Annotated in this window: 48 protein-coding genes (2 of these 48 cut by a window edge); 16 read left to right on the forward strand and 32 right to left on the reverse strand. The window is 41.4% G+C overall.

Annotated features, from left to right (window positions below):
* The 6 genes from OK025_RS22965 to OK025_RS22990 form a co-directional block, all read left to right on the forward strand.
* On the forward strand, positions 1–51 hold the end of the coding sequence (locus tag OK025_RS22965; RefSeq protein ID WP_317667051.1) for a cytochrome-c peroxidase. It extends 1,092 nt beyond the left edge of the window; only the last 51 of its 1,143 coding nucleotides appear in the window; its start codon lies off the left edge, out of view; its stop codon occupies positions 49–51.
* Positions 52–248: 197 nt separating this feature from the next.
* Positions 249–1,496: a S41 family peptidase gene (locus tag OK025_RS22970; protein ID WP_317667052.1), complete on the forward strand. Its 1,248-nt coding sequence runs from the start codon at positions 249–251 to the stop codon at positions 1,494–1,496.
* Positions 1,497–1,637: 141 nt separating this feature from the next.
* Positions 1,638–2,201 (forward strand): biliverdin-producing heme oxygenase, encoded by a 564-nt coding sequence (locus tag OK025_RS22975; protein ID WP_317667054.1) that lies wholly within the window; start codon positions 1,638–1,640, stop codon positions 2,199–2,201.
* Between the two features lie 976 nt (positions 2,202–3,177).
* Positions 3,178–4,320: a DUF4932 domain-containing protein gene (locus tag OK025_RS22980; RefSeq protein WP_317667056.1), complete on the forward strand. Its 1,143-nt coding sequence runs from the start codon at positions 3,178–3,180 to the stop codon at positions 4,318–4,320.
* A gap of 159 nt (positions 4,321–4,479) precedes the next feature.
* Complete coding sequence (locus OK025_RS22985; RefSeq protein ID WP_317667057.1) at positions 4,480–5,535, forward strand: ketoacyl-ACP synthase III; 1,056 nt, start codon at positions 4,480–4,482, stop codon at positions 5,533–5,535.
* Between the two features lie 352 nt (positions 5,536–5,887).
* Positions 5,888–6,079 (forward strand): cold-shock protein, encoded by a 192-nt coding sequence (locus OK025_RS22990; protein ID WP_070566486.1) that lies wholly within the window; start codon positions 5,888–5,890, stop codon positions 6,077–6,079.
* 139 nt (positions 6,080–6,218) lie between these two features.
* Here the strand turns inward: OK025_RS22990 and OK025_RS22995 are convergent, their stop codons facing one another.
* From OK025_RS22995 to OK025_RS23065, 15 genes are all read right to left on the reverse strand, one after another.
* Positions 6,219–6,812, reverse strand: a complete 594-nt coding sequence (locus OK025_RS22995; protein ID WP_317667058.1) for a TlpA disulfide reductase family protein — start codon at positions 6,810–6,812, stop codon at positions 6,219–6,221.
* Between the two features lie 600 nt (positions 6,813–7,412).
* Complete coding sequence (locus tag OK025_RS23000) at positions 7,413–8,858, reverse strand: DUF4832 domain-containing protein (RefSeq protein ID WP_317667059.1); 1,446 nt, start codon at positions 8,856–8,858, stop codon at positions 7,413–7,415.
* 128 nt (positions 8,859–8,986) lie between these two features.
* A complete protein-coding gene (locus OK025_RS23005; RefSeq protein WP_317667060.1) occupies positions 8,987–10,480 on the reverse strand; it encodes a RagB/SusD family nutrient uptake outer membrane protein in 1,494 nt (497 codons plus the stop codon).
* Between the two features lie 13 nt (positions 10,481–10,493).
* Positions 10,494–13,955, reverse strand: a complete 3,462-nt coding sequence (locus OK025_RS23010) for a TonB-dependent receptor (RefSeq protein ID WP_317667062.1) — start codon at positions 13,953–13,955, stop codon at positions 10,494–10,496.
* A gap of 185 nt (positions 13,956–14,140) precedes the next feature.
* The gene (locus tag OK025_RS23015; RefSeq protein WP_317667063.1) at positions 14,141–14,326 is read right to left on the reverse strand and encodes a DUF4974 domain-containing protein; all 186 of its coding nucleotides are present in this window, start codon (positions 14,324–14,326) and stop codon (positions 14,141–14,143) included.
* 22 nt (positions 14,327–14,348) lie between these two features.
* Positions 14,349–15,275 carry a FecR family protein gene (locus OK025_RS23020; RefSeq protein WP_317667064.1) on the reverse strand — a complete coding sequence of 309 codons (927 nt, stop codon included), beginning with the start codon at positions 15,273–15,275 and terminating at the stop codon, positions 14,349–14,351.
* 59 nt (positions 15,276–15,334) lie between these two features.
* Complete coding sequence (locus OK025_RS23025) at positions 15,335–15,904, reverse strand: sigma-70 family RNA polymerase sigma factor (RefSeq protein ID WP_317667065.1); 570 nt, start codon at positions 15,902–15,904, stop codon at positions 15,335–15,337.
* Positions 15,905–16,347: 443 nt separating this feature from the next.
* Positions 16,348–17,775 (reverse strand): NAD(P)/FAD-dependent oxidoreductase, encoded by a 1,428-nt coding sequence (locus OK025_RS23030; protein ID WP_317667066.1) that lies wholly within the window; start codon positions 17,773–17,775, stop codon positions 16,348–16,350.
* A gap of 20 nt (positions 17,776–17,795) precedes the next feature.
* The gene (locus OK025_RS23035) at positions 17,796–17,957 is read right to left on the reverse strand and encodes a hypothetical protein (protein WP_317667068.1); all 162 of its coding nucleotides are present in this window, start codon (positions 17,955–17,957) and stop codon (positions 17,796–17,798) included.
* A 43-nt stretch (positions 17,958–18,000) separates the two neighbouring features.
* The gene (locus OK025_RS23040) at positions 18,001–18,672 is read right to left on the reverse strand and encodes a hypothetical protein (protein WP_317667069.1); all 672 of its coding nucleotides are present in this window, start codon (positions 18,670–18,672) and stop codon (positions 18,001–18,003) included.
* Positions 18,673–18,704: 32 nt separating this feature from the next.
* Complete coding sequence (locus OK025_RS23045; RefSeq protein WP_317667070.1) at positions 18,705–20,156, reverse strand: MBL fold metallo-hydrolase; 1,452 nt, start codon at positions 20,154–20,156, stop codon at positions 18,705–18,707.
* 20 nt (positions 20,157–20,176) lie between these two features.
* Positions 20,177–21,646, reverse strand: coding sequence for a hypothetical protein (locus OK025_RS23050; protein ID WP_317667072.1), 1,470 nt, complete (start codon positions 21,644–21,646; stop codon positions 20,177–20,179).
* A 23-nt stretch (positions 21,647–21,669) separates the two neighbouring features.
* Positions 21,670–23,019 (reverse strand): beta-carotene 15,15'-monooxygenase, encoded by a 1,350-nt coding sequence (locus OK025_RS23055; protein WP_317667073.1) that lies wholly within the window; start codon positions 23,017–23,019, stop codon positions 21,670–21,672.
* 41 nt (positions 23,020–23,060) lie between these two features.
* Entirely contained in the window at positions 23,061–24,428 is a 1,368-nt protein-coding gene (locus tag OK025_RS23060; protein ID WP_317667074.1) for a RagB/SusD family nutrient uptake outer membrane protein, read from the reverse strand.
* Positions 24,429–24,453: 25 nt separating this feature from the next.
* The gene (locus OK025_RS23065) at positions 24,454–27,507 is read right to left on the reverse strand and encodes a TonB-dependent receptor (RefSeq protein ID WP_317667075.1); all 3,054 of its coding nucleotides are present in this window, start codon (positions 27,505–27,507) and stop codon (positions 24,454–24,456) included.
* Between the two features lie 407 nt (positions 27,508–27,914).
* On the opposite strand from OK025_RS23065, the gene OK025_RS23070 reads away from it, so the two are divergent.
* The gene (locus OK025_RS23070; RefSeq protein ID WP_317667077.1) at positions 27,915–28,778 is read left to right on the forward strand and encodes a helix-turn-helix domain-containing protein; all 864 of its coding nucleotides are present in this window, start codon (positions 27,915–27,917) and stop codon (positions 28,776–28,778) included.
* A 41-nt stretch (positions 28,779–28,819) separates the two neighbouring features.
* Positions 28,820–29,776: a nitrilase family protein gene (locus OK025_RS23075; RefSeq protein ID WP_317667079.1), complete on the forward strand. Its 957-nt coding sequence runs from the start codon at positions 28,820–28,822 to the stop codon at positions 29,774–29,776.
* Positions 29,777–29,917: 141 nt separating this feature from the next.
* Here OK025_RS23075 and OK025_RS23080 read toward each other — a convergent pair whose 3' ends face one another.
* Positions 29,918–30,343, reverse strand: coding sequence for a DUF3995 domain-containing protein (locus OK025_RS23080; protein ID WP_317667081.1), 426 nt, complete (start codon positions 30,341–30,343; stop codon positions 29,918–29,920).
* Between the two features lie 820 nt (positions 30,344–31,163).
* Here OK025_RS23080 and OK025_RS23085 point away from each other — a divergent pair.
* Positions 31,164–31,538, forward strand: a complete 375-nt coding sequence (locus OK025_RS23085; protein WP_317667082.1) for a hypothetical protein — start codon at positions 31,164–31,166, stop codon at positions 31,536–31,538.
* A 104-nt stretch (positions 31,539–31,642) separates the two neighbouring features.
* Here the strand turns inward: OK025_RS23085 and OK025_RS23090 are convergent, their stop codons facing one another.
* A complete protein-coding gene (locus tag OK025_RS23090) occupies positions 31,643–31,912 on the reverse strand; it encodes a hypothetical protein (protein ID WP_317667083.1) in 270 nt (89 codons plus the stop codon).
* Between OK025_RS23090 and OK025_RS23095 the strand changes: the two genes are divergently transcribed.
* Positions 31,881–34,268, forward strand: a complete 2,388-nt coding sequence (locus OK025_RS23095) for an efflux RND transporter permease subunit (RefSeq protein WP_317667084.1) — start codon at positions 31,881–31,883, stop codon at positions 34,266–34,268. The two genes, OK025_RS23090 and OK025_RS23095, sit on opposite strands and share 32 nt — an antisense overlap.
* A gap of 2 nt (positions 34,269–34,270) precedes the next feature.
* Positions 34,271–35,419, forward strand: coding sequence for an efflux RND transporter periplasmic adaptor subunit (locus OK025_RS23100; protein ID WP_317667085.1), 1,149 nt, complete (start codon positions 34,271–34,273; stop codon positions 35,417–35,419).
* Positions 35,420–35,711: 292 nt separating this feature from the next.
* On the opposite strand, the gene OK025_RS23105 is transcribed toward OK025_RS23100, so the two are convergent.
* From OK025_RS23105 to OK025_RS23140, 8 genes are all read right to left on the reverse strand, one after another.
* Positions 35,712–36,863 carry an NAD(P)/FAD-dependent oxidoreductase gene (locus OK025_RS23105; RefSeq protein WP_317667086.1) on the reverse strand — a complete coding sequence of 384 codons (1,152 nt, stop codon included), beginning with the start codon at positions 36,861–36,863 and terminating at the stop codon, positions 35,712–35,714.
* A 34-nt stretch (positions 36,864–36,897) separates the two neighbouring features.
* Entirely contained in the window at positions 36,898–37,653 is a 756-nt protein-coding gene (locus OK025_RS23110; RefSeq protein WP_317667087.1) for an AraC family transcriptional regulator, read from the reverse strand.
* Positions 37,654–37,785: 132 nt separating this feature from the next.
* Complete coding sequence (locus tag OK025_RS23115; RefSeq protein ID WP_088161244.1) at positions 37,786–38,154, reverse strand: nuclear transport factor 2 family protein; 369 nt, start codon at positions 38,152–38,154, stop codon at positions 37,786–37,788.
* A gap of 179 nt (positions 38,155–38,333) precedes the next feature.
* A complete protein-coding gene (locus tag OK025_RS23120; RefSeq protein WP_317667088.1) occupies positions 38,334–39,527 on the reverse strand; it encodes an MFS transporter in 1,194 nt (397 codons plus the stop codon).
* A 90-nt stretch (positions 39,528–39,617) separates the two neighbouring features.
* Positions 39,618–40,577 (reverse strand): helix-turn-helix transcriptional regulator, encoded by a 960-nt coding sequence (locus OK025_RS23125; RefSeq protein WP_317667089.1) that lies wholly within the window; start codon positions 40,575–40,577, stop codon positions 39,618–39,620.
* A 232-nt stretch (positions 40,578–40,809) separates the two neighbouring features.
* The gene (locus tag OK025_RS23130; protein WP_317667090.1) at positions 40,810–43,701 is read right to left on the reverse strand and encodes a response regulator; all 2,892 of its coding nucleotides are present in this window, start codon (positions 43,699–43,701) and stop codon (positions 40,810–40,812) included.
* A gap of 968 nt (positions 43,702–44,669) precedes the next feature.
* Positions 44,670–45,584: an Rpn family recombination-promoting nuclease/putative transposase gene (locus OK025_RS23135; RefSeq protein WP_317667092.1), complete on the reverse strand. Its 915-nt coding sequence runs from the start codon at positions 45,582–45,584 to the stop codon at positions 44,670–44,672.
* A 132-nt stretch (positions 45,585–45,716) separates the two neighbouring features.
* Positions 45,717–46,199 carry a hypothetical protein gene (locus OK025_RS23140; RefSeq protein ID WP_317667093.1) on the reverse strand — a complete coding sequence of 161 codons (483 nt, stop codon included), beginning with the start codon at positions 46,197–46,199 and terminating at the stop codon, positions 45,717–45,719.
* 692 nt (positions 46,200–46,891) lie between these two features.
* On the opposite strand from OK025_RS23140, the gene OK025_RS23145 reads away from it, so the two are divergent.
* The gene (locus OK025_RS23145) at positions 46,892–47,419 is read left to right on the forward strand and encodes a hypothetical protein (protein WP_317667094.1); all 528 of its coding nucleotides are present in this window, start codon (positions 46,892–46,894) and stop codon (positions 47,417–47,419) included.
* Between the two features lie 69 nt (positions 47,420–47,488).
* Positions 47,489–47,902 (forward strand): (deoxy)nucleoside triphosphate pyrophosphohydrolase, encoded by a 414-nt coding sequence (locus OK025_RS23150; RefSeq protein WP_317667095.1) that lies wholly within the window; start codon positions 47,489–47,491, stop codon positions 47,900–47,902.
* Positions 47,903–48,786: 884 nt separating this feature from the next.
* Here OK025_RS23150 and pgl read toward each other — a convergent pair.
* From pgl to OK025_RS23175, 5 genes are all read right to left on the reverse strand, one after another.
* The gene (pgl, locus tag OK025_RS23155; protein WP_317667097.1) at positions 48,787–49,497 is read right to left on the reverse strand and encodes a 6-phosphogluconolactonase; all 711 of its coding nucleotides are present in this window, start codon (positions 49,495–49,497) and stop codon (positions 48,787–48,789) included.
* Positions 49,498–49,513: 16 nt separating this feature from the next.
* Positions 49,514–50,995, reverse strand: coding sequence for a glucose-6-phosphate dehydrogenase (gene zwf, locus OK025_RS23160; RefSeq protein WP_317667098.1), 1,482 nt, complete (start codon positions 50,993–50,995; stop codon positions 49,514–49,516).
* Positions 50,996–51,003: 8 nt separating this feature from the next.
* Positions 51,004–52,422: an NADP-dependent phosphogluconate dehydrogenase gene (gene gndA, locus OK025_RS23165; protein WP_317667099.1), complete on the reverse strand. Its 1,419-nt coding sequence runs from the start codon at positions 52,420–52,422 to the stop codon at positions 51,004–51,006.
* A gap of 111 nt (positions 52,423–52,533) precedes the next feature.
* Complete coding sequence (locus OK025_RS23170; RefSeq protein ID WP_317667100.1) at positions 52,534–52,725, reverse strand: hypothetical protein; 192 nt, start codon at positions 52,723–52,725, stop codon at positions 52,534–52,536.
* A 431-nt stretch (positions 52,726–53,156) separates the two neighbouring features.
* Complete coding sequence (locus OK025_RS23175; protein WP_317667101.1) at positions 53,157–53,948, reverse strand: MBL fold metallo-hydrolase; 792 nt, start codon at positions 53,946–53,948, stop codon at positions 53,157–53,159.
* Positions 53,949–54,055: 107 nt separating this feature from the next.
* On the opposite strand from OK025_RS23175, the gene OK025_RS23180 reads away from it, so the two are divergent.
* Both OK025_RS23180 and OK025_RS23185 read left to right on the forward strand, forming a co-directional pair.
* A complete protein-coding gene (locus tag OK025_RS23180) occupies positions 54,056–54,388 on the forward strand; it encodes a helix-turn-helix domain-containing protein (RefSeq protein WP_317667102.1) in 333 nt (110 codons plus the stop codon).
* Between the two features lie 117 nt (positions 54,389–54,505).
* Positions 54,506–55,246 carry a class I SAM-dependent methyltransferase gene (locus tag OK025_RS23185; protein ID WP_317667103.1) on the forward strand — a complete coding sequence of 247 codons (741 nt, stop codon included), beginning with the start codon at positions 54,506–54,508 and terminating at the stop codon, positions 55,244–55,246.
* A gap of 261 nt (positions 55,247–55,507) precedes the next feature.
* Here OK025_RS23185 and OK025_RS23190 read toward each other — a convergent pair whose 3' ends face one another.
* Together OK025_RS23190 and OK025_RS23195 are read right to left on the reverse strand one after the other, a co-directional pair.
* Complete coding sequence (locus OK025_RS23190; protein ID WP_317667104.1) at positions 55,508–56,419, reverse strand: helix-turn-helix transcriptional regulator; 912 nt, start codon at positions 56,417–56,419, stop codon at positions 55,508–55,510.
* A 58-nt stretch (positions 56,420–56,477) separates the two neighbouring features.
* On the reverse strand, positions 56,478–57,398 hold the full coding sequence (locus tag OK025_RS23195; RefSeq protein WP_317667105.1) for an NAD-dependent epimerase/dehydratase family protein: 921 nt from the start codon (positions 57,396–57,398) through the stop codon (positions 56,478–56,480).
* A gap of 148 nt (positions 57,399–57,546) precedes the next feature.
* Between OK025_RS23195 and OK025_RS23200 the strand changes: the two genes are divergently transcribed.
* Positions 57,547–57,671, forward strand: the 5' portion of a protein-coding gene (locus OK025_RS23200; RefSeq protein WP_317667106.1) for a hypothetical protein. It continues 16 nt past the right edge of the window; 125 of the gene's 141 nt are visible here — the first part of the coding sequence; the start codon lies at positions 57,547–57,549; the stop codon falls past the right edge of the window.

Below are 57,671 nucleotides of genomic sequence, written 5' to 3' on the forward strand. Positions count from 1 at the left end.
GAAAGTTTATCCAGTGTGCCAAGCAAAACAGAGCGACCTGTATTGCCCTAAAATAAAAAATCCCAAAGGGGATACCTTTGGGACATTTTGAATACTCCACAGTAGCGGAGGCATCAAAAATTAAATAAATTGGCACAAAATTAGGCTTTTATATTAAATAAAAAAGTAAAAAAGTATTAAATTTCAGATAATTATCCATTTTGTAGCGAATCAACTACAGGGATGAGGAACAAAATGCGCATCAAATAATGAGTCGAATCCGCCAAATAGTTGGTCTATTAGTTACAATAACTGCTATAACAGCTTGTCAGAACGGCAGTAAAACAACAACTCTGCCCGATGAACTTATTAGTCCAAAAACAGGAACAAAAAAGGAATTGACGCTCGACTCAATCTACCTGTATGCCAAACAGCTATACCGCTGGCAGGAATCTCTCCCTTCATATACCACATTTGATCCGCGGACGAAATATGCACAGATAGACCCCGAACAAACGGCTTATGAGCGGGCACTTTTTGCCCTCAGCCAATACGCTTTACACAAGAAAGATAGACCTTACGAATTGTCGACCATTCCCAATAAACCCAAATATTCATATTTGGAGCGTCGTCGTAACGACAAGAAAAGTAGTGGTCACATGGCCAGTATAGAAACAACCTACAGGTATGCTACACACCTGTCCTACTGGTCTGCGGGAAACAAACGGATTGCTTATGTTTACATTCCCTCCTTTCCCCAGCTCCAGACAGTGAAGGCCGAACTTGATCAGCTTGCAGCCGAACTGGCGCAAAAGCAAGTTACACATCTCATCCTCGATCTACGTCATAACGGCGGTGGTTATGTGGAGACCGCAGAATATTTAGCCAACCTCATTAGTCCAGCCAAACTGGATAAAAAAGTTATGTTCAGCGAGCAATTCCATCCGAATGTACAGCAAGGCAAAGCAAACCTACTCCTTAAACAACCCTATCTGGATGCCAATGGCAAAGTGGTCCAATACAAAGGCCGCCCTGCCACCCTCGCCGATGTGGATTATAGTGAAAAAGCCAATACACATTACTTTATCAAAAAGGGACAATTCAATTCATTACAGCAGCTGTCATGCATTGTATCAGAACGCACGGCTTCGGCAAGTGAATTACTGATCAGCAGTTTCAAACCTTATATTCCCATACGCCTGATTGGTCAGCAAACATTTGGCAAACCTGTAGGTTTTTTTTCAGTCCACATTGGAGATTTCGATGTATACCTAGCTTCATTTCTCATCCGGAATGCCAATGGCTGGTGTGATTATTTTGATGGCATACCCGTCGACCTGGCCTTAGCTCCGGTAGAAACCTCCCGCCATCCCGGGGATCCAAAGGAAGCCTGGCTTGCAGCAGCGCTAAAGGACATTGTAAAAGACGAAAACCGCACAGCAATTTCGTCGGCTACTAATTTTTCGATGCCAGCAGACGAAAATTTGCTACTTAAAACAAACTTTAGGTTAAAGTAAAAAACTTATTGCAGCTGGATTTTATCATACTTATGTTTAAATTAAAACCATTTTTCATAGATGATAAAGCAGAAAACAGCATAAATTTGTGGAAATAAATACGAATCTTTGTATAGAATTGTTATAAATAAAAATAGAAACATGTTAAGTCAACATATCAAAGAGCAAACGCACGCAGCTCACCAAAACGTAGAAGGAACGATCGTGCGCCAATTGAAAAATATTCGTTCAGAAGCAGATTACGCCGAAGTATTGAAAGGCTTTTATGCTTATTTCCGCGCCGTAGAAGATAATATCGCTCCTTTTGTAACCGCAGAAGTATTGCCAGATTTGGCCGAACGCCGCAACTCATCTTACATCAAAAGCGACATCGAAGCTCTGGGTGGCAACGTAGATAACCTGCCGGAAGCAAATGCTCCAGCTGTAGCAAATGTACAGGAAGCACTTGCATCATTATATGTTTTGGAAGGTTCAATCATGGGTGGTCCGTATATCGTGCAGATGCTCAACAAATATGGCGTTACCAAAGGAACTTCTTTCTTCGAAGGTTATGGCGAAAATAGCCGTGAGATGTGGGCTGGTTTTACAGCCGTATTAAACAAATATTCAGAAGATCCTGCCACTTATGATCGCGCAGTAGAGATTGCAAACCAAACTTTTTATAACTTTGGCGAAGTATTCACTCCTATTGCCAGTGCGAACTAAAATTGGAGTGTTCGTGTTTAATCCCATAAATGGAGCAAAAAGATAACAAATCTAAATGGCTTAAGCGTGCCGGAATTGGAGCATTTCTCTTCTTTCTGGCCAAAGGACTTGTATGGCTCGCTGTATTCTTTTTCGCAGCGAAATCCTGCAGCATATCTATTTAACTAAAACATGAAGCCTTCATCTAACGCTCAAAAAGGGCGCCAGATGAAGGCTTCAATTCTATCGGAGCTTTTCCAATCCAATACACTTTTTGCTGCAGGCTAACCCGTTGTTTTTTTATGTCGTGGGCTAATGTCTTCGGCTTGCGTTCGTATTGTGTTCGTACCACCTTCGGAGATGAACAGACTTGCAACAATTATTGACCAGCTTTTCACCAGAAAATTCCTGTTTAGGGTCTGGTCGAAAGCTGGTCAAAATTTGTAAAATATCTGCTTGCTTCCGAACAAGGGGCGAATAAGGTACGAATCAGGTACCAATCTTTTATGATTGATAACCTGACATAACATTTCTTCACTGATAGAAATTCCTCACAGACCGGCTGTAATTGCCTTTCCCAGGGAATTTTTCATAAAAGTTCTGCGTCTCACTCGATAAATTTTAATAGCACAGAATTCTGTGCCAGTGCGTGTCTACCCTTAAGACTGTTGCTGACACCGGAAAGATGCGACGAAATTTTTCGCTCAAACCAGCCCATATAGTGCGCTATTAAACATAAAAGCGAAAGATTTCCTCAGTATTAAGTTAAGCTCAATATCAAATTGAACGAATCGAATACACAACCGCTTCACCTTAAAAAATCATTCCTGTTTGAGCAAATTTTATTATAAAACAAGCAGAAATCTCCCTATAATTGCATTCTGGAATATTTCATCGAATAATGAAATTACCCAATCCGAAACAACAACGTAATCAACTGAAGTAAGAATGTCGTATTTACGGTATCCATCAATAATCGCATGAAATCAACAATACTATGAAAAGAAACATCTTTTTAATTTTAACCAGTTTTGTCTTAACCCTAAATATAGCCCTTTGCCAAGAGAAGGATGTCGATTTCAGCAAAGCCTATATTGCCCAAAATGACGGCAAGACAACTATTGAAATCAATGAGGCACAGGAACTCATCTATATTATCTTTGCAATAACGAATTTTGGAAAAGAAAATCCGAACATGACCAAACAGAATACGGCGTATTTTGAAGAGGTCAAATCGCATTTTACCCCATTTTCCAATCTGCCTATCGTAAAGAAATTTGACCAGCAACTACGGGAGAATCTTACCAACTATTTCCTCCTGGCGGCCAATGTCTATGGCTTTAGATTCAAGAAGGATGAACTAATGCCGACAAACATCTATATTTTTCCAGCAAAAGGGGTCGGAAAACATCAGATCAAATCTAATCCCATTCCCGGCTATAAAAAAGAGCTGGAAGAATTTGCCAGACAGACAGGATACCGCGCATTCTACAAACAGCATCAAGCCTACTACGACAGCCTTCGTACAGCATATGAGGAGTATGCTTCGATTGCCGAGCAAAAAGAATGGTTAGAAAAGAAATTCGATTATACAATCAATAGCTATCGTGTATTGACTTCCCCGCTGATTGCCGGGATGAATGCGACCCACACCTTCAAGTACAAAGGTTTCAAAGAAATTTTGCTTTTTTTACCCACCCTCCGCGAAGACGAATCCTGGAGCCCCAAATTCAAAAAAGCACTCAATACACGCATTATTTTTACGGAGATAGACCACAACTACGTGGGTCCATTGAGCGAAAAAAACAAAAAACAGATTGATACAATATTCAATAATAGGGACTTATGGGTCGATGTAGAAAACAAAAGTACGGTTCATTATCCAAGTCCGGTAAAAGTATTTGATGAGTATTTAACCTGGGGACTTTTCATCTTATATTGTTACGATAAGTTTGGAGATGATCATGATCTTTTTGGCCAGATTGTTGAAAACGTCAACGATATGATGGTCAATAAAAAAGGATTTCTCAAAGCAGATGAATTTAATGCTGAATTGTTCCGTCTTTATAAGGAAAGTAAAAACAAAGATATCCAGAGCCTATACAAGCCATTGTTAGACTGGTGCGAGAAAGAAAATTAGCACCATCCCGATAATATTTAGTAAATTGAAGGCAAGAAGGAAACAAGCCACTAAAAATGTGAATGTATACGACCACAAGGAATCAGCATAGCATAAGGGGATGATCGTCGATATATTTAACACATTTACGCCCTTTCATTTGGGTACAGAGCAACAATTATGAACATTAGGATCATTGGTTCGGGCAGTTTCATCCCTTCGAATCGCATAAAGAACGCATACTTTAAGGACCATCTTTTTTTAGATGAAAATGGACTGCCTTTCAATCAGCCGGCTTCGGTCATTGAAAAATTTAAGGCAATTACCGGCATTGAGGAACGTCGTTACGCCAACCCTAACCAGGTGGCTTCAGATCTGGCTTTTAAGGCTGGCCAACTTGCGATTGACGATGCAGGCATTGATGCCGAAACATTGGATTATATAATTGTAGCCCACAATTATGGCGATATTCCACATGGTAAAATTCAGTCGGATACGGTCCCAAGTTTAGCAAGCAGAGTGAAGAAAAAGCTCGGGATCAGCAATCCAAAATGTGTGGCTTATGATCTGTTATTTGGTTGTCCCGGTTGGAACGAAGGCGTATTGCATGCCAACGCTTTCATAAAATCAGGGATGGCAAAACGCTGTATGGTCATTGGCGCAGAAACCTTGTCGCGTGTTGTCGATCCTTTTGACAGAGATTCGATGATCTATGCGGATGGCGCTGGCGCCGTAATCATCGAAGCCACTACGACAGAGCAAGGGCTCCTATCACATGAAAGTGCTACTTATGCGCTTGAAGAAGCGAACTATCTCAATTTCGGGAGCTCGTATCAACAAGAGCAGAACCCCGATATACGGTATATTAAAATGAAAGGACGTAAAATCTATGAGTTTGCACTCAGCAAAGTTCCTTTAGCCATGCAGGCTTGCCTTCAAAAAGCGGATATTGATATCACGGCAATCAAAAAAATATTGATCCACCAGGCCAACGAGAAGATGGACGAAGCCATTCTGATGAGATTCTATGCACTATACGGTAAAGTACCCCCGCCCGATATTATGCCAATGACCATCCATACATTAGGAAATAGCAGCGTGGCAACCATTCCTACGCTCTATGATCTCATTGCCCGTGGTCAATTAGACAATCAATCCCTGCAAGAAGGCGATATCATCCTATTTGCATCTGTTGGCGCCGGTATGAATATCAATGCTTTTACTTATCGGGTTTAATGTAATTTTGCGACTATATCGTGTAGCTATTAGGCTAACACAGAGCCTGCATAGGATTTATTTCATAAAAAATAACAAAACACTGTATATATCAATATTTTATACTTAAATTTGTCTTATAATCGGCTCCGCCTTTGCTTATCTGAAATTGTCAAGTTATACTTAACACTCAGTTTTCGCATTTTCAGAAGCTTTTTTGTTAGCAAAACGGAGGTAAAGACCTTTTTGGACTTGAGTCAATCCAAGATCATTAAAATCAATTCCTATTTCTTGCAAAAATCGATTAACTATTGTTCATATTCATTTATCACAATAGTGCAGTACAGATTACTTTAATATAATTTATAAAACAATGCAAGAAGGAACTATTAAATTCTTCAACCAAACAAAAGGTTTTGGTTTTATTACGCCTGCTGGTGGTGGAGACGACATTTTCGTACACGTATCTGGTTTAATCAACGAAGTACGCGAAAATGACAGTGTAACATTTGATGTAGAAAACGGTAAAAAAGGCGTTAATGCAGTTAACGTACGTATCGCATAATTAAGTAAACACACAAGAAGATAATTTATTTATCTTCTTGCGAAGTGTAACGGGCAACCGTTACACTTTTTTTATCCATGCCATACCCAAGTACGGCAAAAAATCGGACGATTGATCGGTCTGGCATATGGAAGAATTTTTACAATCCAGCCAACATCACTTCTTCCTGTCGCAGAAAATATGGACTGTTATCTTTGAATCTCCCACGCTTCCTCGAATACTTTTTGATGATATCAACAACAACATCATCGGTAAGCTCATGCCCCTCTAACGTAGGAAAACCTTCCCAACGTACAATGCCATCCGGATCCACTAAAATACAATGTGGAATTCCCTGTACTTCGAGCTGTTTCTTCAACTTCCCTTTCGTATCGATCGCTGAGAAATAGTCTATCTTAATTTCCTTTGCCTTTTTAATGACTTCTGCTTTCTCATCCGAAAGGCCAATGATCACGAGTTTATCACCATACTTCTTATGCCACTCGTTGAGTTCGGGAATTACTTTCCGGCAAGGTCCACACCAGGTAGCCCAAAAATCAATGAGGATAAACTTATCCTTTGTTTCAGGCATATCAGTCAGCCATTGCTCCACCTCCAGTTTCGGTGCCTTTTGATTCAAAATTGATTTTGCCCACAATTTCTTATTGTTGTTGCTTTCCTGGGTATGACCGATTACATGGATCAGGCAAAGCGTAAATAGTAAGAAAGCTCTTAGGATAAATTTTACATTCATAAAACAGCTTGTTTAGTTCCCCTAATTTATGGATTTTTCCACAATCATTTGATCCTTTCATCCCACACATCGTCTTTTCATAGACACCATAGCGGCCTTTATAAGGCAAAATAACACCTATACTTTTAATTGATATAAAAAATACAATACGCTGTATATAAATAATTAGAACATTTATTAAAAACACAACAACTCCAATTTATTTGTTGTACGGCTCATAATTTCCAAATCGAGCCATACCGACATCCTTAAAAAATAATAGCGCACCATCGACATTGCCACGTCAAAAACAATATCCTAATCCATCCTCGCAGAAGCTAAATCGAGGCGCTCAGCAGACAAATGCAACGAAGTGAGCCGGCCCTTTATCTCATTCGTCAAGATAATACACAAATTGACCGCATTATACTGTAGCAAAGTGTACGATAGCCCTATTTACAAACACTGCTTTCGGAATCAAGACACTCCTGTTAAGCCTATTGAGCACCTACGTATACGGCTGACAAACTGGCACAACACCCATTAAAGTAAAAACATAAAACTATGCAGATAAGATATTTAACAATATAAATATAAACAGATAGTTACACATGATTCTCTTTACAACACATCAACTTTACCCATCGGATACCATCCGTCGGCAGTTCGCCCAGCGATAGCAAGACGAACTTTTGCCTCACCTGTATTATGGTCGACTATCCCCACCTCCAAGTTATATCTTCCAGTTTTTAATTCATATGGAATAAAAATATCCTTGTCATACAGAATGTCTCCCGGCAACCATGTTGATAAGTCTGCATCAGTAAGCCGACTAATCTCCCCTTGCTCATTCTTAAGCCGTATAGCCAATGAAAATTGCTTTTTATACAGCGGCGCTACTCCTTTGTTTTCCCACCATGAGCTAAAATCCATTTTTTGTCCGCGGACCACCTCCTTTGGATAAGTCATCCTTTTAAGCACAAAGCGGTAGCCCATCTTATTGAGCCATCTATTCACATGGGGCCACCATTCGCTTGGGATGGCCGAAGACTTCGCATTGAAACTTGAAATATGCCATTTCAGCGACTGATCGATGATATAATCGATATCCCAGCCCTCATCTTTCCACTTCTGCATAACCCAGCAGACCTCCAGACTTATTGGGGCCTTTCTCCAGGCATCCTGCATACCGAAACCAACAATTCCCTGTGGATAATAGTCGTACATATGGGACCAGTTGTCGTCAAAACCGCCCAAATCACCCAAACAATCGATACGCCAGCCCACAGGTCTTTTTGAAAGAGTATATTGTTGGGTTTTACGATCGGTCAATAAGGTGATTAAGGGGGTTTCCTTAAAATTATCGGTGTACGCATCGACCAGGCTTTCACGCGTAGCCTTAGATAGCTCTATCGTACCCCGGCCCTCGCCCCAAAAACCCACAATAGATAGATCGACCGCTTCCAGATCAGGATGCCCATCATAGCGTTGCGCGAGTTTCGTAATCATATTTCCAAAGTATTTTGCGTAGCGGGCATCTTCGGGGTCAACCCGCCAGCCCGCAGAATCCACAAACCACTCATTTTTCTTACCGACCATTGTACGATACCAGTCCGGTACATCATTGCCTTTATCCTCGCCCTCCCCATAGGGTGCGATCCGTAAAAGTAAGGACTGCCCTCGTTTATGTGCGGTTTTTAAAGCTTCATCGATCAATGCCCAGTTGAATTTTCCCTGCTTGGGCTCTAAAAAGCGCCAATACAAACGGAAGTATGCGATCGTGGTATTTGGATAATCCTTATTTTTCAGGTTCCGAACCTCACCTTGATATGCTATTGGCTTGCCCTCCGTCCAGGTCAGGCCGCGGTTTAAGCTATCTCCATTAAATCGCTGAAAAGTCATAAAGCCTATCCCCGGATTGTCCAGTACACTGTCGATTTCTTTTGGCAATATTCGGACGATCCCTTCTTTCTTGTAGTCTACAATTTGTGCCTGTGCATTTGACGTTAGCAGCGAGTAGGAAATAACGATTAAAAAAAAACTAAAAATGAAAAATAGTTTATGCATAGTAAGTTGTTTAAAAAAAAGCGCCAAGCTCAGCAGCTGAACATTGGCGCCTTGAATAAAGACCTTGATGGTCTGTTTTTATTCACTAATAACCGGGATTAATTACACCTAGATTATTACAACCCGGATTAATTATAACCCGGATTTTGTTTAATTACCCCATTCGTTTCATTAATCGCCTTACGCGGAATCGGCCAAAGCACAAATTCGGGTTTGGCAAACTGAGAACCATCCGCTTTCGCACGCTCAATATAGGTCCCCCAGCGGATCAGGTCCTCCCGTCGGATTCCACCTTCGCACCAGAATTCATAAAGACGCTCATCCATCATTTTTTTACGGAACTGATCTTTCGTCAGATTTTGGCTCCATGCCGCCAAACCAGCACGTTCACGTACTGTCTTCACCAGATCATAGGCTTCTTGGGTTGGACCTGACAATTCATTGATCGCTTCGGCCATTGACAGCAACACATCCGAATACCGCCATACCACGATGTTAACCCCATGCTTCTCACCTGTCGCACTCGGATCAACACCATATTTCATTGGTATCGCACCAATTACGCCGTTAGCACGTGCATCATAGGTTGTACCATCCGTTGTTGTCCATTTGGTCAGTAGGCGCTGCTTACGCTTGTCATTGCTTTCAAACTTATCGTAGGTCTTCCACGGCATTTTATATCCGCCCCATTGGGTCAATGCCACGCCGGTCGGGTCGGCATAATTTCCAGGAAGAGCATGCGCTAACCATAAGTTGGCGCTCTTGGCATCTATACGGGTCGGTATCGCAAAAATAACTTCCTTGTTGTCACCATTATTCTCGATTGTAAAGATATCGGCATAATTAGCTTTGAGCGAATGTCCTAATTTTTGCAGTTCCCGCCCATACTTGATCACATCATCCCAGCGTTTTTCCTGCATATACAGCTTTATAAGTCCCATTATACAGGCATCTTTCGTAAAACGTCCATATTCTGAGGATGGCAATGCACTCGCCAAAGGCAGTACTTCTAGGGCTTCTTTATAGTCCTTTTCGATTTGGGCAACCATTTCGGCTTTTGTAGGCCTGGCAATTGGAGCAGGATTAGGTTCTTTCATTACCGATGCATCCAGTCGCAAGGGCACTGGCCCATAATAACTGTACAGAATCCAGGCATAATGTGCCCGCAACGCTTTTACTTCACCCGTGTAAGTTTGCTTTATCGTTTCATCAATTGTCATACCCGAGAGTCTGTCTAGTACAATTGTCGCGTTGGTCACTGCCGGCATAAGATTGTTATAAAAAACAAAAAGCGCATCGCCCGGAAAAGTTTCAGAAAGATTCAGATTGTTGAACATAGGCCAGCCTGGCCAGCCCCATGAACAGATGAGCTCATCTGTCGTCGCGCTCGACTGCGGTACAATACCACCGAGACCGCAGCCCCAGATGCTATACCCATCATCAGGATTCAACGTAGAATATACCGCCGTAACAGCTAATTTGGCATCTTCTTTTGTTTTGTAAAATGATGTCTCACTGAATTTATCGTAAGTGACTTCTTCCAATGCTTTTTCGCAGGATGTTAGTGCCCCGGCCACCATAAGTGCAGCTACCAGTTTTATATATTTTCTTCTTGTAATCATGATATTTGTCTTTTTAAAATCCAACACTTGCGCCCACGGTAAAGGATCTTGTCATTGGATATGCATATAGATTTTGTAATTCTGGATCTACTCCCCTGTAGTTTGTAATGATAAACGGATTTTGGACATTTAGGTACACCCGCATGTTTTTAACAGTTTTTTGCTTTTGAATAAGTGATAGCGGAAGACGATAGCCTAATGTGATATCCCGCACACGGAGAAAGTTTCCATTTTCTACCCAAAAATCAGAACTGCTGGCATAGCTGCTGTAATTGCCGTTCAAACCTGTTGGCATGGTACCATCGGTATGGTCATACGCCCAACGATCTTTCGCTACGGAAAGAACATTCCAGCCATAGGCACCTAGTTTCGCATACACATCGGAATTGTTGGAATAATCACGATTGATTTTTTTCTGAATTAAGCCATAAACATATACCGAAAGATCAAAGTTTTTATAACTAAACTGATTGTTCATCCCGAAACTATAGTTCGGCACGGGACGACCATTACCTGTCGGATCATTATTCGTGTGTAACTGCACCATATCAGCGGTAGACAATTTGCCGTCAGGTTTTCCAGTTAGGTTTCCGTTGTCATCATAACCATTGACATCTTTTATGATAATTTCACCTGGCAAAATTCCAGGCATCCAGCTCGGTGCAGACATCGTTGCCGGATTGTAGATCCCATCCGACAAATAACCATAGCCTGCGTTAAAGTTTCCTTTTTCGGCTTCATAACGCGGCAGGGACTTGAGTGCTTCAGGCGCCCGACTTACCCAATAGTTTTTATAATGGGAAAAATTTATTGTCGTATTCCAGTTGAAGCCATCCTGCTGTACAAAGTTTTTGGTCTGTAGATTTACCTCCCAGCCCTGGCTACGTGTCTTTCCTGCGTTTATGCTTGCCTCACGCACCACATAGTCTGAGTTCAGATTAATGGTGCTCAGGAGATCCGTAAACTGACGGTTGAAATAATCAAAACTACCGCTAATACGCCCCTTTACAAAACCGAAGTCCAAACCAAGGTTAAATTCTGTCTGTGTTTCCCAAGTCAGGTTGGGGTTACTGATCTGCGATAACTTAACACCGGGTAGGTTGACACCACCGATCACATAAGGCGAATTGTTGTCATAGTATTCAAATGCACTACCTCCAATTGCCGAATTACCAACAGCCCCATAACCTGCACGCAATTTCAGGAAGCTTATGGCTGGAATTGCCTTGATAAATTCCTCTTCGGACACTACCCATGCGGCAGATATCCCTGGAAATGTTCCCCATTTTTTGTTGGCCGCAAAATGGGATGCGCCGTCTTTACGCACTGTACCCGACAAAATATATTTGCCATCATACTCATAGACAACACGAGCGAAATAGGATTTCCAAATTCTATTTGCATCTTTAAAACTGCCTAAATAAGGTCTTTGGGCAGTACCAAGTCCGAGGTTGTAATAGAGGAAGTTATCGGTTGGAAAATGATCATTTCCTGTATTGAGTCCATCGTGTTCGGAGATCTGGTACGAATGTCCGAGCAATGCCGTCAGGTGCCCCTTACCAATATCCTTTGCGTAATTCAACGTATATTCCCGTAATTGTGAAGAGGCATTTGTTTCGAATACGCCAGCCATACCTTCAGCCCGCGCTCCATATAAAAAGGTCCGCGGATAATACAAGCTCCGTTTGGCAGTACTCTGATCGTAGCTAAAACTAGCTTTTGCAGTCAGTCCTTCAAAAATCTTCCATTCCGCAAAAGCCGAAGTTAACCAGCGGTTAGACTTTGTCAGGTCCGTAATCGTTAGAAACGACATCGGATTGGGCGTATTTTGGTAGTCGGGATTGATTGGATAATTCCCCTGTTCGTCTTGAAACGGCATCGTAGGTGGATAGTAAAAAGCCGCCCCAATCATACCCGAATTTTCATATACACCATCCCCCATACTGCCATTGTTGGCTTTGGAACCCGTAGCGATCACATTCACTCCAACCTTAATATTTTCACCGATTCCCTGATCCAGATTGAATTTACCCGAATACCGCGAATAATCGGAATTACGAAGCACACCTTCCTGGTTCATATAGTTTCCGGACACATAATAATTGGTCTTATTGCTGGAGCCAGACATGGACAGATTGTGCTGCTGTGTGTTTCCTGTGCGCATGATTGCGTCAATCGCACTTGGATACACAGTCTGTTTATCGATCTGATCCTGCGTGTATTTAGGCACAAAAGCACCGACCGAATTTGGATCGACATTGCCATAGGGACCTATCTTATTATCCAGCATCCATTTTTCGCGAAGAATGCGGTTACGTTCCGTCATATAGTCCTTGGTCCCAAGGATATCGTAGTATTTTAACGACTTTTGAACAGCATGACTAAAGTCATATTGAATTGTCGGCAGCCCCTGCTTCCCTTTTTTTGTCGTGATCAGCACCACACCACCGGCAGCCCGGGCACCATAGATTGCGGTCGCACTCGCGTCTTTCAAAATGTCGATGTTCTCAATATCATTCGGATTGATAAAATTTAATGGTGAACGGTTCACACCTCCCGAGCCATATCTTGTATTTGTTGTTGGTTCGCCCGCATCGTCATTGATGATAACACCATCCACGATATATAATGGCCCCATCGAAGCAAACGATGCGTTACTCCGGATCTGCACCGACACACCCGCTCCAGGTTGCCCCGATGTTTGCACGACATTGACACCGGCAGCCCTTCCGGCAAGCCCCTGCGCAAAGTTGGTATTCGTTGCATTGTTCACATCGCTCATTTTGACCGATGCCACCGCCCCCGTCAAACTCTTCCGTTTTTGCGTACCATACCCCACAACAACAACCTCATTCAAAGCATTATCCTCCTTTTTCAGATTGACGGTCAAAGGAGATTGACTTGTTGCGACAACTTCCGATGTAGAGAAGCCTACAGAGCTAATAACCAAGATAGCTCCATCCTTTGCTTCGATGCTAAAATTACCCGCGTTGTCTGTTTGTGTTACTTTGGCCGAACCTTTCACTTTGATCGTCACGCCACTCAACGGGGATCCACTCGCATCCAGCACTTTGCCCTTGATCGTTTCTTGCTGTTGATTCTGTTCAGCGTTTACCGCAGGTTGTTTCTTACGGTGCAGCACAATGGTATTGCCTTTGATCTCATAACCTACGGGCTGATCCCTGGTCAGGGCTTCCAGACTTTCACGCAGGCCTTTATTCTGTAGGTTTAGCGACACAGGATGTGTATCCCCAAGATGTGTCTGTACAAGCACCAGCTCGTAGCCACTCTGTTTCTTGATCGACTCCACCGCTTCCCGAAAGGTAACTTTATTCAAATTTAGTGATATGCGTTGCGCATTAGCCGTCACATGTAACTGACTGCTAAAGAGCAGCAAAAAGGCTGGAACTACTTTTTTGACACTAGAAGGCATAGTCCAGCGGCACAGGTTTTGTGCTTGTTGATTAAAATTCATAAATTTAAGCATGTTTATGGTTCCTATAATCATTGATTATCAGAACCTATTTCCAATAATTCTAAGCGTGGAGGTGGTTGCAACACTTTCACGCTCTTTTCCCCTATTTTTGTAGATTTTTAGGAAGTATTGCCAAAGGCCCGATGCTGTATCATAATTTGCATTTTTTAGGAATGTGTTATTTATTATTTTGTTTGTGTCACTACAATTGTGTTTCCACTTTTGGAAAATTTCGCTAAACCGGTCATTTCGAGAAGATCAAGAACCTCGTCCACACGTTTTTTGCGCGATATGGTCGCATCAACTTTATCCTTCGGTACCGTGCCGACATAACGGACTTCAAAATCATACCAGCGGGCAAGTTCATCCATAATTTCTGGAATTTGTTTACCTTCAAAATTGAAAAAACCGTTTTTTCCAGGCAATCACATCCTCCACATTAACTCGCCGCTTGCTGAGCCCACTACTGGAAGCAACAAGCTGCTCCCCAGGCACTAATTTCACACTATTATTAACCATGACCGACCCTTCTAATAATGTCGTCATGCTACTGCTGGCATTTTGATCGCTTTTGACATTAAAATGGGTGCCCAATACCTTGATTTCCTGTTTATCAGTCACAACAACGAAGGGAACTTCCGGGTTTTTGGCAACTTCAAAATAGGCCTCGCCTTCGAGAATCACCTTACGCTGCTTTTGCCCCGCGAAATTAACAGGAAAACGCAGTGAGGATGAAGCATTCAACCAGACTTTGGAGCCATCGGCCAAGGTGAGTTGATACTGATGTCCTCTTGCGGTCATCAACGTATTGAAAACCGGGATATTAGAAGCCGCATTTAACCTATTACTATAGACAAGGGAACTGTCGTTACTTTTAGAAATCTCCGAATCTGTGCCCCCGGCGATCAATCCTTGTCCCTGTTTTTCGAGATCAATTTGATCCCCATTATCCATGACCAGGATCGTTCCTTTTTGAACAGACGGCATTTTCATATGGGTTATTGCTAGGTTATGATCACTTAGCGTGCTATTTCGTTGATATAACCACAAACCGGCTGCAATAACGCAGAGTAAGGAAGCTGCGAGCGTAGCCACAGCACGGATACTGGTAATTGATCTTTTCTTCTTAAAAGTTTTTCCTGCAATCACCTCCAAAAGGCGATCCTTCTGAATAGGATCCAATGCAGCCAGAGAATCACTTCGATTATGGTTCTGCTGCATCTCACACCATTGATGATATTGACGCAGGTCATCCTCCGATGCTACCCCCGCATCAATACGTTTCAAAATTTCCAGCAATTCCTTCGTTAGATCTTTCATGAATCCAATTTCCCCTTATTTTATAACTAAGGGACATGAAGACGGCGGATGTACTAGTCTTAATGAAAAAAAAATAAAAAAAATGTCCAATAAAAATTTTTAGAAAGGTAAACCCTTAGTTTTCTGAGCGATACAGCAAGGTGATTCCGTACCGTATTTTCGGAAATGCCGAGCTGTTCAGCGATATCATGATGGGGTAGGTAATCTTCGCGACTTAACACGAATACTTCTCGTGCCTTTGGTGGCAAGGTGCGAATAAAGTCATGGATCACAGCCTGCAATTCCTTGAGGGCAAGACTTTCGTCTTCGACCACATCGATTATCGCTGCTCGGTGATTGAGTATTTCTTCTCTTCTGCGACTTGTCAGGATTTTTCGGGTCAGCTTATACTTAACTGCAGCATACAGGTAGCTTTTTAAATGTGAGATGGTCAGTTCTTCGTGGTTCTCCCAAAGCCATACAAAGACATCCTGTATGGTATCGGTACAATCTTCCTCCTCTTTGATAATATTCATACCGAACAAAAATAGCTTATCCACATATTTTACATATATGGTCCTAAATGCTGAAGTATCCCCAGATTTGAGTCTTTCAACTAAGTCAAGATCTGCTTGATCATTTTGGTTCATAACCTATCATATTTAGGGAGGGCAATGGCAAAGCATGTATTAAAAGTAATTCACATGCTGTAAAAATCCCCTCTTTTCATCAAATCGTATAACGATGTTAAGTAGAATTATCAGTAAATACAATAGGCGCATAAACGCAAACGTTTGTTCAAAATTGTATCTCAGTGAACTTAATTAAGCTTATCTCCTATTTTTTAAAATCGAAAAATGGATGAAATATCGCCGACCGACAGGGCTTTTCTATAACTGAAAAAAACACACCAGAAAATGGGAGAACATTTGGTAAATATGTCCAAATTAGAAAGACAAAAGGCCAAGAAATGATCTTGGCCTAATGTAACATATTATTTGGGGTGTTTTCGTAGCTCTACTTAGCAAAAATGCTGCCGAAATTAAATACGACCCTACAATTTTATTTTTTATAAAAAATATTTAAAAGATGTTTATACCGACAAGCCGAAATGTTCTTTGAGCGCTGTCCGTGCAGCATGATACCCACACATGCCATGCACCCCGCCCCCTGGAGGTGTCGATGATGAACAGAGATAAATCGTGTCAACAGAGGTTCGATACGGATTTAGGGCCAAAATGGGCCTACTGTACAGCTGCGAAATATCCATAATACCGCCATTGATATCACCGCCGATATAATTTGGATTGTATGCTTCGAGCTCCGTAGGGGAAAAGGTATGCTTGGCCAGAATGGTTTCTTTAAAACCTGGCGCAAAGCGCTCAATTTGATTTTCGATCGCTTCGGTATAATCGATCTTACTTCCATTGGGGACATGGCAATATGCCCATCCCGTATGCTTCCCTTCGGGAGCACGACTGGAATCAAAGGCACTCTGTTGTGCAAACAGCACAAAAGGCTTATCCACTTTCTTTCCAAGATGGCTCAACCGCTCGCTTTCCGCAATTTCGGCATAGGTATTTCCCAAATGTACGGTAGCGGCCTGTTGGCAACGCGGATCTTTAAAAGGCGTCTTTTCAGACAATGCCCAATCAACTTTAAATACCCCCATTCCCTGCCTAAAGCCTTCGAGGCGCCTGCGGTAGCCGCTAGAAAGACCTATACCTTTGAGCTGCAACAACTGCGGGGGCGTGATATCACAGAGTAGAACTTTATGAGATGGTAGATCGCGAATGTCCTCTACCCAAAAGTCCTTTTGGATCTCCCCGCCCAGCGATTGATAATAACTTAATAAGGCATCAGCAATAGACTGCGAACCGCCTATTGGAATTTGCCAGCCATATTTATTACCTACAGCAGCTAACACTATGGCAATTGCCGAAGTTGTCCAATTGCTTAGTGGCTGAATTCCATGTGCCGCCATGCCTGCCCATAAAGCCTGTGCCTGCGCGGAAGTGAAGCGCTTCGCCGTCCAGCTTGCCGGCTGAAGTGCATCCAGCCCAAATGAGACTGAAGACAAAGGGTGCTTCGGAAAGGATAATGGTCCCATAATATCGGCAGCAAGGCTATCCCAACGTGTCACAACCTTTTCTACCAGCTTACGATAGCTTTCGCCATCCGCCCCCAATCCCTTTACCGTTGCGGCAAGACTATGGTAAAGAATTCCAGTTTCCCCTTCGTCCAATGGGTGTGCCGCCGCATACTCAGGCTTAACAAAAGATAGCCCAAATGCTTCCAAAGGCAAACTCCTGAAAAATGGCGATGCCATAGCCATGGGATGAATTGCCGAACAGACGTCATGTTTGAAGCCCGGAATTGTAAGTTCCTTGGTTCGCATTCCCCCACCGATTGTATCGGCACCTTCAATTAGCAGCGTGCTCAACCCCTGCTGCTGAAAGGTAATCGCTGCTGCCAGTCCATTTGGTCCCGAACCAATAATAATTGCATCAAATTTTCGCATAAGCTAGTTTTTAATCACTCCTAGTCGCAGCCTGTATTGGGCTGTTCCTTTTTTGAGCGCTTTGACGAAGTAGAATCGGACAACGATTTGCTATTATCCTTTTTTTTACCTGCAGATCCGCAGGAGATTGTAAATGTCGTTAAAACAAACGCTAAAAGTCCAAGATTAATTATTTTTTTCATATGTTATCCATTTAATTTACAATGATGTTGATGTCGTGTGGCCTTATATCAGATGTTCATCCAAAAAATATGCGCGATACCGTTGCTTTAACTCCTGTCGCTGTATACTATCAAGCTTGATTTTCGGATCGGTCTGCGATACGACCGTAGAAACAACCTTATGCACGCCTTTACCTTTTTCAATAAATAATACCGTCGGCGAAGAAATCCGTTTAATGGAATCAATCCCCACAGCTGTATAAGGATTTAGAATTTCGTGAAATTTTGCCAAAATAGCCTCATAACCCGGGCTCCCGGCCTTGGTCGTGATCACTTTACCGTCCTTATCTTTCTCCTTAAGATCCCGGATATCGTGAATATTGAGGTAATAAATAGCCGCCTTTTCCTCCTGGGCAAATTCCAGCAGCGGCGTTATGGCATTCCGAAACCAGGGACAGCTGGGCCATCCAAAAAGGACAATACCATTTTCAAGCTCCAGCACATCCTGTTCGGTCGCATAGACGATCCGCGGATTGTCGGGAATTTGTACCGGCACTTTGTTCGTTTTATTTAGGCTTTCAAGTTCCTGTTTAAAGCGAACTCCTTCTTGCTTTTTAAACGAAACCTGACTATTTTTTACGGCTTCCTTCGTATCCTGCCTGGATTGGCAGTTGGTCACATTGAGCAACACCACCACTGCTAATAACATGCTAGCCAACAATTTTAAATCTTTCATATCATGTATGCATTTAAGTGTAATTCCTCTCGTTAATTCACCGATTGCTTATAGCTTTTAATATGTTCACCAATATCCCAGACCTGCACTTTTGGTGCCCATTCATTGATGAGGCTGCTTGCAATGGCCGAGCGATAACCCGAAGCGCAGTGCACAACAATAGGTTTATCCACGGGTAGTTCGGCAATATGTGCCTTCAATTCAGCCAGCGGAATGTTATGTGCTCCTTTGAAAACTGGTCCAGTCTTAGCTTCCTCGGCCGTACGTACATCCACTATAAAATATTGCTCTTGCGCCCTGTCAAATGCAGCCTGATCAAAAGCTGTCGAAGGCTGTCCCGCGAAATCCCCATACAACACGACACCTTTAACAAACTGTTCATAGCCAATTTTAGCCAGCTTTTCAAGCTGTACCTGCCCCTGTTCTTTGGTATCGACAACAAGATAAAAGCCGTCTTTCGGTTCAATAAAAGTCCCTACCCAAGATTCTGACTTGCTACGTTCGGGAATATTAATGGCCTCCGGAAAATGTGACGCCTTAAATTCTGAAGCGGGGCGGGTATCGAGGACAGTGCTCAGCGCCTGGGGCACCGCCGCTGCCGAAACCACTGAAATACCCGACAAAGAAGCCAATAATGGCTTTGCTCCCCGACGATTCAATGCTACATTATAAGGGAAGTAAATCGGTACAGGCGGACGGTCTGCCAGAATCCGCTGGACAAACGCTTCTTCCGATTTTTGCTGAAAGGCCAAATTATGGGTTCTTTCAGCGCCAATAATACTTTGCTTAGCACCCTTTATTGCATTTCCGCACAGTGATCCAGCGCCATGAGCTGGATACAAAAGCACCTGATCGCCTAACGTTGCATAGATATCATGGACGGTGTGGTAGAGCTGCCGCGCCAGTTTTTCGCGCTGCGTAGCCTGTTCTCCCGAATACTCGCGCAGATCGGGCCTTCCGACACCACCAATCAATACCGCATCCCCCGAAAAGATCGCCACATCGCGACCATTTTCTTTTAGCAAAACAGATATGCTATCTGGTGAATGTCCGGCTGTATTGATGGCATGCAACACAATTCGGTCCGAAATCTTTAAGGTATCGCCATCGTCAAAAGTATGGTGGGGATAGGTCGCACGGACAAGCTTGCTGACATAAACGGGAACTTTCAGATCCTGATGAATCTCCAGATGGGAACTCACAAAATCAGCATGCGGATGTGTTTCTACAACCGCAATAATTTTCGCTCCCTGCTCCTTTGCATAAGCGTAATAGGGTCTTGGATCACGGGCCGGGTCTATAAGCACAATGTTTTTATCGGCCAAAATCGCATAGGAAAACTGTGCCAGGCCTTCATCTTCAAACTGCCTGATGCTGTAGCCATTCGCTAAATTATTGATATTTCCAAAACAGGATACGCCCTGACCTGCCGAAGCAAGGGTAAAAAGTACAGCTGAACGGTGGATAAATGATCTTCTATTCATAACATTCTTTTTTTAGACAATTAGTAAGTAAAGAGTGTATTTTTCATATACCATTCCTTACCGGTGAGATAGGATTCTTTAACGCGATTGAGGGTAATTTCGAGGTTATTGCCACTGGCATCCAGCCCCTTGAGTTTGATCTGTTCGGCTGTCGGTCGTTCGTAAGCCCATTTCAGCACATGGAGGCTATCGCCCTGCGCTTTTCCATACAGGGCTTTCAGTCCCACATCTAGTTTTTCATCTAGTTTCTTACGTTGTTCCTTACTGAATTTCTGATTTTTATCGATCAGATACAATGCGTGTTCTGTCGAGTCTATTTCATAGTAGAGGTAGTTCTTCCCTCCGGCCCGGCCTGTAAACTCGTAAGTTTTGAGCACATCATTTAAAGCCGGGGTACCATTGCCAAGATCGATCGAATTGGCTTTATTGACTTTGTAGACCAAGGTCGAATAACGTTCGAAAAAGGCCTCATGCCAACGTACTGAATCGGCAGGTGAATAAGCCTGAGACTTTCCATTCAAAAGAAAACTCGAAACCTCATAATGTCCTGCAGCTTTTGCTAGCCCAGGAAGTACAGGTTCTTTTAGACGCCCTTCATCATAGAATCGCTCATAGCGATAAAAGCCGTAAACGAAAATAAACAGGATCACAATGGTCGTCTTTAGGCCAAAGTAAAATGGCTTATTCCACTTCCTGACAAACTTGGGCACATAGTAATAGGTACTTACTGGTTCGCGCCGGATAAAAAGCTTCCAGATTGCAGGCAGATACTGCAGCAATAGAAAAAGGGAAAGCAATACAAAATATGAGCTGTATACATGAACTGCTCCATCGTAGGCAATATTGGCGTGGGCAATGTTAAAGAGGACTCCAGCATTGATAATGGCTCCTATGACGACCGTGGGTCGAAAGAAGAGCAGGCTTCCCGCCGCTATCTCCAAAAAGCCTAAAAAGATCTCATATTTATAGGATACACCGACGATTTGCCAATACAACTTAAAGGGGGCATATTCACCGATATCGGTATTCAGATTGGCAAGGGATGGAAACGGCATCTGCATAGGAAAGAACTTGATAAATCCGAAAGCGATCAGCCCCAGTGCAATGCGGTAGCGTACCAATACCCGCAACCAATAGTAAAGCGCATCATAGCGTTGCACCTTACTATTTCGGGCCAATATCGTCCAGATGGAAGCACCCAGCACCGCTATCAGGCCATTGAGCCACCAAGACGTATACGATGCGAAACCCCATTTGCCACTTTCGCTGTCTATTTCTATCCAACCTGTGCGCGACCCACCGGCGATCGTTGCCATCCAATCATATAATGATTCGGGTTTAAAAACTTTTTCGTACCATTCCCCATCCAGGGGTACCACCATCAGGATAAAGAAAATAAAGGTGAATCTAAATCCTACTTTCTCCCAGTACTTCCAACCCTGCTCCTGCTGGCTGGTAGGAATGCTTTCCAAATATTGAATCGTTGCCATAAAATTTGTCTAAATTTGAATCGTTAATAAATACGGATCGGTTTTCTGCGGCCTTCCTGCAACAGATATTTCTTGTTCACTTTCTCTAGCCGTACCTGCAATGAGTCGCCCAGCTGGTTGATACCATCAAGGATCAGCGTACGTTTGTCTGGGCGATCGACCACAAAGGTAAAAGTGTGCCCTTTACTCACTTTTCCGGTAAGTTTGATTGTGGTTGTGCGCTTATCAGTTCCCTGCTTGCTCGTATAGCCAAAGAATTCGCGGCCACCATTACCAAGGTATTCGTAGTTACGCTCGCGGTTGAAAGCGATACGTGGTTTGAGACTATCGACCTTTACAGAACGGTTTCCACGGATGCTGAGCGTATTCCATTTTTCAAATACGACATCCTTCCATCGCAATGTATCGCTCAGCGAATACGGAATAGTATCGCCTTTCCAGACGAAGTCTTTTACATTGTATACGCCTGCTGCTCCTTCCAATCCCTTTTCATCGGGGAATGGGTAATCGGAATTCTTCCAGCTCAGGTAAGCCTGCACGCTAAATACAGCGATCAGCAGCAGGAACAAGACCTGCAGATAAGGGCGGATTCCAGCAAGCCTGCGGCCATAGACAGGCCAAAAACCATCGGGAACAGTCGCTGCCTTTTTGATCAGGAGCTGATAAAAACGGGGCCAGTCGTACGAGAAAATAACGACCGCAAGTAATAGTAAAAAGGAACTATACACCTGTTCACCGATTTCGTACACATAGTTGACGATAACAACATTGAGCAATAAAGCGATGAGTAATCCCGAACCGATGATTGCCGTGCGTCGGTTCAGTAAAAATAGTCCGCCCAAGATCTCCAGCGCGCCAATTACAGGCAGATATCCAGCAGTTGAAATACCGTTTGTAAGATAATAGAGCTTCCAGAGCAGGAAATCACCGTATTCGGTATGCAATTCGCTAATAGTCGGCTCCGGAAGTTGTATAGGGACGATTTTGACAAGGCCTATAAAAATAATGGCCAATGCTAAACGATAACGCAACAGTACGCGGAGCCAGTAAAATACACGATCGTCATCGGCCTTAAAAGTCTGCCGGATTTTACGGCCAAAGGCCCAAAATAGCAAGAGTGCGAGCGCCAGGGCAATTGCCCAGTTGTAGTATCCGCGCACATCGCTACCGACGAAAGGGCTTTCGGCGACAAAAGAAGTGCGGTAAGTCGCCAATCCAAACCAGTTCTCCAATGAAAACAGGTCCGCAAATGAACTCCCCGTAAAAAGATTAGGGTCGTATGGGATACTGAGTATCAAAAAGAAGATCAGGCCGATGTATAAAATAGCTGAGCGATAGCGCTTAAAAAAATGAGAGTCTGCAAATGTTGTCATTTCAATACGATTTAATGGAAAAAAACACGTGAGTCATCCGATCAATCCAAACCTGGATTTTGCTGTAGATCCGGGTCTATCGAAACCTGAGCGTACGGTATAGGCAGCAGTAGCCTATTCACAGAGGAAATATTGAGCACCTGTTGCGCGCGTCCCGTCCGCAACAGATCGTACCAACGATGGTTTTCCAGGGCAAATTCAACGCGATTTTCATCTTCCACGGCCTGCAGGAGCGCTGCCGCTCCGAGACCTTGCAAGGGTTTAATGTTGGCGCGTAAGCGTATGGCATTTAAGTCGGCCAAAGCCGCTGTCAGATCGCCAGATCCATTCCGCTGCGCCAATGCTTCGGCGCGGATGAGGTAGAGCTCGGCCGTACGGATCAAGAAGACGGGATCCGTACGGTCTGTTCGGTAATACAGATTGCCGATCAGGATATTCGGATCTGTGGACGAAGAGGTCTTGGATACCAATGCCGTCCGATCCCCACCAACAGTAGGATCTACCAGCAGGTCGTAGATGGCCTGCGAAGGTCTGATCCAGGCAGTTCCCCCATTATTACCCGACAACCATTGACTTGCCTGACCGCTGGTATTGTTGATATCATAGACCAATTCAAAGACCGATTCTTTGGTATTGGAGGTATTGTTGGCATAAAACGAGCGATATGGGCTCACCAAACTATAATTGGTATTATCATCAATAATATACGAGGCATATTTTATCGCTTCAGACCAGTTTTTCTGATAAAGGTAGAATCTTGCCAGCAGTGCACGTGCTGTTTTCTTGGTCGCTCGGATGCGATTAGTTTCATTGGGCAATAGCTGTTCGGCCTTTTGCAGATCCTGCAACACCTGCGCGTAGGTGTCAGTCAAGGAGCTTCTTTTTACCTGCGGTAGGCTGCTGGCCGAAGTGGTCGGCTGCAACACGATCTGTACACCACCCCAGGTTCTGGCCAGATCAAAATAGGCCAATGCACGCACGAAATAGGCCTCCCCAACAAGCTGGTTTCGATAGGCCTCAGTAAAAGTGGTCGTCAGCGCCAGGTTAGGTACTTTGGTGATCACATGGTTGGACCGGTTGATAGTGGCATAAATCTGGTTCCATGCCGTAGCCAGGACAGCGAGGTCAGATTTTACCGTATGATTGGTCAAGGTCTGATGGACAGTTTGGCTACCCCGATACACGATGTTGTCTGCCGAAAAGAATCCTAGCAGCTGAAAACTATAGCCATAGTAATCGTTGGACCGAAGTGCCGAGTAAATACCGCGCACGGCTGTTGCTGCAGAACCCGCATCGACGATGGTCACTTCATCAGACACTGAATTCTTGGGCTCCACCTCCAAAAACGAGCTGCAGCTACTGAGTTGTAAGACAAGAAGCGGAAAAAGGAAATATGTAATTTTTTTCATGAGCTTTACGGATTAAGATTAACGTTTACAGGGTGACATTGAGACCGAGTTGAAAGGTACGCGGTTGTGGTGGCGTTCCGAACGATCCTATCCCCTGTGCGTTTGGATTACTGGTCACATTCGATTCAGGATCACCGGTGTATTTGCTCCACACAAAGAGATTAGACCCTACAAAATAGATACGTGCAGCAGTCAATTTTGCCCGCTCGACCAGCTCTTTCGGCAATTTATAACCAAAAGACAGCTGTCTGAGCTTTAAAAATGAAGCGTCCTCCAGATAGCGGCTATTGGCATCGATGGTATAGTTGAGCCCTTCGGATGTCAGGCGGGGCACATCGGTAATATCACCGGGCTGTTGCCATCTGTTCAGCACATTTTGAAATACGCCACCGCTGCTCGGATTACGCTCCCTGAAGTAGCGGTTAAGGTTAACGGCATAGTTACCATATTGGAAACTAAAGTCTACACCCAGGTCAAAGTTTTTATAGGTAAAGGTATTGCCTATCCCCCCATAAAACTTGGGATAAGCATTCCGAAAAACTTTACGTGCCGAAGTAGGCAAAGAACCATCGCTCAGCTGTCCGTCAAACACAGCTTTTCCGGTCTGTGGATCGACCGACAGCTGTTCGTAAAGCCAGAATGAGTTGAGCGAATAACCTTCTTTCAGGATCACCCAATCGCGGGTATACTGGGTGATCTGCGTGGGCAGTTTTTCGATTTTATTCGTATTTCCCGAAATGTTAAAACTTGTATTCCAGGCAAAGTCTTTTGTTTTCACGTTGAGCGAGTTGATCAACACCTCATAGCCTTTGTTGCTGATCTCACCCACATTGGCCCAGTATTTTGAAAAACCAGAACTGCCGACAATAGGTCGTTCGAGGAGTAGATCGGAGGTATATTTATGATAAAGATCTACGGTAATGGACAGGCTGTTTTTGAATAGCGCCACATCCAGCCCAAGATCTGCCTGCGCTGTTTTCTCCCAGCGCAAATTTTCGTTCCCCAACTGGAAAGGACCTGTACTTGGCAACACCTTGCCATAGCTGTCGGCATATTTTTCATTGCCCGACCAAAGACCTCTGGCGGCGAAGTTGCTGATTCCAGCCTGATTGCCCGTCAATCCATAGGACGCCCTAATTTTCAGGTCATTTAACCAGGTTTGTTCGACCAAAAAGGCTTCTTGGCTAATCCGCCAGCCTGCCGAAAAAGCCGGGAAATAGCCCCATCGGTTGTTGGCACCGAACTTGGACGAGCCATCTGCCCGCAGGGTTGCCTCTGCAAAATACCGATCCGCATAGCTGTAGCCTACTCTTCCAAAAAAGGAAGCAATCGTATATTTAGTCCAATTGTCGGATGCAATGATATTGGCTGCCGATGAGATCTGTTTAAAGGAGTCATTCGCAAAACCATTCCCCTCCAGGTATTTGTAATCAAGTACGTTGCTCTGCAAGGTATTTCCCAAAATAGCATTCAGGCTATGCTTGCCAAAGGTATTCTGATACGTCAGGGTTTGTTCGTTTATCCAGGTAGCATTTCTCGATATTCCTGAGGTCGCCTGATTGTTATTCGCGATACCAATACTGGTTTTACTGTTCCAGTATTGTGATTCATCGTATAGGTTATAGTCGGCACTAAAACTGGATTTGAATTTCAGTCCCTTCACAAGATCAATTTCCGCAAAAGCACTTCCTACATAACGCAGACTTGTGGTATTGACATCGTAGTTGTCCACCAGTGTATAGGTATTATCGGTACCATTGAGTGATCCATCGGTATTGAATATCGGGACATTCGTTGCCGAAGAAACGGCCGAATTGAAAAGACTTACCTGAGGGCCATCACCTGTACGCGCCTGATTGCGGTAGGTTCTGGAAAAATTATTTGTCAGGCCGATTTTGACACGATTACTGATCTGATGGTCGAAATTAAACTTGAGATTGGTTCGCGAAAAATCAATGACCTTAATAAAAGCTTCCTGTCCCGTGTAGCCAGCGCCAATATAAAACCTCGATTTGTCGCCGCCCCCCTGGATACCGATGTTATAATCCTGCAGCTTCCCATGACGCAACAGGAAACCAAGGCGATCATAGGTAGGCTGATCTTCAGGATTTCCTTTCCCACCTTCCGAAACTGGACGATAAGGCCTGTTGGCGAAAGTCTGTTTCAATGCCGGATTGTCCAATCCGGAGTTTATCCACCACTCGTTGGCGAGGGTCGCCGTTTCGGGACCTGTCGCCAATTTTGGCAACAAGGATTTATTGGCTTCGGCCCAGCCCCCCTGCAGGTTGAGGTCAATTTTGGTACGGCTACCATAACTTCCTTTTTTTGTGGTGATGATGATCACACCATTGGCACCCCGGGAGCCATAGATCGCGGTTGCAGAAGCATCCTTCAGCACTTCAATAGACTCGATATCTGCTGGGTTGATATCCGTAAGTGGTGAACTGGTACGTCCACCAAGCCCGATATTTTGGAGGGAGGTATTATTTAAGAATACGCCATCAATAATATACAGGGGATCGCTACTGGAATTGATGGATGTCGTTCCGCGAACCCGCAGGAAGATACTTTCGCCGGGGACACCCGAGTTGGTGGAAACCTGCACACCGGAAAGCTTGCCCTGCAACTGGGCATCAAAACTTGCTACCGGAATTTTGTTGACTTCGGCAGCGTCTATCTTGGCAACTGCTCCCGTTAGATTTCTTCGCTTTTGTACACCGTAGCCTACGACGACCACTTCATCCAGATCAGAAACGCTAGGTTGAAGCAAGATCTGAATCTGTGCCTCCCGTGCGGTTATCTTTCGACCCTTGTATCCCAAAAATGAAGTTGAGAATGTCAACGGAAGTCGTTGCCCCGTGACAAACTGAAATCTTCCCGACGCATCGGTCTTTACTTGATGGGTAACACCTTCGAGCTTTATGGTAACGCCTTCAATAGGTCGATTGGTAATCGAATCCAATACAATACCTTTTAAGGTCGCGTTAATAAGTGGCTCAGATTGCTGCGAAAATGCAGGCAATAGCAAACCATGTGACAAAAACATCGCCACGGCGTACTTCCATACGCTATTTTTCATAGGTAAAATTTTAACAGTGAATATTTACAAGTGCCAACGCCAATTGATTACTTGTCAGAAAAGCTGCTTTTATGGAAAGAAATACTTTCCTTTAACCGCAGCTACACATTCGCTTATTGAAATCAGAACAAAAGGATTTACAGTTGCGCAGACTTGCGCTCGATTGGGAAGGGTTAAGATAAAATTTGCAGTTCATAAATAATGAATTAAGTTAAACATTGTGATCATTACGTGCGGAAGATGTGGCTTGTAAGAAAGGCAAGCTTATCTCCTAGGTTGATAAAACAAATATAGTAAACATAAAATAAAATCTACAATATTAGTAGACTTTATTTTCAACTATCTTTTCTTCCACTAAAAATTGAGTAAATTGGTAAAGAAAAGCTTGCGGAAATATGTACATTTGAGTGCAGTCAATTACCGATCAGATCATGCAGCTATTTCCTCCAGAAATTTTATCGCCCTACATCAAGCACTATCTTTTTTTGGAAAGTGGTGTTGATCAGCATAAAAAACTGCGGTTATTTTCCGATGGGAACACTGGAATGGTCTTTCTTCTTAATGAAGGCCAGCTGTCCATCAACGAAAGTCAGCAGCTCCCCGCTTCATTTTTGTATGGTCAGATCAGTCATTTCCAAGATCTCGCCCTGCTGACACAGACTTCATTTGTTATTATTGTCTTCCAACCCGACGGGCTCTATAAGTTACTCGGTATCGCTGCCCATGCACTAAAAGATCAAATTATTGTTACGCAAGATGTATTTGGACCATATGTTATCAGACTATATGACAGCCTGATACACGCGAAGTCCTCAACTGAAAAAGTACATGCATTAAATGCCTTCTTTTATGCATATGCCGTCCGGCAGAAGTATCCAAATCGGGGACCACTCCCTGCAATTCTGCAACATATCACAGCGCAAAAGGGATTGGTTACCGTAGGACAAATTGTGCAATACAGCGGTTACACCGAACGGCATATGGAAAGAATATTTGCGGAACAGGTTGGAATGAGCCCAAAAAAATTTGGCAATATTGTCCAATTCCACTCCTTTTTGAAATTGCTACGCAGCAAATCAGCTGAAACGATCTTAACAACGATCAGCCACGAAAGTGGATATTTTGATCAGTCCCACCTCATCAGGGCATTTAAAAAATATACCGGCATCACACCTTCGGAATATTTAAATAGTACAAATCGGCTCGCAATCAACTTTATGGAATTTAAAAACGCATCTACTGAAATGTCGGGTTTATACAATTTCAGCTAAGGCCTAGCCTGTAGCTTTGTCTATAGATCAATTCAAGAAATATGGACAACTTAAAAATTGCTACGGCACAATTTGAGCACAAGAGTGCGGACAAGGCTTATAACCTAGCCATTATCGAACGACTTGCGCAAGAGGCCGCTGCACAGGGTGCTGAGGTAATTGCATTTCACGAATGCTCCATAACGGGGTATACCTTTGCCCGAAATTTAGATAAACAACAAATGCTTGCGATCGCCGAACTTGTCCCAGACGGCGAAAGTACACAAAAGCTGATTTCAATAGCCGCTAAATACAACATCACTATCCTCGCGGGCCTGTTTGAAAAGGATGAGGACGACAACTTATATAAACCTTATATCTGTGTAGACAAAAATGGCCTAATTGCAAAGCATCGCAAGCTTCACCCCTTTATAAACCCCTATTTGCAAGCAGGGCAAGGCTATACTATTTTTGAAATTCACGGTTGGAAATGTGGTATTTTAATCTGTTATGATAATAATGTCATCGAAAATGTACGCGCAACAAAATTATTGGGTGCCGATATCATCTTTATGCCCCATGTAACTATGTGTACCCCTTCTTCCCGACCTGGCGCAGGTTTTGTTGATCCGCAGCTTTGGCAAAATCGCGAAAACGATCCAACCAGCTTGCGCTTAGAATTTGACGGAATGGAAGGACGTAGTTGGCTGATGAAATGGCTGCCAGCCCGGGCCTATGACAATGCGCTCTATGTTGTTTTTTCAAACCCCATCGGCATGGATGACGATCAGTTAAAAAACGGATGTTCCATGATCTTAGATCCTTTCGGGGATATTCTGACTGAATGCTGTACATTTGAAGATAGTTTTACAATAGCCACCATTACGCCCGAAAAACTGATTCAAGCCGGTGGATATCGTTACATAAAAGCTCGAAGGCCAGATCTCTATGGTGACATTATCGGCCAACAGCATGAGTCCCAACAGAAAGTGGTCTGGTTGCATACCGACAATCACTAATTCCGCTAAATCGAATGGCTACTTTAAGACCATGTGAAAAGGTCTTAAAGTAGTTTATCCATTAATGTTACCGATTAACGTCCAAATGTTTTTCAAACGACAGCACGTCCAACTACTTAAAGAAAAAGCACTTGTCTTTTCTCATAATACAAACGCCAAAAAGCCATTAGAGACCGACAAAAAAAGACATAATGGGCTATAAAAATAGGTGTCTCTTATTGCAAAAGAAGACTTTCTGTACTTCTTAAAGATACCGAAAAACTTCATATCGCCAATAAATCGGAGCAGGAAAATACCACTGACCATATACATTTCATAGCGGATATACTTTACGTCTACCGGAACATCCAAAACTCCGACGGCACATAGATTTACAAACGCAAAAATCAATAATCCGATGGCTACCAGCAAAGTGCCTACCCGGGTGGGATTAAATATCCTTCTGCCATTCAGATCGGTCGGAACGGCAACAGTCATTCCCCAATGTCCACCGAGCAGCCAGAAAAAATGCAACAGAGCCAAAAAAATAAAAATAGTGGCGATAACGATTGAAAGTACAAGATCCATAAGGTAAATATACCTTTTCAGCTGTAATAAACTGTACTCTTTTGACCTCTATTTCCGCTTACTGATGCATAGATCCCCGCCATAACAACTCGAGGTTGTGCTTTTTAAAAAGATCAGACATTTGCTTCTGATTGATAAAGCTACCCGCAGCCGAATGTAGCTGCATGACTAATGTCGCCAGACTTACCTGGGACTAGGTCCCTACAGCACTGATTTGCGAATTTCGTTTTTGAATAGCGGATTAGCGTTATTGAGATTAGACCAAGACTTATGGAAGGTATCAATGCTTTAGGAATTTATATTTTTATAATCCGGTTTATATTTTTATAACCAGAAAAAACGATTGAATAAATACGTAAACAAAACCTCAGGATTAAAGCGCTACTTTTACAATCACATACGCGTGCTCTGGGTTAGCTCAATTGCTTTTTCAAATACATCACCCGAGTATCTAGTATCAATTAAGTTTATTTGTGAAAAGGGATGGCAGTATGTGGCCGTCCTTTTTTTAATCCAACATAAAAACAGATAAACAGTACTAATCGATACTTCTTTTCCAGTACGTCTTACCATTTTCACGATGCCTTTACCTGATGGATCTATCACCTTCTGCTATCGTAATCGATAATAATGCAGGTATGCCTTTCTACTTAGCGGCGTCAATACAAAAGATAGCTAATTCTCATCTGGAACAAAAAATCTGTAAAAATGAATACTGAATAAATAATCACATGAACTATCCTATTGCGCGCATTGACTATATTGAGCCCAGTTGATTGACACCAGCTGACATCATACTGAATCCTCAAAATTGCACGTTATGGCAAAACCAAAAAATCCAACATCGATTAAAATAGACATCATCCATAAAAAAATCAAGAAAACTGTTTTGTTAAATACAATTGATTACCATACACAATATAAAATCTTTGAATACCTCAGCGGAGTCTTCCACGATATTCAGCTCTTCAAATCTGCGGAAATGAAAACGGAAATTGCATATTATGCAAACAAACTTGGCCCTAGTCTAGTTAAAAAATTAAATTGGCATGGCATCAACACCTTGGAAGACCTCCTATTTTATTCACCCCATGAACTCAGAAAATTAAATAAAATAGGCGATGTTTCAGTCGCCAAATTGAACAGCTTCATCCAATATATAATCAACGAAAATTCAATCAAAAGTATTCAATAACCAGATAAATGTGGCTACTGTAACCAACAAAAGAGACCGAGTGTCTCTTTTGTTGGTTTACGTTCTTGCCATAACATTGCGGTGAAAGTTTGTTCGGTGAGCAGCTAATTATTGATAATATTACGAACACAACGGATAGTGTTACCCTGGCTGAAATTCACCTGCTGAATACTGAAATCTTCAATTTTCCCTCTGTTGATCTCTGCATACAGAATTCTGGCCCCGCTGCTTGCGCGATCATAAGTACCACTTTTATAGCGAAAGGACCCGCCATTACTGAACGTTGCCGTCAGACGTTGCTGCCGGGCTCCGCCGGAGTCACGGTATCCGTAATCTGAAAGAATGAGCGAAGCATTAGCCGATGTTCCCGGCATTACGGCCGGTTTTCAGTACCCTGTGCAAATGCGGTTCAACGAGCTGATGACGGGAGCACGTCAGGACGTTGTCCTCAAAATATTTGGAGACAACCTGGATTCCCTGACCTTACATGCTCAAAAGATAGGTAAAATAATCGAACAGGTCCAGGGAACCCAAAATCTCTATATCGAACCGATTGCCGGGCTTCCGCAAGTTGTCATATCTTATAATCGCCCTAGCATTGCACAGCATCATCTCTCGATTGATGAAGTAAATAGAACCATCAATGCGGCTTTTGCCGGGCAGCGAACGGGCTTGGTATTCGAGGGTGAGAAACGCTTCGACATGGTTGTACGGCTAGCTGCCAGAGACCGAAATAATATTACTGACATCCGTAACCTTTTGATTCCTACTCCAATGGGCAACCAAATTCCACTATCCCAATTGGCCCGTGTAGAGATTATACAGGGCCCTAACCAAATCCAACGGGAAAATGCGCAACGGCGGATTGTTGTCGGATTTAATATTAACGGTCGGGATGTACAAAGTATCGTACATGACTTACAAGCTAAGATTGACAAGGAAATCAAACTTCCAACAGGATACTCCATTAATTATGGGGGTTCTTTTGAAAACCTCAACAATGCCAAACAACGCTTGTTGATTGCTGTACCTATTGCGTTAGCGCTAATTTTCATACTCCTATTCCTTGCATTTAAATCCGTTAGGGAAAGTTTATTGATCTATACGGCTATACCATTATCGATTATCGGTGGAGTGTTCTTGTTGGCGCTGCGGGGAATGCCTTTTAGTATTAGTGCCGGAGTTGGATTTATAGCGCTATTTGGTGTCGCTGTGCTCAATGGTATCGTATTGATATCTGAATTTAACCGGCTTCAAAAAAGTGGCATCCGTAATATTGTGCGTATTGTTGTCGATGGTGGTGAAAATCGGCTGCGCCCCGTTTTGATGACCGCATCGGTGGCCTCACTGGGATTTATCCCCATGGCGCTGAGCAACGGCGCTGGAGCTGAAGTACAGCGACCTTTGGCAACTGTGGTCATTGGTGGCCTGCTTATCGCGACGCTATTAACCTTATTTGTGCTTCCACTCCTTTACGTAACCATGGAGCGCGGATTTAAACCTAATAGATTAAAAGGAAAATATATTGTGCCTCTTTTGATTGCTCTTGTTGTTTTTGCAACAAAAAATTCGACAGCACAGACAAAGATCACTTTGGATCAATCCATTGAACTCGCTCTCCAAAACAACCGAAACATAAAAATTGAAAAACTGCGTGTGGCTTATGCCAAGGCTCTAATAGGAACATCCACTGCAGATATTCCGCAGACGGATATCAACCTAGATTACGGGCAGATCAATAGCGCTTACCAGGATACTAAGGTTAGTATCAGTCAACGTTTTGGTTTTCCTACTGTCTACAGAAGGGAACGTATGCGCTATACCGAAGAGTGGAAAAAAAGCCAGCTGAATGTCACGCTTAAAGAGTTTGAGCTGAAAAAGGCCGTCAGCCTTACCTACTATAACATACTATATTGGCAGCAAAAGGAAAAACTTTTGAGCGAGGCATTATCCCTTTATAGCAGCTTCCTTGACAAGACCATCCTCCGTAAAAAGACAGGAGAAAGCAATGCGTTGGAAAGCTCAACTGCGGCAAATCAAAAGGCCGCAATCACAATCCAATTGAGACAGGTAGCTGATGAAATAAATGTCCTTCAACTGCAATTTCAATGGTTGCTAAACACATCAGAAACCTACACCCCTACCATTGTGGAAAAGGCTATTTTCGTTCAGTCATCAGTAGCCGACCACCCTTTACTCAAAGTGCTGCAACAAGAAAAGATAGTTGCAGCGCACACAACTGCAATAGAAAAATCCAGACTACTTCCCCAACTGCTGCTAGGCTACAATCTGAATAGTTTTAAAGGCGCAGGGCCTGATAACAGAATCTACGACGCGAGTCCAAGATTTCATTCGGTGCAGTTAGGGTTCTCCATACCGGTATTTTCCAGCGGACAGCGTGCTCGGATCGAAACTGCACGTCTGGAAGAAACCATTGCAAGCGATGAACTTCAAAATGCACAATCTGCGCTTGAAAGACGGGTCCAAGAATTCGCGCAACGCTATCAGACCAGTCTTGCTATTGTCGATCAATATGAATCCGAGGGACTCAAAAATGCAGCAATAGTTTTTGAAACAGCGCAGAAGCAATTTTCCAATGGAGCCATTGACTATTTCGAATTTGTCACTTTAATAAACCAGGCTATCGCGTTGAAAAGTAGCTATACAGATGCATTGTGGCAGCTCAACGAAAATGCCATTCAGCTTCATTACATCATGATAAATCAATAGAAATGAAAACGAAAAATATCATAGTCCAATATATCGTTCTTATGTTGGCAATAACTGGCGTCTCTTGCAAGGGGAATAAAGGCGAGGCTTCACCGTCATCAGCAAAGCCGAAAGACGAAACTCTTGTTTCCTTAACGGAAGCGCAACTGCAAAATGCCCAAATAGAGACGGTAACGCTTTCGGACCAGCTAATAGCCAGCATATTAAAATTGAATGGAAAAATTGATGTACCGCCTCAGAATCTGGTGTCGGTAAGTATTCCTTTGGGGGGATACCTAAAGAGTACCAGCCTGCTGCCAGGCATGAAAGTATCAAAAGGTGATATTATTGCCATCGTCGAAAATCCACAGTTTATTCAACTGCAGCAGGACTATCTTGCTGCCAAGTCGAAACTACAATTTGCCGAGCTCGACTACAGACGTCAAAAAGAACTCAACCAGAGCCAGGCAAGCAGTGATAAAGTAATGCAGCAAGCACAGGCCGAAATGAACAGCCAGCTGATAGTAATGAATTCAATTGCCAGACAGCTAGAACTTATTCGTATTCAACCTAGCACTGTTACCCCAGGAAATATCCGTAAAAGTGCGCCCGTCTATAGCACGATCGATGGCTATGTAAGTAAAGTCAATGTCAATGTCGGAAGATATGTAAATCCTTCTGATGTCCTCTTTGAATTGATCAACCCATCGGACATCCATCTTAATCTGAAAGTCTATGAAAAGGACCTTGAACAGCTGCATCCAGGACAAACGCTATTAGCTTACTCCAATGCTAACCCCAATAAAAAGTATTCGGGAAAAATTCATTTGATCGGCAAAGATGTCGATCCCACAGGTATGACAGATGTTCATTGCCATTTGGATAAATATGATCTGAATCTGGTACCTGGGGTATATATGAATGCTGAAATCCAAACGACAACGAGCTTGGGACAGGCTCTGCCCGAAGAATGTATTGTAGACTTTGAAGGAAAAAGTTATGTATTCGTCTCGGAAGGAAACAGAAATTATCGTCTTAAAGCAATTTCCGTTGAGGAGCCCCAAAAAGGGTTAGCGAAGGTGTTGAACCCTCGAGATTTTGTAGGTAAAAAAATAGTTAGTAAAAATGCTTATACCTTATTAATGCAGTTAAAAAACAGCGGGGAAGATTAAATAAAATCGATATGAAAACATTATTAAACACGCTGATGCCGGCGTCCGTTTGAATCTCCCCAATGGATTTTTCGGCATCCATAAATTGGATATGCTGGAACTGCGGCACGGACATTACACCAAGTCAGTGGGAATGAAGTCGGATATTATTTCGCTAAATCTTAGATTTAAATAATCGTTAGGCTAACATCTTAATTCCAAAATGAGGGTGTCTGAATGGACGCCCTTTTTTAATGGTACTATTCAGAAAAAATATCCAAACAGATTCCCTTTCTGAACAATGCAGCGATATTTACCGCCCCTCGTTAAACATCGCTAGCAAATTATCAAGTCCGCCTTCAGCGTGCAATATTTCAGTGTTTTGCAACGTATCTTTTGTTACTGCTGCCGCCCTTGCCTGCATTTGTTTTTCGTAATTTGAAATTGCAGTCTGAATATCCGGAAAATGGTCGCATGTCAGATTCTCGGCCAATTCAAAAGCATCCTGCATCGCCTGGTTTACACCCTCACCGGCATATGGCGGCATACGATGAGCTGCGTCACCAAGCATGGTCAAGTTTGATAATGTTGTCCACGTCTGGTCTAACGGAAAGTGGTATTGTGGTCGCGGCATAAACCAAATTTCATTACTTGCAAAAAGTTCATGCCATTTTTCGCCCCAGGAGGAGAACGCGACTTTAAACCAATCAAAAACCTGTTGCTTGTTATTAAAGTCAATGCCGCTTTCCTGCACCCAATTTTCGGGAACTTTACAACCGGTATAAAACGATAAACTGCCCTCTCCTTTTGCACTTAAAATAATGGATTGTTCGTAACCAAGCGCAAATACTTTTCCGCCTTTTGTGATTTCCCAAAGTTTCGGTGTGTTTTTTTCGGCTCTGTAAATATTCCCTTCAACAATTGTAACGCCCGAATAAATCGGCTTAATATCGGTTAGGTAAGGGCGAATTTTTGAGTTTGCACCGTCGGCTGCAATGACAAGGTCAGCATAAAAAGATTTTCCGTTTTTGAAATGCAGAAGCCAGCCATGATCCTGTTTTACCATTGACATAAACTGACTGTCCCAAACAATGGTGTCTTCATGCAATGCGCTTATTAAAATATCACGCAAAGGTGCACGATCAATTTCAGGGCGATCTTCTTGATCCTTATCTTGAAGCTCGTGCTCGTCCATTTTGATAATGGCCTGCTCGTCCAACACCCTTAAACGTCCCGCGTCGGGTCGAAAGCTAGCTTTAAATTCGTTCATCAAATTTGCTCTTCGAAGAGCTTCCAAACCACTTTCTTCGTGCAGATCCAGTGTGGCTCCCTGCTGGCGAACTTCTTTATTGCTATCACGTTCATATACGGTTACATTTACTCCTTTTGATTGTAAGAGTTTGGCTAATGTGAGTCCGCCAGGACCACCGCCAACAACTGCAACTTTCTTGTCTTGTAATTTCATATCCAGTAAAATTTATTTTTTTGACTGAACAAAATTACGTTGGCCTGAGCGTTGAAAATTGTATAAAACGCTCATTTTGGTTCTTCAACAGTTCTTTTGGTGAAACACCAGCAAGTTTCTTAACTTCTTTAATAAAATGGGATTGATCGGCAAAGTTTTGCTGTGGAAACAATTTGCCTTTTTTGATATGCTGAAAGGAAGCACGGAAGCGGATAATATTGCAATATGCTTTTGCCGTAAGTCCGAACTGCTGATCGAAATAACGGTTGATTTGTTGCCGACTCCAAAACGATTGCGCGGCAAGTTCTTTAATTGTAATCGCCCCGTTTGATCTATAAATGAGGTCGAACAGTTTCCGTTTCCTTTTGTCAACTTCAAGCGGCAAAAGCGACTGTATTTTTTTTGTCGCTTTCGCGCAGAATAAATTAAAGTTGTTCAAGTCGTCGGCACTAAAGTTCCAAAAATTAGGAGGCAAGAGCGTTGCCCTGTCCACCAAGTTGGCGATGCTGGTCTGAAAAACAGATTGGACTGCAAGCGGGTTAAAACTGATGGCGCAAGTCTGTCGCAAAGGCCCAATGATCGCGTGCCCCGGCTGAGTTTGGATACCCAAAAGCGTCGCGTGGAAAGGCTCTGCTGCAGTTTGCGTGAAAAATAGATCAACTCTTCCGTCTGGCAACACAACAACCTCTCTATTACAATCCGATTGGTTTTCTAGTTGCCAAAAGCTTTCAACAAAATCCGCTAACGACTTGTCAGGTTTTATTGCCTGGTATTTTAATTCATTTTCCATTGTTTTAGTCCGTTTATAAGCCATGCCCCCCCCTCAAAATTTATTACGGCACATCCGGTTAAAAGTCCCACACTTCCAATCAAAATTAAGGATTATTATATAATCAAATATGAAATAGATCAAACACTAAGCCTATTCGGATGAGGGTAGCGGCAATCCTTGTTTTTCAATGACAAATGCTTTAAGCTCTGCCATTTTTCCATCTTCGAATCGCCAAATGTCGCAATAATCGAAATAATCATATTTTCCGTCCTTATTTCTCAACCGAATTTCTCCGGTCACCATAACAAAATCACCTTCCTCAATAGATTTTTCCACATCAAAAACCGGCGGTTCCTGATAGAACTCTTTCAAATAAGCGCGAACTTCTTCTTTCCCATGGAGAATACGCTCACCTATAAAAACCCATTTCGTCTCTGCAGTACAATAAGCTAAGAAGCTTTCATAATCTCCTTTGGCAATAAATTCATTGGCTGTGTGTAAAATCGTTATATTTTTCATTTTCAGCTAGTTGTTTTGAATCATCAATTTTTGTCGGTCCACACGTTTTAAATGTTATAGTGGATCAGTATGATACGCCGCTACGTTCATAAAACCACTCAGGTGAACAAGTTGTTTTAAACGACGAAATAAGATATATTCAATGCTATGACGAACTACAGAGATCAGCATTTAAGTAACTACTTCTCTTTCCTAAAAACAAATATCGAGCAAATCGCAGCCAGTAAAAGGCACCCGCCGAACACCTGGAATGCGCTTTCCAGACCGATATTGATAATCAGGCTCAGTAAAAGGCTCCCCAGGCCATAACCCGAGAAAAGAAAGAATGCAAAAAGTCCTGTCGCCGCTCCTTTTTGCGCACTGAATGTGGTGACAATAGCAGCAAACAAAGGATGCGAGAGGTCAAATCCGAGTGAAAGTAAAGCCACTAAAACACAGGATGCTGCAAGATTTAGATTTTGGCTGAGCAGCAATACGGTAAGCGCTCCCAAAAATAAACCTAAAGGTATTATTCTCTGTCTTCCATAGTGGTCCGCAAGCTTTCCGAGTAATGGACCTAGTAATAGGCCCGGAATACCATACCCCAACAAGGCTAGCCCAATCTGTAATTCGTCGAGGCCATAGTTTCTATAGAAAAAATAAGCCAGCCAGGCAAAAATACCACCATGGAACATCCCGTTAAACAAAACATAGAAATAGGTATGCCTAGCTCTTCCGCTCGACAGGATATTGCAGAAGACGAGGAAAATGTTCTCCTTAACTCCACGGATCATCTCATTTGCTTTAAATATGTCCTTTTGATACATGACAATCAGCAGCAAAATAAGCAGCGCGATGCTCGCGACGCCAATAAAAAGCCATTGCCAACCGACTAGCGATGTGATCAAAGCGCCTGCGCTGGATCCGAAAGCTGTGCCACCTGCCATGTTACCAAAGAATATCCCAAGCGCGTGCCCCCGTTTTTCGTACGGGTACCGATCGCTGATCCAGCTAATGGTTGTGGGGGCAATACCGGCGGCACCGATGCCAGTTAGCAAACGAAGAAAAATCATCTGATTGGTTCCTTGGACGTAAGCGGTAAGTAATGTCAATACGGAAAAGATGATTAGGCATAACGTAATTATCCGGAACCTGCCAAAGCGATCACTTAGAGGCGCATATACCAATGTAAACAATCCATAGCCAAGCAGGTACGATGGTTCAATAAAACTCACATGCCGGGTAGTCGTACCAAACTGTTCGGATAGCAGTGGAAGCAATGGCGCGACCATGAATCCCTGAAAAAAAACAATGAAAGTTGCCAAAGAAAGAATATAAACCGGAAACATAGATACGCCTGTGGCCATTCTGTCATTTGTAATTAATTTGTACATTTCTATTATTTGTTAAATGATACAAATTTCAAGAATGTTAGCCGCAGAAGACTTATACGGATTGAGGTGATAATTGGACTTTTTATCGATTTAAACCGTAAGTGGGCTTTGCATAAGCAGTAAAGCGTCTTGACGGTATGCTGTAGGAGTTAGACCGGTCATCTTTTTAAAAAACCGATTGAAATAATTTGCTTCATTAAATTGTAATAGATCAGCTATTTCTGACACCTGCAGATCAGTGTGTGTTAAAAGACTTTTTGCTTCCAGCACTAGCTTTTCATTAATGTGAAACAACGCCGTGTGCCCGGTATATTTTTTTACTAAAAAATTCAAATGGCTGGCTGTGAGATTCAGTTCATCTGCGATTTTTCGAACCGTTGGCCTTCCTTCTTTTCGTATATCGGGGGTGTCAATGGCATAAGCATCGAGCACTTTTCTAAACTTAACCATCAGGGATGCATGTTTTAACTGAAAAGGAGTTTTTAGCTCCTTATCTTTATAATATAGACGACGGATTTGGATAAGCAATACTTTTAATAAAGTTTGCATCATTTCAAAATTATCCTCCTGTCCCGAATTCATTTCAAGAAGCAGCGTTTCGGCTGTATGCGATACCTTTTCCATATCTTGCTGCGAAAGCCTCAGAAGTGAGTTGGCTCCACGCATAAAAAAAGGGTAATCTTTTTCAAATTTGGGTGTTAGAGGGTCGATTCCAGCAAATTCGGATGTAAAACAAATGAGATAGCCATAAATCGTTTCCACACGCTGCCAGCTTTCCATTTTACCGGGATATGCGAAGTAAATACTGTTAGCTGACGTATGAATGGTTTCGTCAGGAAGCAGGAATCTAGGCCCCTTTGTTTTACAGATTAAAATACGAAAAAAATTACCTCGGAATAGCGGCATGAAAAGCAATTTGCCTTTTGCCTGCTCTTCAATCCGCATGACGTTAAATAAATCATTTGCAGCTGTGCCAATCCTGAAAGTATCGAAAAATTGACTAATGGTATCGATCCATGGAATTAAAGCCTGTATCTTTTTGTTTTTCATGCATTAAAGAAATCTATCAAATTTAGCCAATAGCGCGCTATAAAATAAAGAAATTATCAACCTTGACTTAACAACAAGTTTGAAACTCATTAACAGTCTTTTAAGGAGGACATTTGATAAGTATCTCTATCTATTCAATCAACATTGTTCAATGGAAAAAGGTCTTTATTTCAAAAAGCACCCATCTCTCGACTAGCCATTATTAACTAAATCATATCCAAGTCTTTCATACCTAGTTATTGCCTTCATTTATCAACCACTTTCTCAAAAGCTCCAGTAATGTTTTTTTGACGAACGGCTTCACAGCAAAATCATCCATTCCACAAGAAATGCACCTTTCCTTTTCGTCCTTAATATTACTGGCTGTCAATGCTATAATTGGCGTATGCATCGTCCCGCCCTCATTTTCCCTAATCAATTCAGTTAATTCATAGCCATTCATTTCAGGCATCTGTATATCCATGAAGATCAAATCAGGATTATTTTCCTTGAACAATTCAAATCCCATTATCCCATCGACCGCTTCTATGATTTCCGCATTGGAAAGAACATTCTGTACAATGGTTCTAGTAAGCAACATATTAAATTTGTTGTCCTCAATAATTAAAATCTTGTATTTTCTTTCCAAAAAGGCCGTTTCTCTTTCGGCATATTTGATGGTTTCTTCATCCTGCTGTAATGCTGCAACTAATGTAGAATACAGTTGATTTACTTTAACGGGTTTATTAATACAATGAATAATATGGCTGCTTTCAGCAATAAGGGCTGGGTTGGTCTCAAGAGCGGATAACATTAAAACTAGGGGCTGTCCAACTCCTTTGAAAAGTAACTTTTCCCTAATTTTTTTTATCGTATCGATACCGTTCATTATAGGTAGATCATTGTCTATAATAATCGCATCATAACACTCACCTTTGGCCAACATTTGAAGAACCTCAAATCCGTTATCGGCCAAGGAGACATTAACTTTCTTCAAATGCAACATCAATGCAATATTGGCTCGATCTTCATCTTGTCGGGCAACGATCATAATCTTTAAAGATTCTAAAAGTTTCCATTCGTACACATCCCCTTTTAGCGATCTTAATGTTATTTCGAAATAAAATTGACTTCCTTTTCCATATTCACTTTCCAGTTTTAGATTACTATCCATCATTTTTAGCAACTGGTTTGAAATGCTTAGTCCAAGGCCTGTTCCGCCAAATCTCTTGCTTATTGAAGCATCTTCCTGAGAGGATGCTTCAAATATTTTTTGCTGTTTCTCTGGTTTAATACCTATTCCGCTGTCCGTTACACTGACGCGCAGCGTGGTGGAGTTTTCGTCCGAAGATAGTACATCGACATTTAGTGCAACACTTCCCTTGTCCGTAAATTTTATTGCATTACTTAGAAGATTCATGAGCACCTGTTTGAGTCGAAGTGAGTCAACCCAAATATAATGTGGTAGTGATTCTGATAAATTAACCTGAAAATCCAATTTTTTGGCTTTCCACTGAAAGTCAATCAAACTTGTCACCTGAGCAAACATCTCATACAAATCATTTTTTTCAACCGAAAGCTCCAATTTGCCAGCTTCAATTTTAGAAAAATCAAGTATATCGTTTATGATGCTCAAAAGAAGATTAGCAGACTGATCGACAATAGAAACATATTCTTTTTGTGTATCGTCTAGTTTTGTTCGACTCATCAAATCCGTAAAACCTATAATTCCGTTAAGAGGTGTACGAATTTCATGACTCATGTTGGCGAGAAATTCTGACTTCGCCACGCTACCCTGGTCAGCAAGCTTCTTCGCTTTCCTTAGCTCTTCTCTCTGAAGAACAATCTTCGTAATGTCTGTGGCAATACCAAGATAACCTATAATCTGACCAGAAATATCCCGCATTGCAGTAACAGCAAGAGATACGTAAAGTCGCGTAAAATCCTTTTTTATATAGGTCCATTCTCTTTGCTCCGATCCGTAGCGCTCTGCCATCTCGACAAAAACCCTAAATTCACTAATCGGATACCCAAATTCAATTTCAAGTTCCTTCGCTCGATCCTTAACTTCCCTACTGCTATGAAATAATGTCGGTCTAATTTTACCGATCACTTCATTACCTTTATATCCTAATAAATTTTCTGCGCCCCGGTTGAAAAGGGTTATCAACCCTTCTGCGTCAGTTGCTATGATAGCGACTGCAGTAGTTGCATTCAATACATCTTCGAGCATTTTCTTAGAGCGAATCGATTCCGCCTCAGAGCGTTTACGTTTATCAATATCCTGAAAAGTGCCAAATAGTCGAACGCACTTCCCTTTTTCAAAAGTTGCTTTCCCTAGTGCTCTAACCCACAAGCTGGTACCCTGATAGGTATCAATTTCTAATTCAAGATCCCACGAAGTTCCCGTAGAGATTGCACTATTGATAGCCTGAACAATTTTAATCCTATGTTGAGGATCTTTGTAAAACTCAATTGCTGTTTTAATAGTTGGACGATAATCCTTTGGAACGCCATGAATAATCTTTGTCATTTCAGACCAATCGATATAATCATCAACTAAATCATACTCCCAGCTCCCCACTCTGGCCACCTGACTGGTCATGTCTAGTGTAGATTTCACATATTCCAATTTACTAGTTAACTGGAAGTGCTGGTTTTTCTCTTGAAGTAAGCCAAGAACTTCTGTGCACAATAATGAAAGAAGAGTCCGTTGATTATCTGTAAGCTTATTGGGACTTCTATCCATAACGCTTAAAAAACCGACTGTCTTTCCTTCTTGACTGATGAGTGGCACTTCATAATAATACAGTATTGCAAAATTTTGAAAAATAACTGAATTGCGCTGCGAATGAGGCTCCATGCTAAGGTCAGGTATTTCTAGCGCGCCGTCTTCATCAAACACATAGTCCAAAAATACTTTATCGATACTTATATTTCCGTCGACATCATGAAAATAGGTGTGCACAAAATTTTGACTGTTATCAAATAAAGTCAATACTGCCATATCGATACTACAGATCAATTTCGCTTTAAGGAGTACTCCAAAAATTTCCTTTTTAATCATATCAGCGACCAATCTATAATCATTATCCGAGATGACATAGTCACTATTATCGTTTTTGGGGTACTTTTGATTATGCATAAAGTTGTAATATGCTATAGAAATTTAAAGTTTATAACAAAACAACAATTTTATTTGAATAGTTTTTTAATAAAAAAAGAATTAATTCAAATTAAAATATTTTAAAAAAACTAGGCCGACGCGGAATCATGCGTCATCAGTTCTCTTAAGTTCCATTGCATCAAAGACTTTGATCCGCCCTGCATGCATATCAACTGTTGGCTAAAACCGGGCGGCAGTTTTGTGTTTTCTGTTGAGCATCCGATATTCACTGCTAGACCCGACTAAGACTGGATCTACGATGCAGCCGGAAACAAATTTTAATGGCCCGTAGACCATTACTTTGGAGAAGGAAAGCAGGAAACACATTTTTTTACAAAACAATGTAATAAAATAACATAGGACACTTATCACATACCTTAAATCCCTGCTGGCCCATAACTTTGAGATCAATTAAGTTACTGAACCACAGCCTAACATGGAGATGGTTAACCGTGTTGCCTGAATCGCAGACGAACTCAAAAGCCCTATGATCGTGATTGTGTCGGCACAAAAAAGGCTGGAATAAACCAGCCCTGATATATATAGTTATGATCCCAATAATGGGATAGTCGGTTTCATAAAAATGCTGGCCTAACAAGTGTAAATCAAGCCAGCCAAAGCAATCTTCTCATTTTTCGTATAAGAAACAATTGGAATGTCTTACTCGTTTGAAAAAAATAAAAAAACCTTGAGGAGGGGATCTCAAGGTTTTTTACTACCTGTTATTAACCTAATTTATGAAAGTACTCTTATAACAATGGTTAGTTCGCCTTCGTTTGATCTTTTCATAAAAAAGTTGATTTCGTCGCTTCGGCCTTACAATTATTTTTATTTAAATGAGAGCTTATTCAAAATGGTATTGTCTAAGACCAACTTAACCTATAAAAAAAGAAAAGGCTACTTAGATATTATCTCAGTGGCCTTAAAATCTTATATTGTAATCTGTTTTATTTTCCTTTAGCCTTCTCTGCCTCAATCTGCTTTACAAACTCTACAGTGACGTCCGCTAATTCGGCTATCTCCGATATCGAAAACTTATTCGAAGACAAAAGATTTGTTATTACTTCCGCCTTTCCTTCGGCTTTTCCCTCAGCCATTGCTTTTTCGCGCGCTCGTTTCAATTGCTCCTCCTGACTACTTCGGATACTCTCGGCATCCCATTTATTCCTTAAACTAACGTTGTACATCTCTCGTTCCTCCGGTTTTAGTTTGCTATATTCCGCTAACTGAAATAACTTCTCAAAAATAGGCTTACGCAAATAAGTGGAAAGTCCATTTAGTGAAGACATATTTTTGAGTACATAAAGCCAACGATCTAAATCATTAATTAACTCTGCTTCAGCTTTAACAAAGTTAACCAATTCCGCATATATAAAGCCTAGATCGTCATAAAATATTTTATCATGATCTCGATAACATAAACAAATATCGTGCAGAAAATACTTCTCATCCCCCGCATCAGGCATTGCAAATCCATCCATCAGTACAATGATATAAACTTCACTAATTGCATAATTCCAAGCCCTTCGGTTGCCTTTGGGTGCCTGATCCGCAATCAATTTACTGCTGTAATAAAGCATGCGCTTTTTCAAATTATCCTGCGCCGTGCGCTGCACTTCAATAATAAAACGTTTGCCATTGTCTGCCGTACAGGTCAGATCAAAAATAACGGTACCGATATCCTCTGTATCCCCGACATGCTCATTTTTGTTATAATACAGGTCGGCAATAATCTTGCGGCCTCTAAACAGTTCGTTTAAGAAAGCGATCAGAAGATCTTTATTGGTATCTGATCCGAAAACTTTTTTAAATCCATAATCTGTTGTAATATCGATATATTTCGACTGTTTCAACTCCCTCATAATACATTGTTTTTAAATTGGTTAACAATGCAAATATAAGTAAAAAAACATTTTAATGCTAATATTTTTAGCATTAAAATGTTAGTATGTCTATGAATTAAAATAAGTTCCCCGATGAAGATCATTTCCGTCCTATTCACTCCTCGGATCGGGTTTTAGCGGCATCTTGGCACAGCGGATCACCTCAACGGAAGGGCAACCGTATTCCAGGACAACTTTGCCTTCAACCAAATAGACTCCTGCCTCACGGAGTGAATATTTGGCTAGGCTCTGCGGGAAATGGACGGTATCAAAAAATCGTCCCTCGGCATCGAGGAAAGTACCAAATTTCATCAGGTCGCCACGCTTGGTCTTCACAAATTTCTCACAAACAAAATCCCCCACCACACGCACTATCTTCCCTTCATGCAGATGGAGTTCCCGAGCGGGCATATCGCCCCGGTAATCGCTTTTGGTAAGATCAAATAGCGTACCCGTTACGCAAAAGCCAATTAGCTCCATCTCGTCGTAATAATCCTCCAAGATATCTTCTTCCAAAGGCGGAAGAATAGGCTTGCGACTCTCGGCCTCAAAGAGGGCCATACTTGCTGCGACAGGCTTATGCTTGCTCATCATCAGGTGGGCCGCCCACAGCAATTGCTTTTTCCCGTTCCCGTAAAGCCGGACATCATCCGTCGGAGCACATCGGCGTCGGCCATATCGAGTCCACTGTAGGCATGCGCATGCCTATAAACCCATGAAAGGAAATCTGGAGCAATTGCTCGCTCGAATCTGCACAACTCCACTTTGGGAGGACGATTTATTGTCAATAGACGATGCGCTATTATTGGTAGGTACAAAAGCGTGCAAGATGATTGGATCTTGTTGGTAAAGCAGAAAAGGGGGAAATAAAAAGCCTCCTTATTAATCGTTAAGGGAGGCAATGTTAGCTACATGCTCGCTTTGAATAAATGTTAAATCTGCTTTGGGCTTCGATCTACTTTAGATCAGTAATTATAACTTTCCTCACCATCTTTAAGTGCTGCTTTTCTCAAATATTTTTTTGGCAAAACAGTATGGCTTTTGATATTGTTATCTATTAAAATTTTATAAAATGTAGAGAAATATGATTGCATCTGTATTTTAGTTTTTCCGCTCGAACTATTTTATTGGAAACTCAACGCATAATTTTGATGTACAAATTTCAATTCTCCAACCCGCTCACTTTGGATTTTCCTTCACAAAGAGGTACATTGCAAAAAAATTGATAAGACTGACGAATTATTTTGTAAAGTCGGTTGAGTTACTTTCCTTCAAAACAATTTAATATGAAAAATCACATAATTACTGGAATATTTTTGCTTCTGTTCACAAATTTAGCATTTTCACAATATTTCACCCTAGCTCCAATAGGTTTCGTCTCTAAAGAGAATCTAGATTATACCGTAGTGGAAGTTGCTGGCGCTAAACAGCAAGAACTTTACGATAACGTACTAAAGTCGATCAATAGCTTATATTCCAATCCCAAAGAAGGCCTGACTTTGGTTCCTGGGCAGGCGATCACTTTAGCAGCTTACCAACACAGGGGACTTAAAACATCCGCTATTGCTTACTATGATGTCAATTACACCTTGTCTTTTTTGTTTAAAGATGGAAAAATAAGAATCAATAGTCCAACTTTTAATGCTCAAATTATGAACTACAATGGCACTTGGAATAAAATGGACGTGAAAAAATTTTATTTCAAAGGTAACGGTAACACAAAAAGAGAGAAAAGCCATCAATTCGTAAACGCGTACTTTAATGGCCTGATCAAATCCATTCTTGAAAAATCCACCAATATTGATAATTGGTAGTTCATTTATTCAGGCAACGTGCATGCAATTGATGGATAAAAAGAAACCTTGAATTAAATATTGATCATTATGGATCTTATCACAGTTGTCTGCGGAATTATATTCAAAGATGATCTTGTTCTGATCTGTCGACGGAAACCAGAAAAATCTTTAGGCGGTTATTGGGAATTTCCTGGAGGTAAGGTGGAGGAAGCAGAGACTCACGAGGATTCGTTAAAACGGGAATTAATGGAAGAACTTAATTTGGACGTGAATATTAAAAAGTACTTTTTTAATACAGTTCACCATTACGAAAAAATCACAATTGAATTGATCTCGTTCATTTGTGAGACCGAGAATATAGCTTCAGAGTCGACCGATCATGATCAACTCGAGTGGGTAAAGGTTATTGATCTATTAAACTGGAAGCTTGCTCCTGCTGATATTCCTATTGCAAAGGAATTGATGGAAGAATTTAATGATCCTTTTGACGGAGAAGAGTAAATCAAACATATCATCGAATCAATATGGCAGCTATAGATCATCCTGAAAACGAATTGCACCTTTATATAAATAGTAAGCCAGTTTATAAACGGAAGTTAGATACTTATGAATTTGAAATTTTCGATAGCGCAGCATACCGAGTAAAGGAAATTATTAGATGGAGTGGTCGTATATATTAAAACACTGGGGGGGTACCTTATTGCTTCCGGCAGCATTCCTCACTATATATGCAGGAATTGAGAGTAAGGATATTATAGATAATCTTTTTCTATTTCCTTATTTTTTGATCATCGCGGCTATCTATTCTCTACCGACTTTATTGGTCTATATTTTAGCATTCTATTTACTGAATCGTTATAAAGTTGATCTAAGATTGGCAAAGCTCATTTTGATTATAATAACTGTTGTTGGAATTTGCGTGACATCTTATCTAATATCGAAAACTATGAGCTTAGAATTCGTCATTACGTATTGCGTTTCCACCACTCTTTGCGGTGTATTTTTTAAATTTAAAAAGACATAATTCAAATTTTGGTTGGTACTGGACACGCTGCAATATTTAGAACATTTTTCGAAATGGATAAAAGTTTTGAGTTAGTAGACCTGACAAAAATTTTAAACTGAGATCAATAAATCAGGATCGGTCGTTTGAATAACATTTAAATAAAGTCTTATTGTATAAATAATTTAGTGATCCTATTTGTACTATCCTTAGTAACCATTTCTTTAACTTAGAAATGGCTACTAAGGTGCACGGCTAACTTAAGACAAAAAATATTGAATTTTATAGGAATCTAACGTGTTACTAAATTTTTCGCAGGCATACTGCCTACTCCAAAAGCACAGTTGAAAATAAAGGGCATTCGGATGAAAAGACAATTGAATTAAATTCCCGCTTCTTTATCAGTAAAAATCTGGACTCCTGCTTTCTTTTCAATTAACTGTAGTGGATATAGTTCAGGATTATATACACCATTAAGAACCTCATTCAAAGCGTTTTTCTTGGATTTACCAAATGTAACAATCAGAATATTTTCAGCTTTATTGATAATAGGTTCAGTCAAAGTAATTCTGAACATTTCCTGTGGCTTTAAATAGTAGGCGTCTACCCATTTTTCTTTTTCTTGTAAAATCTTTTCACCTGGAAAGAGAGAAGCTGTGTGGCCATCATCACCCATTCCTAAAAGGATGAAATCAAAAATACCGTCAGCTCCCAAAACATTTCTGATTTGAGCTTCGTATTCTTTAGCATAATTTTCAGGCTCGATTCCCTCTTTATACATAGGGAAAATCTGATTTTTATTGACCGGAACCTTATTCAAAAGTACTTCCAAAGTCATCTTAAAATTACTTTTCTCATCTTCAAGAGAAACCCATCTTTCATCTACCCAAAAAAAATGGATTTTGTCCCACATTATTTTATCTGCATATTCGGGAGTAGCTAATAAACTAAAAATAGCTTTCGGTGAAGAGCCACCACTCAATGCGACCACAAATTTATCATGCTTCTGGATCGCTTTTTGCGAAAGCTCAACAAATGTATCTGCCGCTTCTTTATATAAAGCATCCAGATTATTAAATATCGTAATATTCATTCTCTTTCATTAAATTTTAAACCCACTGATGTCCCTGCCGCTCTACCAGTGCATCACTGTCATCAGGGCCCCAGTTTCCTGAAGCATAATTTGGAAACGAAGGGTCTTTGGTTTTTTCCCAGGTTTCCTGAATCGTTTTTATCACATCCCAAGCTTCTTCTACCTGATCAGAGCGCATAAACAGTGTAAGGTCTCCCACAAGTGCTTCCAATAAAAGAGTTTCATACGCCTCGGGCGTATCGGTCTGACAGGCAAAATTATCGAAAATCATTTCCACAGGTTTAAGTGCCAAAGACAAACCTGGTTTTTTAGACATAAACTGCAATCTGATGTCCATTTGTGGCTGGATATTAATAACCAATCGGTTAGCCGACAGAAGCGAGGTGCTTTCTGAAAACATGGAATTTGGAAGTGGCTTAAACTGAATCGTTATATAAGAATGCTTTTCTTTCATCTTCTTCCCGGTGCGAACATAAAAAGGAACATCCTCCCATCTTTCATTATCCAGATAAAACTTGATAGCGACAAATGTTTCCGTATTGGAATCATGGGCAATTCCCTCTTCCTGGCGATAGCCATTTACTTTTAGCCCATTTACTTTGCCTCGTCCGTACTGCCCTCTTACTGCATAATGATCTACTTTTTCGGGAGAAATCCTACGGATGGATTTTAAAACATCAACTTTACGATCCCTGATCTCACCAGATTCTAGTGAAGCCGGAGGTTCCATAGCAACCATACAAAGAATTTGCAAAAGATGGTTCTGAATCATATCGCGCAAAGCTCCTGTCTGCTCATAAAAACTGGCTCTTGTTTCCACTCCTACTTCTTCGGCAACCGTAATCTGCACCGATTCTATATGTCTGTGGTTCCAAAGAGGTTCAAAAATTGAATTTCCGAACCTGAACGCCAAAATATTCTGAACTGTTTCTTTACCTAAATAATGATCGATACGATAAATCTGTTCTTCTTGAAAAGTTTGTGAAAGAAGATTATTTAGCTCAATGGCAGATTCCTTATTGTGACCAAAAGGTTTTTCGATAATAATTCGATCTGTTGCAGGATCAGATGCTATCGACGTATTTTTAAGATGATTTGAGATTACCGATACAAAGTGTGGTGCAATCGACAAATAGAAAAGTCTGTTTCCTCTCATTCCGTACACCTTATCAAAATTTTCTAGTTTCTGATATAAATTCCGATAAGAGTTTTCTTCATCAAGCTGATGCTGAAAATAGCTGATGTGCGCCTGAAAACCAGCCCAATCTTCCTTGGTTACAGTTTTTCTGGAAAATTTCTCCAGATTTTCTTTAATATAAGCGCTGAATCTTTCATCCGTATTTTCGGCTCTTCCTAAAGCTAAAATATTAAACCCTTTTGGCATTCTGCCATCGATATATAAATTGTAGAAGGCAGGAAAAAGCTTTCTTTTTGCCAAATCCCCTGTTGCACCAAAAATAACGATCGTTGTTGGATGCAGGATTGTATTGTCACTCATTATTAGATTCAGTTATTTGGGTTTTGCCACGAAGTATGAAAGACTCCTTCTCTGTCAGTTCTTTGGTAAGTGTGTGCACCAAAATAATCACGCTGAGCCTGAAGCAGGTTTACAGGTAAAGATTGTGTGGTATAAGCTTCGAAATACCCTAGAGCCGACTGAATTCCTAAGCTTGGAATTCCGTTTGATACAGCAAAAGCAGCTGTTTTTCTTAATGAAGAAATTTTATCTTTTACAATTTCTGAAATTTCCTGATCCAATAAAATATTAGATAAGTTCTCGTATTTTGAATAAGCCAGATAAAATTTTTCCAATAAAACCGAACGGATGATACATCCACCCCTCCAGATTTTAACGACATCTTTTAAGGGAATTTCAAACTGATATTCTTCAGAAGCTTTTACCAATAATGCCAATCCTTGCGCATAACTGATTAAAGTAGATAAATACAAAGCATCCCCCACCTCTTTGATGAACAATGCTGTGTTTTCAGGAGTTTTTACTTCTTCTTTAGCATATAATTGCGAAGCTTTCACGCGCTCATCTTTGTAAGCGGATAAAATTCTTGATGTGACCGCAATATCGATGGTTGGAATAGACACCCCAACTTCCATAGCCTCCTGGGAGGTCCATTTTCCGGTTCCTTTTGCGCCTGCTTTATCTAAAATCTTGTCGACAAGAAAACCGTCTGTTACATCATCTTTTTGCTGGAAAATATCTCTTGTTATTTCAATAAGGAAAGAATTCATCTCGCCTTCATTCCAACTTTTGAAAACTTCATGCAATTGGTTATTGTTAAGATTAGCTCCTTTTCTCAGTAAATCGTATGCTTCACTGATTAATTGCATGATAGCATATTCAATACCGTTGTGAACCATTTTAACGTAATTTCCTGCAGCTCCTTTTCCCATATAAGCAGTGCAGGGCTCCCCGTTTATCTTTGCTGAAATAACTTCCAGCATAGGCTTCACCAAATTGAAAACTTCCAAATCTCCACCCGGCATAATACTCGGCCCTCTTCTTGCGCCCTGCTCTCCTCCAGAAACTCCCATTCCCATAAAATGAAGGTTTTTAGAAGCTAAATCAGCTATACGTCTCTCGGTATCTTTGAAATAAGAATTTCCCGCATCAACGACAATATCTTTTGGACTCAGAAGCGGTGTTATGCTTTCAAGAACAGCATCAACCGGTTTACCTGCAGGAACCATCAAAATAACTTTTCGCGGACTGTCTAAACTCAGTACAAATTCCTCTAGAGAAACAGTTCCAAAAACCTTTGTACCTGAAGCCACTCCTTTACGAAGTTCGATTACCTTTTCTTCATCTAAATCGAATCCTACGACAGAAAAACCATTATCTGCAATATTGTAAAGCAGATTTCTTCCCATTACACCCAAACCAATGACCCCGTAATTATACTTTTCCATTCTTACTTAAAGTTTATGTTATACATCAAAATTACTGAAATGCATGCCAGTAAAAAAATTATCTAAAATTTTCTTTCAATTGTGACATTAGTTATCATCAATTGGAAAATATTACATCTTTTGCGCCAAAGGCCCATCTTTAGTGACCAGACTAGACCAACCGGGAAAAGACCCTACGGTTAGCTTTGCGATCAATCTGAACGCTAGAAATATATTGGCCACCGTTTCTTCCCCAAAATCCCAGGTTACTTCGACAGGTGAAATCGAATCAAATGCTTCAAGGTTTTCTTTGACAAAATCCACAGGATTTAAAAACGGTAAATTCTCCTTTTTTTATGCCATTCAGATTCTCTCGGAGTAGGAACGTTATTGTATAACCATATATCTCCAACTATTCTTTCCTCATTCAATAAGTATGCATAACAAATCTTATCGTCATCTTCGATAAGTAAGGCGAATTCTGGACGATTGTTTGATACGTATCTCGTTAAACTTCCCATGGAATAGCTAATTTAAAACAACGAAGTCGGTACCGTATCACTCCAAAGTGGAGTCAATCCCTCCCTATCGAAAGCTTCATAACGGTGACTTGTTCAAAGAGATTGTTCAGCATAGCACTAAGATAACGTTTATATCGGAAAAAAGGCCGGAAGGATCCAGCCCTAATAAATATTTTATCCTATTTTAAACACTAAAACAGGCAATTGTGTTCCATGGAAAAACTATGCTTAAAATTATATCTTGGACTCATGCAATGGTTTTACAACTTCAATACGCTCTCCATCGGCCGGAATAAATGTCTTGTGCAGCAATCCCTCCTTCTCCAATCTTTGCTTTAACTCAAGGCGCGTGGTAGGACAATGATTGATGGCTTCCATGTGATTTGCCAATACTTTGCCTGGTGCATCACGGATAAACTTTACAATATCATCCATTGTCATCAATAGTGGTCTGCCGAAATCGAATTGTGCCGAACCGCAAGCTAGCACAGATACGTCGGGCGTGTAGGTAGCCAACACCTTTTTTACATCATCGGTATAAATGGTATCTGCACTTATATATACTGATTCATCATCGGATGACTGCCATACGAATCCATACACATGCCCCATTGGTTTTCTTACCCAGCCATAACCATGAACTGCAGGTGTCGCAGTAAGTTTGCCTTTCAGAAACGAAATTGCCTCCCAATAATCAATCGCTTGCAGGACATTTAATCCCCATTTTTTTAATTGATGGGCGTGGTTTTTACCGCACAGGACGGGGATTTTACGGCGACGCAAAAACTCGATTCCTACCGCATCGATATGGTCGGGATGCAGATGTGTAATTAAGCAATAATCGATTCTCTGCAACAGTTTTTCGCTTTCAAGGGGTAAATCAACTAAAGGGTTGCGACGGGGTTTGAAACGGAAAAGGGTTAGCGGAACAAATGTCTTTGACTTTCCCAATAAAGGATCAACCAATATAAAGTTGCCTTCCGATTCGATAATAATAGTGGCATTACGTATTTGATGTATTGTCATAGTGATAACGTATTTAAATTCCTAACTTAGCTGGTAAATTTCGGTACAACCTTCGGCTAACGAAAGATATTTACCCAGAGGTTTCCCGGTTACAAAATTGTTACCTAATGAATTATAAGGAATTTGAAAACTGTTCCGTAAATCTTTTTTTCAGAATATTTTCTGGGAAGTGGAAGCCCTTGATTCTCCATCATTTTTTTTATACGGGTGATGAACGCTTCATCGAATTGTGGCGTAAAATGCCCAAGGTTTCCAAAAAGGTATTGTTAGAACAACTAAAAGAAATGGAAAACGATGGAATTGTGGTTCGAAAACAAGTGAACACCTTTCCTCCGGAAGTATATTATGGGTTATCTGAAACGGGTAAAAGTCTAGAGCAATTGCTTCTTCATATTGAATCGTGGATGGAAAATTACCAGCTTCAGCATACTACTGAGTGAGACCCAATGAAAGAAAAGCAAAAATAAGAAATGGTAAATGGTTTAATAGAGGGGTCTGTGATACTGTCACCTGATAAAAAGATGTATCTTAAGCTTATTAAAATTCATTGTCAGATTATGAAGCAAAACAAATATGACGAGCAAATATTCTTCGATCAATATAAAAATATGGACAGATCTATTAAAGGTCTCGAAGGTGCCGGAGAATGGCATGCGTTAAAAAATATCCTTCCTAGCTTTGATGGCAAAAACGTACTGGACCTTGGATGCGGCTTTGGCTGGCATTGCCGCTATGCCATTGAAAACGGTGCCAAAACCGTAGTAGGTGTCGACCTTTCTGAAAGGATGCTCAATAAGGCGAAAGAAATCAATAACCTGCCTGGCATCACATATATCAGAAGTGCATTGGAGGATATCACGTTTGAGGAGCAGGAGTTCGACTGCGTCATCAGCTCCCTTACGTTCCATTACATCAAAGACTTTGATCCGCTCTGCACGCATATAAACCGTTGGCTAAAACCGGGCAGTAGTTTTGTGTTTTCTGTTGAGCATCCGATATTCACAGCTAGACCCAACCAAGACTGGATCTACGATGCAGCCGGAAACAAGTTGTACTGGCCCGTGGACCATTACTTTGAAGAAGGAAAGCGGGAAACACTTTTCTTACAAAACAATGTAATAAAATACCATAGGACACTTACAACATACCTTACAACCCTGCTTGCCAATAACTTTGTGATCAATTTTGTTACCGAACCACAGCCGAATATGGAAATGATTAAAAGTGTTGCCGGAATGGCAGACGAACTCAGAAGGCCCATGATGCTGATTGTGTCGGCACAAAAAAGGCCGGAATAAACCAGCCGTGATATATAGTTATGATCCCAATAATGGAATAGTCGATTTCATAAAAAATAAAAAAACCTTGAGGAGGGGGATCTCAAGGTTTTTACTACCTGTTATTAACCTAATTTATGAAAGTACTCTTATAACAATGGTTAGTTCGCTTTCGTTTGATCTTTTATAAAAAAGTCGAGTTTGTCGCTTCGGCCTTACAATTATTTTTATTTAAATGAGAGCCTATCCAAAATAGTATGGATAAACGCATAGGCGACGTGATTAATTTAGTGATGATCTGAATTCCAGTGGAGAGAGTGATGTTCGACTTTTAAAAAGACGATGGAATGATTGCGGATGCTCAAATCCCAGTTGATAAGCAATTTTGGAGACCGACGTTGAGGTTGTAGAGAGTAATTCTTTCGCTTTTTCGATCAATCTGTTCTGGATATGCTGCTGCGTGGTTTGCCCTGTCTGCACTCTTAACATATCGCTCAAATAATTTGCACTTAGGTGTAATCGATCAGCAATAAAGTGAACTGGGGGTATACCGTTAATGTTTAATTGATCATTTTTGAAATAATCGTCCAATAATAGCTCCAACTTGGAAAGAAGGTCACTATTTACTTTCTTTCTGGTCAGAAATTGGCGGTTGTAATAACGATCGCAATATTTTAACAGGAGATCAAGGTTAGAAACAAGTAGACCTTGTGTAAAAGAATCCATATTGATATCAATTTCCTGTTCAACATTCGCTATGATATCAAAAATGGTTTTCTCTTCCTTTTCAGAAAGATGCAAAGCTTCATTGGCTGTATAGGAAAAATAGCTGTAATCTTTAATGTCGGAACCCAGACCATAACCATGTAGGAAATCCGGATGTACCACCAGGACAAAGCCTCTCACTTTATCAAGCAGTATATCATCAAATTGAAGGACCTGATGCGGAGCAATAAAATACATTATCCCTTCATCAAAATCATAATATTGCTGGCCATATCTGCATTTTCCACCGGCGCAGTCTTTTTTTAAAGCAATAACATAAAAATCGGTCGTTATTGCACTAAGTACAGTCTCCGGTTTCAGTTTGACATCATCAAAATTAAATACACTGATCAGCGGGTTAGCCGGTCTCTTTAACCCCAAGAATTGATGAAGTGCACTTATTGATGATACTTTTTCAGGAGTTTTCATATACTGATCTTCAAATTTATACCTGACTAATTTACTTAATTATTGTGTTCCCTAAAAGCTATTCATCTTTAATGAAACTGATTCCTTGCGTATATGATGTGACTTGAAAATCCGGAAATTTCTTTCTGAATTTTGAATCGTCAAAAATATTGTCATGCGCATACCTTGGAAGTAGCTCCAGTAATTCCTTTACACTTTTGTTGAAAAATGAACCTATTTTGAACATCAATTTTGGGACAACAGAATATTTCAGTTCCCTGCCATAAATTCCTAATGCCATTCGGATAAACTCTTTATAAGTGGGGTGGCTTTTGTCTACCGGCAGATGCCATGTCTGACCAAATGCGTCAGGGGTATTCCCTATCAAAGCAGTGGCGCGGCTCGCATCGGGAGTCCAGATTAGGCTTCTTTTTTTATTTGCGCGCAATGGAACCTTCAACTTTTTACCCCCTTTGATATTGTTAAAAATTAAGGTATTGGTAATACTCTGTGTTTTGCCGGGACCATAAAATTCTGGGGCGCGGCAAATCACTGCTTCAAGTTCACCGGATTCAATTTCCTTCAACACCATTTCGGCCATTTTCCGTCTGACTCTTCCTTTTCTTCCCACAGGTGCAAAATCAGTTTCTTCTGTCAACATGCGATCATTCTGAGGATACATATATGTATTATCAAAGAATACAAGTTTTGTATGGTTAATCTTACAGGCTTCAATGACGTTTTTAAGGATCAGCGGAAACTGCTTCTCCCAGAGATCGGAACTGATCGGAAGGCCTAATGTGAAATAGGCAACGTCACTACCTTCAACTGCTTCAATTGCCTTTTCACGAATGGATAGATCCGCAGAAAAAACCTCGTCCGTGTCATTTACTTTTTTCGCATCCCTACTGACAATTCGTATAGATGAAGTAAAATTTCTATTAAGTTCTCTGGCGAGCTCCCCACCAATCTGGCCGTTTGCTCCTAATATCGTTTGCATATCTCTTGCTGTTTAAATTATTCTACAAAGTTCGGTAACCAGTTTAAAAGCAGGGTAACCGAAATAAAGGAAGTTGTAACATAATCTCTGATTACATCACCTTTTTAAGCTAATGCAGTTATACAAGCTTTTCTATTTCTTCTTCATTATGACTAAACAAATAAGCAATCCGGATGACGGATGGTTTGATGACGATGTAATGGCAACTGACGACCTTACATACGATAGTATAGTGCCCAAAGATCAAATCCAAGATGAAATAAAATCACTCGA

This window comes from Sphingobacterium sp. UGAL515B_05 (genome assembly GCF_033097525.1).
Classification (GTDB): domain Bacteria; phylum Bacteroidota; class Bacteroidia; order Sphingobacteriales; family Sphingobacteriaceae; genus Sphingobacterium.

Coding starts and splice junctions, on each gene's coding strand:
- OK025_RS23075 (WP_317667079.1), top strand. CDS start 28,820: ATGGACAACTTAAAAATTGCTACGGCACAATTTGAGCACAAGAGTGCG.
- OK025_RS23030 (WP_317667066.1), bottom strand. CDS start 17,775: ATGCGAAAATTTGATGCAATTATTATTGGTTCGGGACCAAATGGACTG.
- OK025_RS23190 (WP_317667104.1), bottom strand. CDS start 56,419: ATGAAAACTCCTGAAAAAGTATCATCAATAAGTGCACTTCATCAATTC.
- OK025_RS23060 (WP_317667074.1), bottom strand. CDS start 24,428: ATGAAAAAAATTACATATTTCCTTTTTCCGCTTCTTGTCTTACAACTC.
- OK025_RS23105 (WP_317667086.1), bottom strand. CDS start 36,863: ATGAAATTACAAGACAAGAAAGTTGCAGTTGTTGGCGGTGGTCCTGGC.
- OK025_RS23000 (WP_317667059.1), bottom strand. CDS start 8,858: ATGCATAAACTATTTTTCATTTTTAGTTTTTTTTTAATCGTTATTTCC.
- OK025_RS23180 (WP_317667102.1), top strand. CDS start 54,056: ATGAATTATAAGGAATTTGAAAACTGTTCCGTAAATCTTTTTTTCAGA.
- OK025_RS23020 (WP_317667064.1), bottom strand. CDS start 15,275: ATGAAAGATCTAACGAAGGAATTGCTGGAAATTTTGAAACGTATTGAT.
- OK025_RS23040 (WP_317667069.1), bottom strand. CDS start 18,672: ATGAAAGATTTAAAATTGTTGGCTAGCATGTTATTAGCAGTGGTGGTG.
- OK025_RS23090 (WP_317667083.1), bottom strand. CDS start 31,912: ATGCCGGGAACATCGGCTAATGCTTCGCTCATTCTTTCAGATTACGGA.
- OK025_RS23025 (WP_317667065.1), bottom strand. CDS start 15,904: ATGAACCAAAATGATCAAGCAGATCTTGACTTAGTTGAAAGACTCAAA.
- OK025_RS23130 (WP_317667090.1), bottom strand. CDS start 43,701: ATGCATAATCAAAAGTACCCCAAAAACGATAATAGTGACTATGTCATC.
- OK025_RS23050 (WP_317667072.1), bottom strand. CDS start 21,646: ATGGCAACGATTCAATATTTGGAAAGCATTCCTACCAGCCAGCAGGAG.
- OK025_RS22970 (WP_317667052.1), top strand. CDS start 249: ATGAGTCGAATCCGCCAAATAGTTGGTCTATTAGTTACAATAACTGCT.
- OK025_RS23145 (WP_317667094.1), top strand. CDS start 46,892: ATGAAAAATCACATAATTACTGGAATATTTTTGCTTCTGTTCACAAAT.
- OK025_RS22975 (WP_317667054.1), top strand. CDS start 1,638: ATGTTAAGTCAACATATCAAAGAGCAAACGCACGCAGCTCACCAAAAC.
- OK025_RS22995 (WP_317667058.1), bottom strand. CDS start 6,812: ATGAATGTAAAATTTATCCTAAGAGCTTTCTTACTATTTACGCTTTGC.
- OK025_RS23055 (WP_317667073.1), bottom strand. CDS start 23,019: ATGACAACATTTGCAGACTCTCATTTTTTTAAGCGCTATCGCTCAGCT.
- OK025_RS23085 (WP_317667082.1), top strand. CDS start 31,164: ATGGCAAAACCAAAAAATCCAACATCGATTAAAATAGACATCATCCAT.
- OK025_RS23150 (WP_317667095.1), top strand. CDS start 47,489: ATGGATCTTATCACAGTTGTCTGCGGAATTATATTCAAAGATGATCTT.
- gndA (WP_317667099.1), bottom strand. CDS start 52,422: ATGGAAAAGTATAATTACGGGGTCATTGGTTTGGGTGTAATGGGAAGA.
- OK025_RS22990 (WP_070566486.1), top strand. CDS start 5,888: ATGCAAGAAGGAACTATTAAATTCTTCAACCAAACAAAAGGTTTTGGT.
- OK025_RS23100 (WP_317667085.1), top strand. CDS start 34,271: ATGAAAACGAAAAATATCATAGTCCAATATATCGTTCTTATGTTGGCA.
- OK025_RS23140 (WP_317667093.1), bottom strand. CDS start 46,199: ATGATGAGCAAGCATAAGCCTGTCGCAGCAAGTATGGCCCTCTTTGAG.
- OK025_RS23135 (WP_317667092.1), bottom strand. CDS start 45,584: ATGAGGGAGTTGAAACAGTCGAAATATATCGATATTACAACAGATTAT.
- OK025_RS23095 (WP_317667084.1), top strand. CDS start 31,881: ATGAGCGAAGCATTAGCCGATGTTCCCGGCATTACGGCCGGTTTTCAG.
- OK025_RS23045 (WP_317667070.1), bottom strand. CDS start 20,156: ATGAATAGAAGATCATTTATCCACCGTTCAGCTGTACTTTTTACCCTT.
- OK025_RS23120 (WP_317667088.1), bottom strand. CDS start 39,527: ATGTACAAATTAATTACAAATGACAGAATGGCCACAGGCGTATCTATG.
- OK025_RS23195 (WP_317667105.1), bottom strand. CDS start 57,398: ATGCAAACGATATTAGGAGCAAACGGCCAGATTGGTGGGGAGCTCGCC.
- pgl (WP_317667097.1), bottom strand. CDS start 49,497: ATGAATATTACGATATTTAATAATCTGGATGCTTTATATAAAGAAGCG.
- OK025_RS23175 (WP_317667101.1), bottom strand. CDS start 53,948: ATGACAATACATCAAATACGTAATGCCACTATTATTATCGAATCGGAA.
- OK025_RS23005 (WP_317667060.1), bottom strand. CDS start 10,480: ATGATTACAAGAAGAAAATATATAAAACTGGTAGCTGCACTTATGGTG.
- OK025_RS23185 (WP_317667103.1), top strand. CDS start 54,506: ATGAAGCAAAACAAATATGACGAGCAAATATTCTTCGATCAATATAAA.
- zwf (WP_317667098.1), bottom strand. CDS start 50,995: ATGAGTGACAATACAATCCTGCATCCAACAACGATCGTTATTTTTGGT.
- OK025_RS23115 (WP_088161244.1), bottom strand. CDS start 38,154: ATGAAAAATATAACGATTTTACACACAGCCAATGAATTTATTGCCAAA.
- OK025_RS23125 (WP_317667089.1), bottom strand. CDS start 40,577: ATGAAAAACAAAAAGATACAGGCTTTAATTCCATGGATCGATACCATT.
- OK025_RS23065 (WP_317667075.1), bottom strand. CDS start 27,507: ATGAAAAATAGCGTATGGAAGTACGCCGTGGCGATGTTTTTGTCACAT.
- OK025_RS23035 (WP_317667068.1), bottom strand. CDS start 17,957: ATGAAAAAAATAATTAATCTTGGACTTTTAGCGTTTGTTTTAACGACA.
- OK025_RS22985 (WP_317667057.1), top strand. CDS start 4,480: ATGAACATTAGGATCATTGGTTCGGGCAGTTTCATCCCTTCGAATCGC.
- OK025_RS23110 (WP_317667087.1), bottom strand. CDS start 37,653: ATGGAAAATGAATTAAAATACCAGGCAATAAAACCTGACAAGTCGTTA.
- OK025_RS22980 (WP_317667056.1), top strand. CDS start 3,178: ATGAAAAGAAACATCTTTTTAATTTTAACCAGTTTTGTCTTAACCCTA.
- OK025_RS23010 (WP_317667062.1), bottom strand. CDS start 13,955: ATGAATTTTAATCAACAAGCACAAAACCTGTGCCGCTGGACTATGCCT.
- OK025_RS23080 (WP_317667081.1), bottom strand. CDS start 30,343: ATGGATCTTGTACTTTCAATCGTTATCGCCACTATTTTTATTTTTTTG.
- OK025_RS23015 (WP_317667063.1), bottom strand. CDS start 14,326: ATGGATGAACTTGCCCGCTGGTATGATTTTGAAGTCCGTTATGTCGGC.